General features: G+C 53.8%; 56 protein-coding genes and 1 riboswitch (1 of these 57 running past the window's edge). Of the genes, 17 read left to right on the forward strand and 39 right to left on the reverse strand.

Going from position 1 to position 56,855, the window contains the following annotated elements; translation table 11 throughout:
* The coding region (locus C7J97_RS15490; protein ID WP_341458545.1) for an RNA polymerase sigma factor at positions 1–182 on the reverse strand (182 nt) is incomplete at its 3' end.
* Positions 183–562: 380 nt separating this feature from the next.
* On the opposite strand from C7J97_RS15490, the gene C7J97_RS15005 reads away from it, so the two are divergent.
* Positions 563–727, forward strand: coding sequence for a hypothetical protein (locus C7J97_RS15005; protein ID WP_170126654.1), 165 nt, complete (start codon positions 563–565; stop codon positions 725–727).
* 265 nt (positions 728–992) lie between these two features.
* A complete protein-coding gene (locus C7J97_RS15230; protein WP_242889553.1) occupies positions 993–1,175 on the forward strand; it encodes a DUF6061 family protein in 183 nt (60 codons plus the stop codon).
* A gap of 86 nt (positions 1,176–1,261) precedes the next feature.
* On the opposite strand, the gene C7J97_RS08635 is transcribed toward C7J97_RS15230, so the two are convergent.
* Complete coding sequence (locus C7J97_RS08635; protein ID WP_113992743.1) at positions 1,262–1,708, reverse strand: hypothetical protein; 447 nt, start codon at positions 1,706–1,708, stop codon at positions 1,262–1,264.
* A gap of 182 nt (positions 1,709–1,890) precedes the next feature.
* Here C7J97_RS08635 and C7J97_RS08640 point away from each other — a divergent pair, with 182 nt between their 5' ends.
* The 3 genes from C7J97_RS08640 to C7J97_RS08650 are packed head-to-tail and all read left to right on the forward strand — an operon-like array spanning position 1,891 to position 3,575.
* Positions 1,891–2,424, forward strand: coding sequence for a YodL domain-containing protein (locus C7J97_RS08640; RefSeq protein WP_455709118.1), 534 nt, complete (start codon positions 1,891–1,893; stop codon positions 2,422–2,424).
* 3 nt (positions 2,425–2,427) lie between these two features.
* Positions 2,428–3,372 (forward strand): hypothetical protein, encoded by a 945-nt coding sequence (locus C7J97_RS08645; protein WP_455709117.1) that lies wholly within the window; start codon positions 2,428–2,430, stop codon positions 3,370–3,372.
* A gap of 2 nt (positions 3,373–3,374) precedes the next feature.
* Complete coding sequence (locus C7J97_RS08650) at positions 3,375–3,575, forward strand: transposon-transfer assisting family protein (protein WP_113992744.1); 201 nt, start codon at positions 3,375–3,377, stop codon at positions 3,573–3,575.
* A gap of 116 nt (positions 3,576–3,691) precedes the next feature.
* Here C7J97_RS08650 and C7J97_RS08655 read toward each other — a convergent pair whose 3' ends face one another.
* Entirely contained in the window at positions 3,692–4,594 is a 903-nt protein-coding gene (locus C7J97_RS08655; protein ID WP_113992745.1) for a BRO-N domain-containing protein, read from the reverse strand.
* Positions 4,595–4,697: 103 nt separating this feature from the next.
* On the opposite strand from C7J97_RS08655, the gene C7J97_RS08660 reads away from it, so the two are divergent.
* Positions 4,698–5,702, forward strand: a complete 1,005-nt coding sequence (locus tag C7J97_RS08660) for an MATE family efflux transporter (RefSeq protein WP_479723709.1) — start codon at positions 4,698–4,700, stop codon at positions 5,700–5,702.
* 99 nt (positions 5,703–5,801) lie between these two features.
* Here C7J97_RS08660 and C7J97_RS08665 read toward each other — a convergent pair whose 3' ends face one another.
* From C7J97_RS08665 to C7J97_RS08720, 12 genes are all read right to left on the reverse strand, one after another.
* Positions 5,802–9,629: a GLUG motif-containing protein gene (locus C7J97_RS08665; protein WP_242983477.1), complete on the reverse strand. Its 3,828-nt coding sequence runs from the start codon at positions 9,627–9,629 to the stop codon at positions 5,802–5,804.
* Positions 9,601–12,066, reverse strand: a complete 2,466-nt coding sequence (locus tag C7J97_RS08670) for an efflux RND transporter permease subunit (protein ID WP_113992747.1) — start codon at positions 12,064–12,066, stop codon at positions 9,601–9,603. Before C7J97_RS08670 ends, C7J97_RS08665 begins: the two co-directional genes overlap by 29 nt.
* Before the next feature lie 25 nt (positions 12,067–12,091).
* Positions 12,092–12,427 (reverse strand): hypothetical protein, encoded by a 336-nt coding sequence (locus C7J97_RS08675; protein WP_055189757.1) that lies wholly within the window; start codon positions 12,425–12,427, stop codon positions 12,092–12,094.
* Positions 12,428–12,612: 185 nt separating this feature from the next.
* Complete coding sequence (locus tag C7J97_RS08680; protein ID WP_005921183.1) at positions 12,613–13,044, reverse strand: hypothetical protein; 432 nt, start codon at positions 13,042–13,044, stop codon at positions 12,613–12,615.
* Entirely contained in the window at positions 13,034–14,098 is a 1,065-nt protein-coding gene (locus C7J97_RS08685; protein WP_005946426.1) for an FUSC family protein, read from the reverse strand. The genes C7J97_RS08680 and C7J97_RS08685 overlap by 11 nt, the downstream gene beginning before the upstream one ends.
* A gap of 33 nt (positions 14,099–14,131) precedes the next feature.
* On the reverse strand, positions 14,132–15,175 hold the full coding sequence (locus tag C7J97_RS08690) for a HAMP domain-containing sensor histidine kinase (protein ID WP_005929825.1): 1,044 nt from the start codon (positions 15,173–15,175) through the stop codon (positions 14,132–14,134).
* Entirely contained in the window at positions 15,175–15,885 is a 711-nt protein-coding gene (locus tag C7J97_RS08695) for a response regulator transcription factor (protein WP_005946428.1), read from the reverse strand. The genes C7J97_RS08690 and C7J97_RS08695 overlap by 1 nt, the downstream gene beginning before the upstream one ends.
* Complete coding sequence (locus C7J97_RS08700; protein ID WP_113992748.1) at positions 15,864–17,297, reverse strand: phospholipase D family protein; 1,434 nt, start codon at positions 17,295–17,297, stop codon at positions 15,864–15,866. The genes C7J97_RS08695 and C7J97_RS08700 overlap by 22 nt, the downstream gene beginning before the upstream one ends.
* Positions 17,298–17,507: 210 nt before the next feature.
* The gene (gene cls / locus C7J97_RS08705; RefSeq protein WP_113992749.1) at positions 17,508–19,067 is read right to left on the reverse strand and encodes a cardiolipin synthase; all 1,560 of its coding nucleotides are present in this window, start codon (positions 19,065–19,067) and stop codon (positions 17,508–17,510) included.
* A gap of 315 nt (positions 19,068–19,382) precedes the next feature.
* Complete coding sequence (locus tag C7J97_RS08710) at positions 19,383–19,631, reverse strand: DUF6061 family protein (protein ID WP_113992750.1); 249 nt, start codon at positions 19,629–19,631, stop codon at positions 19,383–19,385.
* A gap of 350 nt (positions 19,632–19,981) precedes the next feature.
* Positions 19,982–20,185: a helix-turn-helix domain-containing protein gene (locus C7J97_RS08715; RefSeq protein WP_242821978.1), complete on the reverse strand. Its 204-nt coding sequence runs from the start codon at positions 20,183–20,185 to the stop codon at positions 19,982–19,984.
* A gap of 19 nt (positions 20,186–20,204) precedes the next feature.
* The gene (locus C7J97_RS08720; protein WP_113992751.1) at positions 20,205–21,032 is read right to left on the reverse strand and encodes an XRE family transcriptional regulator; all 828 of its coding nucleotides are present in this window, start codon (positions 21,030–21,032) and stop codon (positions 20,205–20,207) included.
* Positions 21,033–21,279: 247 nt separating this feature from the next.
* Here C7J97_RS08720 and C7J97_RS08725 point away from each other — a divergent pair, with 247 nt between their 5' ends.
* The 4 genes from C7J97_RS08725 (at position 21,280) to C7J97_RS08740 (ending at position 23,285) form a co-directional block, all read left to right on the forward strand.
* Complete coding sequence (locus tag C7J97_RS08725; protein ID WP_242983478.1) at positions 21,280–21,438, forward strand: hypothetical protein; 159 nt, start codon at positions 21,280–21,282, stop codon at positions 21,436–21,438.
* Between the two features lie 44 nt (positions 21,439–21,482).
* Complete coding sequence (locus tag C7J97_RS08730) at positions 21,483–21,764, forward strand: hypothetical protein (RefSeq protein ID WP_097782383.1); 282 nt, start codon at positions 21,483–21,485, stop codon at positions 21,762–21,764.
* Positions 21,764–22,471, forward strand: coding sequence for an ImmA/IrrE family metallo-endopeptidase (locus C7J97_RS08735; protein ID WP_181573319.1), 708 nt, complete (start codon positions 21,764–21,766; stop codon positions 22,469–22,471). The genes C7J97_RS08730 and C7J97_RS08735 overlap by 1 nt, the downstream gene beginning before the upstream one ends.
* Positions 22,472–22,997: 526 nt before the next feature.
* Positions 22,998–23,285 (forward strand): helix-turn-helix domain-containing protein, encoded by a 288-nt coding sequence (locus C7J97_RS08740; RefSeq protein WP_005928332.1) that lies wholly within the window; start codon positions 22,998–23,000, stop codon positions 23,283–23,285.
* Between the two features lie 56 nt (positions 23,286–23,341).
* Here C7J97_RS08740 and C7J97_RS08745 read toward each other — a convergent pair whose 3' ends face one another.
* Positions 23,342–24,739, reverse strand: coding sequence for an ATP-binding protein (locus C7J97_RS08745; RefSeq protein ID WP_113992752.1), 1,398 nt, complete (start codon positions 24,737–24,739; stop codon positions 23,342–23,344).
* Between the two features lie 650 nt (positions 24,740–25,389).
* Here C7J97_RS08745 and C7J97_RS08750 point away from each other — a divergent pair.
* The 5 genes from C7J97_RS08750 (at position 25,390) to C7J97_RS08770 (ending at position 29,587) form a co-directional block, all read left to right on the forward strand.
* Positions 25,390–26,157: a type II toxin-antitoxin system PemK/MazF family toxin gene (locus tag C7J97_RS08750; protein ID WP_242983479.1), complete on the forward strand. Its 768-nt coding sequence runs from the start codon at positions 25,390–25,392 to the stop codon at positions 26,155–26,157.
* Positions 26,154–26,939 (forward strand): DUF6551 family protein, encoded by a 786-nt coding sequence (locus C7J97_RS08755; protein WP_097773969.1) that lies wholly within the window; start codon positions 26,154–26,156, stop codon positions 26,937–26,939. The genes C7J97_RS08750 and C7J97_RS08755 overlap by 4 nt, the downstream gene beginning before the upstream one ends.
* Positions 26,940–26,969: 30 nt before the next feature.
* Positions 26,970–27,215: a helix-turn-helix domain-containing protein gene (locus C7J97_RS15495; RefSeq protein WP_005933015.1), complete on the forward strand. Its 246-nt coding sequence runs from the start codon at positions 26,970–26,972 to the stop codon at positions 27,213–27,215.
* Between the two features lie 90 nt (positions 27,216–27,305).
* Positions 27,306–28,196: a helix-turn-helix domain-containing protein gene (locus C7J97_RS08765; protein ID WP_097773971.1), complete on the forward strand. Its 891-nt coding sequence runs from the start codon at positions 27,306–27,308 to the stop codon at positions 28,194–28,196.
* Positions 28,196–29,587 (forward strand): tyrosine-type recombinase/integrase, encoded by a 1,392-nt coding sequence (locus tag C7J97_RS08770; RefSeq protein ID WP_113992753.1) that lies wholly within the window; start codon positions 28,196–28,198, stop codon positions 29,585–29,587. The genes C7J97_RS08765 and C7J97_RS08770 overlap by 1 nt, the downstream gene beginning before the upstream one ends.
* 57 nt (positions 29,588–29,644) lie before the next feature.
* Here C7J97_RS08770 and C7J97_RS08775 read toward each other — a convergent pair whose 3' ends face one another.
* The 5 genes from C7J97_RS08775 to C7J97_RS08795 form a co-directional block, all read right to left on the reverse strand.
* On the reverse strand, positions 29,645–30,049 hold the full coding sequence (locus C7J97_RS08775) for an AbrB/MazE/SpoVT family DNA-binding domain-containing protein (protein WP_015536742.1): 405 nt from the start codon (positions 30,047–30,049) through the stop codon (positions 29,645–29,647).
* A gap of 576 nt (positions 30,050–30,625) precedes the next feature.
* Positions 30,626–31,540, reverse strand: coding sequence for a competence/damage-inducible protein A (locus C7J97_RS08780; protein ID WP_005928309.1), 915 nt, complete (start codon positions 31,538–31,540; stop codon positions 30,626–30,628).
* A 33-nt stretch (positions 31,541–31,573) separates the two neighbouring features.
* Complete coding sequence (locus C7J97_RS08785) at positions 31,574–32,893, reverse strand: competence/damage-inducible protein A (RefSeq protein ID WP_113992789.1); 1,320 nt, start codon at positions 32,891–32,893, stop codon at positions 31,574–31,576.
* 7 nt (positions 32,894–32,900) lie between these two features.
* Positions 32,901–34,100: a tRNA uracil 4-sulfurtransferase ThiI gene (gene thiI, locus C7J97_RS08790; RefSeq protein WP_015536741.1), complete on the reverse strand. Its 1,200-nt coding sequence runs from the start codon at positions 34,098–34,100 to the stop codon at positions 32,901–32,903.
* 298 nt (positions 34,101–34,398) lie between these two features.
* Complete coding sequence (locus C7J97_RS08795; RefSeq protein WP_113992754.1) at positions 34,399–35,550, reverse strand: cysteine desulfurase family protein; 1,152 nt, start codon at positions 35,548–35,550, stop codon at positions 34,399–34,401.
* A 158-nt stretch (positions 35,551–35,708) separates the two neighbouring features.
* A riboswitch (ZMP/ZTP riboswitch) is annotated at positions 35,709–35,795 on the forward strand.
* Between the two features lie 51 nt (positions 35,796–35,846).
* Here C7J97_RS08795 and C7J97_RS08800 point away from each other — a divergent pair.
* Complete coding sequence (locus C7J97_RS08800; RefSeq protein WP_181823395.1) at positions 35,847–37,508, forward strand: formate--tetrahydrofolate ligase; 1,662 nt, start codon at positions 35,847–35,849, stop codon at positions 37,506–37,508.
* A 59-nt stretch (positions 37,509–37,567) separates the two neighbouring features.
* Here the strand turns inward: C7J97_RS08800 and C7J97_RS08805 are convergent, their stop codons facing one another.
* Positions 37,568–38,467 (reverse strand): GDSL-type esterase/lipase family protein, encoded by a 900-nt coding sequence (locus tag C7J97_RS08805; protein ID WP_113992756.1) that lies wholly within the window; start codon positions 38,465–38,467, stop codon positions 37,568–37,570.
* Between the two features lie 221 nt (positions 38,468–38,688).
* Between C7J97_RS08805 and C7J97_RS08810 the strand changes: the two genes are divergently transcribed.
* Positions 38,689–38,976 (forward strand): hypothetical protein, encoded by a 288-nt coding sequence (locus C7J97_RS08810; RefSeq protein ID WP_113992757.1) that lies wholly within the window; start codon positions 38,689–38,691, stop codon positions 38,974–38,976.
* Positions 38,977–39,162: 186 nt separating this feature from the next.
* Here the strand turns inward: C7J97_RS08810 and C7J97_RS08815 are convergent, their stop codons facing one another.
* From C7J97_RS08815 to trmFO, 17 genes are all read right to left on the reverse strand, one after another.
* Positions 39,163–39,738 carry a CD1247 N-terminal domain-containing protein gene (locus C7J97_RS08815; protein WP_112121655.1) on the reverse strand — a complete coding sequence of 192 codons (576 nt, stop codon included), beginning with the start codon at positions 39,736–39,738 and terminating at the stop codon, positions 39,163–39,165.
* Between the two features lie 73 nt (positions 39,739–39,811).
* Positions 39,812–40,369, reverse strand: coding sequence for an elongation factor P (gene efp / locus C7J97_RS08820; RefSeq protein WP_005928281.1), 558 nt, complete (start codon positions 40,367–40,369; stop codon positions 39,812–39,814).
* A gap of 119 nt (positions 40,370–40,488) precedes the next feature.
* Entirely contained in the window at positions 40,489–41,358 is an 870-nt protein-coding gene (locus C7J97_RS08825; protein ID WP_113992758.1) for a TIM barrel protein, read from the reverse strand.
* Positions 41,355–41,858: a YqeG family HAD IIIA-type phosphatase gene (locus C7J97_RS08830; RefSeq protein ID WP_113992759.1), complete on the reverse strand. Its 504-nt coding sequence runs from the start codon at positions 41,856–41,858 to the stop codon at positions 41,355–41,357. Before C7J97_RS08830 ends, C7J97_RS08825 begins: the two co-directional genes overlap by 4 nt.
* Positions 41,859–41,993: 135 nt before the next feature.
* On the reverse strand, positions 41,994–42,170 hold the full coding sequence (gene rpsU / locus C7J97_RS08835; RefSeq protein WP_005928271.1) for a 30S ribosomal protein S21: 177 nt from the start codon (positions 42,168–42,170) through the stop codon (positions 41,994–41,996).
* Positions 42,171–42,391: 221 nt separating this feature from the next.
* Positions 42,392–44,941 carry a leucine--tRNA ligase gene (gene leuS, locus C7J97_RS08840; RefSeq protein ID WP_015536739.1) on the reverse strand — a complete coding sequence of 850 codons (2,550 nt, stop codon included), beginning with the start codon at positions 44,939–44,941 and terminating at the stop codon, positions 42,392–42,394.
* A gap of 198 nt (positions 44,942–45,139) precedes the next feature.
* Positions 45,140–45,523 (reverse strand): ribosome silencing factor, encoded by a 384-nt coding sequence (gene rsfS / locus C7J97_RS08845; protein WP_005928262.1) that lies wholly within the window; start codon positions 45,521–45,523, stop codon positions 45,140–45,142.
* A gap of 60 nt (positions 45,524–45,583) precedes the next feature.
* Positions 45,584–46,957 carry an LCP family protein gene (locus C7J97_RS08850; RefSeq protein ID WP_242983480.1) on the reverse strand — a complete coding sequence of 458 codons (1,374 nt, stop codon included), beginning with the start codon at positions 46,955–46,957 and terminating at the stop codon, positions 45,584–45,586.
* 147 nt (positions 46,958–47,104) lie between these two features.
* Positions 47,105–47,683 carry a bis(5'-nucleosyl)-tetraphosphatase (symmetrical) YqeK gene (gene yqeK, locus C7J97_RS08855; protein ID WP_113992760.1) on the reverse strand — a complete coding sequence of 193 codons (579 nt, stop codon included), beginning with the start codon at positions 47,681–47,683 and terminating at the stop codon, positions 47,105–47,107.
* Positions 47,684–48,322: a nicotinate (nicotinamide) nucleotide adenylyltransferase gene (nadD, locus tag C7J97_RS08860; RefSeq protein WP_113992761.1), complete on the reverse strand. Its 639-nt coding sequence runs from the start codon at positions 48,320–48,322 to the stop codon at positions 47,684–47,686.
* Between the two features lies 1 nt (position 48,323).
* Positions 48,324–48,620 (reverse strand): YhbY family RNA-binding protein, encoded by a 297-nt coding sequence (locus C7J97_RS08865; RefSeq protein WP_097778714.1) that lies wholly within the window; start codon positions 48,618–48,620, stop codon positions 48,324–48,326.
* 72 nt (positions 48,621–48,692) lie between these two features.
* A complete protein-coding gene (rdgB, locus tag C7J97_RS08870) occupies positions 48,693–49,328 on the reverse strand; it encodes an RdgB/HAM1 family non-canonical purine NTP pyrophosphatase (RefSeq protein ID WP_097782367.1) in 636 nt (211 codons plus the stop codon).
* A 143-nt stretch (positions 49,329–49,471) separates the two neighbouring features.
* The gene (ftsY, locus tag C7J97_RS08875) at positions 49,472–50,410 is read right to left on the reverse strand and encodes a signal recognition particle-docking protein FtsY (RefSeq protein WP_113992762.1); all 939 of its coding nucleotides are present in this window, start codon (positions 50,408–50,410) and stop codon (positions 49,472–49,474) included.
* 35 nt (positions 50,411–50,445) lie between these two features.
* A complete protein-coding gene (smc, locus tag C7J97_RS08880) occupies positions 50,446–54,003 on the reverse strand; it encodes a chromosome segregation protein SMC (protein ID WP_113992763.1) in 3,558 nt (1,185 codons plus the stop codon).
* The gene (gene rnc / locus C7J97_RS08885) at positions 54,004–54,678 is read right to left on the reverse strand and encodes a ribonuclease III (RefSeq protein ID WP_005928239.1); all 675 of its coding nucleotides are present in this window, start codon (positions 54,676–54,678) and stop codon (positions 54,004–54,006) included. It abuts the gene before it with no gap.
* 18 nt (positions 54,679–54,696) lie between these two features.
* Complete coding sequence (plsX, locus tag C7J97_RS08890) at positions 54,697–55,713, reverse strand: phosphate acyltransferase PlsX (RefSeq protein WP_005928235.1); 1,017 nt, start codon at positions 55,711–55,713, stop codon at positions 54,697–54,699.
* A 29-nt stretch (positions 55,714–55,742) separates the two neighbouring features.
* A protein-coding gene (gene trmFO, locus C7J97_RS08895; RefSeq protein ID WP_113992764.1) for a methylenetetrahydrofolate--tRNA-(uracil(54)-C(5))-methyltransferase (FADH(2)-oxidizing) TrmFO crosses the window boundary here: on the reverse strand, positions 55,743–56,855 show its 3' portion. 264 nt of this gene lie beyond the right edge of the window; only the last 1,113 of its 1,377 coding nucleotides appear in the window; the start codon falls outside the window, past its right edge; its stop codon occupies positions 55,743–55,745.

Raw genomic sequence — 56,855 nt, forward strand, 5'->3', positions numbered from 1 at the left:
AAATTTTTGGCAACGTACAAAAACACCTCTTGCAGTACATCTTCTGCCAGATACGAATCGCCCATAATTTTGTAAGCGGTATGGTAGACCAGCCGTTTGTAGGTATTATATACATCTATAAATTGTTCTTCTTTGCTTTGATCGTCAAGAACAGCTAAGTACAGGGAAAGCAACACAATCACCTCCAACGGATTCGCATGGATTGGATGTAGTGTACCATGAACCAGCGGAAATGTCGAATGTTTTCCGTTCTGAACGAAGAACAGCCAGCATCATGACCTCACTTACCGTTGAGGCCGTTGCTGGCTGTTCGTTTGGCTTGAGATGTCTCCATCAAAATTGCAGAGCGCAACTGTCTTGAAACTCTACCTTATATAAATAGAAGCGTTTTGAAAAAACGCGCAGCCTGCATCGGAACGGTGCAGAATGAAGGGGATTGGGCACAGCCCAACAAGCATTTTGCAACGCAAAAATGGCGTTTGTATAGACAAAAGCCCTGCTTGCCACAACAATGCGTCCTTTTTGTCCGCAATTTGTAATTTTCAGATTGGAGAAAAAAGCCATGGCAAAGACGAAGGCTGAAGAAAAAGCTCTCAACCTTGATCAGATTTTGTTTAACTGCCGGGATTATCTGCGCGCTGCGCGCAACTCCGGCTCGTTCTTTGAAAAGCGTGATATCCCCCGCAGTACAGCCCCGAAGTTCTCAAAAAGGTCATGGAACAGGTAGAGAACTTTGAGGAGAACAATTAAGCATTTTCTCGTTTTAATGTGGGATTAGATTGCTGTAGACCTTAATACAAAAAGATAGATAATGAAAATCTGGTGTCTGCTGGTACCAAAAAGCAGTTTGGCATCCTGAAAGACCTGATGAACCGCTCCGACGTGGATATCATCGTCAATGCCTGTGATGCAAGGTAGTGCGGTTAGGTGACTTAAGAGAGAAAAAAGAGACCTCATCTCGTAAAAAAGTCAATGCGGTCGTCTGCTTCTGTATTGAAATACAGTGGACGACCGCGTTGATCTTTGATGAGCAAGTACTGCCATGCCCCACACAGCGGGCAAAACTGGACGCGCTGCTGTATAATAATCCTTTGGAGTACGCCCAGCTTGTGCTGATTGGTGAGATTGAGCACTATCTCTCACTTGGTTGTGACCACGGTAGAATGGAAGACTAACCTTTAATTAAAATATCCAAAGCAGACAAAACAGCCATCTACTTGCGACTTGCAAATAGATGGCTGTCTATTATTAACTACGCATTTTAACAATGATTTTTCTTTTCAACAAGCATTCCGATAATAAACGAAAGTAGAAAAACGAGTAGCCAAATCAAAACTCCGTAGTGTGCCTTGAGCTGCCATACTTTTCCTATATACATATCCGGCGTGATTTTTGTGGCGTTTATTTTGATAATAAAATCGCCCAACACTTGTCCGATCAAAATTCCTGTCCAGTTTCCAGCTGTTGTGATAAGAGCTGCTCTATACATTTCCAGAAAACAGAAAGCAACAGATGCAACCCATAAACACAAATAATAATGGGCTGCTGTCCATTCAAACAAGTAGACTTCATGAAACACTGTTTGAGAAAGAAGATAGCACACCACATATGCTAAAAATACGATCAGCAAAAATCCGAGACAAGTTTTCTTTTTTGATGCTGTGTTCTTCATACGGCTTTTGAATCCTATTCCAATGTGTACCAACATCTTTGTGTTTCATTATAAAACAGCTTGGCTGCTTACTTCGATACTATTTCGACAGTTGGCATCTTGCCTTCCAATCCGAGTTCGTCATCTTCTGCAACTCTATAATTGGTAACATTTATTGAATCTACCAGCTGCGCAATGAAGATTCCACCCGCGATTACCGTTTTGAGCCCTACGACCGCCTGCAGGCCGCTGGCCGGACCGTGGACAAGGCCAACTATACGGAAGTATACGCCGCGCCGCTGGCTGCGGGTACCACATTGGAGGACATCTACCGTACATTCAATGTAGACCATCCGGCAGACTTTAAGGGGCATTCGCTGTCTGTTTCGGATGTGGTGGTGCTGCACCAGAACGGACAAAATACCGCTCACTACTGCGATAGTGTGGGCTTCCAGCAGGTGCCAGAGTTCTTGCGGGAAAACCCGCTGCGCACCGCAGAACTTTCCACCGAACAGAACGAAAACATGATTGACGGTGTGCTGAACAATGCGCCCTCTCTGGGCGAATTGGAGGCCAAAGCAAAGGCCGGAGAACAAATTTCTCTGACGGACCTTGCCGCCGCAGTCAAGGCCGAGGAAAAGGCACCGAAAGCCAAGAAGTCCCGCGCCGCAAAACCGAAAAAGCCGTCCATCCGGGCACAGCTGGATGCCGCAAAAAAGGAGCAGAGCAAACAAACGCAGCCACGGGAAAAGACAAAAGAATTGGAGGTGTAAGCCGTGCAAAAATTTGAAAGCATGGATGTGATCGCTGCACTGGAAGCCATTATGCACCAGAACACTGCGTACTATCAGAGCGATTTTGCCTATGACATCAAGATGCTGCGGGAGACCGCCCGCAGCGACCAGCCGGAAGATAAGCTGCTATTGTGGCTGTCCCGGCCCTCTGGAACATTCTGCTTCCGGGAACGGGATGTGCTGCTCAAAAACACCCAAGCCTACAACACATGGAAATTCTGCGGTGAACAGACCCACGACAGGATTCTTGCCTATGCGGTGGAGTTGACCGGCGCGGCCAACGGAACTGTGCAAGGCAATCTGTATGAACTGGACTACCAGCAGCATTTCCAGCACATCCGGGATGCCGCCCTGCCCGTGGGCTCCAATCGCCTGATCTACGAAAGTGGAATGCGGGAGATTGGCCTCAAAGAGCATTTCGACAGCCGATCGGACAAATATTTTGGAGAGTTCGTGCGGTATGAAATGCAGCCCCGTGACCCGGAACTTCTGCAAGCGGCCATCCGGCAGGAGCAGCGCAGTCGGGAATCTGCACAGCCCGGTGATTTCAAAGAACACCTTGCGGCATTGCACACCGGGCTGATCGAGGCCGAGGCACAGCATATCGTAGCCGATATGAAGCGTCTGGCTGCTCCCAACAGCCCGGACAAGAATCGTTTTATGGTGGAGGTATCGCCCTACTTCACCAAACTGGCATCCAGTCGGGACACGGACCAGCTGCTTGCCATGTTGCCGTACAAGTCCCTGCACCTGTCCAGCGTGAAAGACCGTTTCGGCATCTACGCGCTGGTTGACAAAAGCGAGAATCGAGATAAGGACATCCGTAAGCCCCGTGCTTCTGTCCACAAGCAGCTTTCCGAAACGAAACAGGCCGCCAGCCCGAAAAGGTCAGCGGCCCGCAGTAAACAACATGAAATGGAGGTCTGACCATGAATTTCAGCGTAGAAGAAGAAAATTTGATTTGTATGTACCACACTTCTGACCGCCGCCGCACGATAGCGCGAATGCTGACCGCTCTGCCGGATATGGACACCGAAATGCGGCAACTGGCAAACAGCACCATTGCAAAATTGGAGCAAATGACCGATGCTGACTTTGACGGGCAGAGGTTTGATTTCACGGGTGAATAATACCGCCAGCTTGACATCCACACATTATTTTCAATCAAAGTAATGTGCCATTGTCAACACAGAAATAGCCGGACACGGTGGCCTTGTGGCTGCTGTGTCCGGCTATTTTTCATGTATCAGTCTTTATCTTTTTTCTCGGTGGGATTTTCCGGCAGTTCGGCGGCATCTTCTACAACGTCGGTCACAAGCTGCTGGAAGTCAAACGCATTTTTTTCTGTAATAACGGGCTTGCCGGTTTCCGCTTCAAGAGCCTGCCGTGCAATGCCGGCCACCTTGCCGCCGCGTTTGGCAACCTGCTTGTTTTCTTCAAAGGTCTGTGGCTTTGCAGTTTTGGAAATATCCGTGGTGGAGGCTTCGGCCAGCATGGTCAGCACAAGTTCCAAATCGGTCATGTTGTCCCGGAGATTTTCTTTTGTCAGACCTTTCAGCCGCTTGTACTGCCCCGTGGTCATGCCGGACCATGCGCGGGAGATTTCATCGGTCAGGATGGCGTACTCCTTGCCCTTTTGCACTCCGCGCTTCTTCCATTCGTCTGTCAGTTCGTTTCGGATACGGATTGCCAAAAGCCGCTGGTGAATCCATTCTTCGGAGTAGCCTTTCTTCAAATAGGTATCAAGCGCACGGTCAATGGCCTGCTCTGGGTCGATTGTTTCCTCGATGCGTTCCTTGCCTACCATTGCCAGCCATGCCTTGAACGGTTCAGCCTTTTTGGAAGGAATCGACTGAATGATACGTAAAAGCTGCTCCGTATTGGCAACATCCGTAAGACGACGTTTGCCATCTGCTGCCTTCATTTTCAACTGACTACAATTTGTAGTCAGTTCACTGCCTTCGTTTTTCAGTCTAACTTTCAGAACGCTCCAATATTTAGCAGCACTTCGACTATCCTTTTGCTCGGTTAAAACCGCAACCACATCCACAATAGAAAAATACCATTCTTCCTTTTCTGCATCCCATGCAGTACGGATTTTCTGATCTTCAAAAAGCTGGATAGAGCTGTTATCGTTCACTTCTGCCATAGAGGGTTCCTCGCTTTCGTTGTCTAAGTCTATTTTACATGATTTCGGGCGGAAACGCCACCCGGTCTAAGCGTTTGGGATTCAAAAATCCGAACAATATTTTGTGCAGATTTACCGTTCCTGCATCTGCTCCTTTCCCGGTGTTGTCCGTAGGATGCCGTCCACATTCTGCTTGATGATGTCATATTCCTACATCGTGTTTGGCTTTGCCACGGTCAACATGGCCTCCCTGGCTTTTGAGAAGATCTTCCAGTCCGTGGGCCGGATGAAAGTGACCATGGTAGCCCTCATCGTGGGCTGTGTGGGCAACATTATCCTGGACCCGCTGCTCATCTTTGGCATCGGGCCGTTCCCTGCCATGGGCATTGCAGGCGCGGCGCTGGCCACCGGTATCGGCCAGGCACTGAGCACTGGTATCTACCTCGTGGTGTATGCTTCCACGGAGCTGCCCGTCCGGCTGCGCCGCGCCTGCCTGAAGCTGGACAAAGAGCTGGACACCCGGCTCTACTCCATCGGCATCCCGGCCATCCTCAACCTGGCGCTTCCCTCTCTGCTGGTCACGTTCCTCAACAGCCTGCTGGCCGCGTTCTCAGGCAGCTATGTGGTGGTGCTGGGCATCTACTACAAACTACAGACATTCCTCTACCTGCCCGCCAACGGCATCGTGCAGGGAATGCGTCCCCTCATCAGCTACAACTACGGTGCCGGGGAGCACAAACGGGTACGCCGGCTCTACCAGATCACCCTCATCCTGAGCGCCGCCATCATGGCAGCGGGCACCCTTGGCTGTCTGGTGGCCTCGGAGCCTCTCATGCGGCTCTTTACCTCTACCCCGGAGACGGTGGAAGCCGGAAAAGTTGCTCTGCGGATCATCTGCCTGGGCTTTGTGGTCTCCGCCATCTCCACCACCTCTTCCGGCGCGCTGGAGGGTCTGGGCAAGGGCACGCAGTCGTTGGTGATCTCCCTGTGCCGCTACATCGTCTTCATCATGCCGCTGGCCTGGGTGCTCTGCCGACAGTTTGGCCCTGTGGGCGTCTGGAACGCGTTCTGGGCCACGGAAGTGCTCTCCGCCATCGTTTCCCTTATCGTCTACAAAAAGAGCGTCTGACACGTTTTCCGTATACGCAAAAAAGGCTCCGGGCCTGCACTCCCCTTTCACAGGGAGGCAAGCCCGGAGCCTTTTCCGTTTCAGCCCAAGGGCTGGTTTTTATTTGGTGTGCTGCTCGGTGCTCTGGTCGTCCGATTCAATCGGCGTATCCAGTTCCTCCACGGGGGCAGCGTTCTTTTTGGCCTTACGGGCCTTACGCTTGTGGATCAGCTTCCGTGCGAGGAATGCTGCCACCAGCAGCGCGGCTACCGTGCCGCCGCAGAGCTCCCAGAGCGGGATGCCCTTGGGCACAAAGGCCATGACGATCTCGGTCCCGGCAGCCGTAAAGGTGATGTAGCTGCCAAAGGTATCGGTAGGCACTTTGATCCATTTGCCATCCTGCTGGACATAGACGCTGCCCTGCTTGCCCTGCGGCAGATAGCGGATGGTGTGGGTCTCCTGCCCGTCGTCCGAGAAGTCCAGCAGCCACTGCTCGGTGGCATTGGCCACGCCGGACGGCGTCTGGGAGGTAACGCTCAGGGCATTGGAGCCGCCAAACAGGCCATCCACATAGAAGATCGGACGGCCGTTGATGCGGACATCAATGCTCTTCAGTGCCGGGGTGTAAGAGGTGTACAGCGCCGTGACCACGGTGTCCAGATGGAGGTCATCCAGCACCGGGGTGTTCCACTCGGCAAGGTAACCGTCTTTCTGGGGCAGTTCGGGGTAATCCGCCTCGGTAAACGATGCACCGTAAGTAAAGGTGCGCTGGTCCACGATGTGGCCGTCGGCCATAAAGGTCAGCGTCAGCTTCTGGAAGCCCTTGGGCGCGCCCTCCAGTGCCCGCATGGTATCGTAATCAATGGGCTCTGCCTGACCGGCACGGCTGATGCGGTCAACGCCGCGCAGGGTATCGGAGACAAACAGGTTCCCCGTGAACGTACCATCCTGGCCGCCGGAAATGGCGCCCCAATACTGACCGTCGGTGTTGCTGCTGCTCGTGGAGAGGGCCACTTCGGAGTCATCCCCGTCATCGTCCGGCTCATGGATCTCCACCATGGCGCGGTTATCCTTGATGATGCAGCTGTTGCCGGTCAGGACACTGTCCGCGCCCTGGCCCACGATGCCGCCAATGTACTTGCTGCCAGTCAGCTCACACTTGGCCCAGTTGGAGATCAGCTTTGCGGAGGAATGGCCTGCAATGCCGCCCACCTTGTTGTTGCCATCCACTTTGCCGTAAGCTTCGCAGCCCGTGATGTAGCCCAGATCCATCTCGCCGCAGATGCCGCCTGCCGCCTCTTTCTTGGAGGTAACGGTGCCCTCGTTGACACAGTTCATCACCACCGCGCTGATGGTGTACTCGGTGCGCAGGAGCGAACGGTTCTCATCCTTATCGTCGTCTTCGGGGTCAAGGGTGTTTTCCACCGCCATGGTACCCGCGATGCCGCCCACATTCATGTCGGCTTCCACGGTGCCGCGGTTGGTGCAGCCCTCGATCTTGCCCTCGTTCTGAGCCGTCAGGTTCTCGGACTCATCTTCAAAGATGTTCTTGCTGCCGGGGTCGCTGATCTCTTCCACAGCATCCAGCAGCAGGTTGGAGACCACATTGATCTGGTCGTTGATGGAGCGGAGGTTGCTGGTGAGGGTGTTGCTGGCCGAGAGCATATCCCGGTTGAGGGTGCTCATCTGGTCGGTCATGTTCGTCACAGCGTCAAACAGTTCATCCTTGGTCGCGGTCATCTCGGAAGAGGGGCGCAGCACATGGATGGGATCCTGCTCCGCCAGCCAGTGGACGATATCCGCCGCCTGGCTGGTCATGCTGGTCAGGCCGCTCATGCCCTCCGCCATGATGCCGAGGCTGGCGGACATGTGGCCCAGCGTTGCGCTGGTGAGGGCGGAATCCGTCTTGAGGATATCCAGAGACTTGTCAAAATCATCCGCAGCCTTGCCCAGATCCTGTGCGGCATCGCTCAGGGAATCCAGACCCGCCTGAATGGAGGCATTGCCGGAACTGATGTTGCCGGTGTTGAAGCTCAGCTTATCCAGAATATCTTCCAGATTGCCCAGCTGGTCGCCCACATTGCCAAGCGCGCCGGACATGCTGGTAAGGGCAGAAGCCATCTGGGGATTGCCCTGCTCCGAAACGAGGTTGGCGGTGTTGCCCAGCAGCGCGCCGATCTGCGTGGCTAGGCCTGCCATATTGCCCACGGCGCGGGTGACCTGCTTGCCGGCGGAAGCCAGCTGGCCGTCATCGGCCAGCAGCGTGGCGCTCCGCAGCAGACCCAGGCCGGTGGTCAGCAGCTTCATCTGGCCGCTCATGCCGGAGCCCAACGAGAGGATGCTCATGGCGGAATTCGCCACCTGCAGCAGGGAGATGGCTGTTTTGATGTGATCGTCCACCGCGTCACCGGACACGCTGGAATAGCCGCCCAGAATGGTGCTGATGGCGCTGCTCAGGCCGCTGTCATCCTTGCCCGGCAGCGAGGCGATCAGGTCGTCCAGGCCCTTGCTGATCTGCTCCAGACCCTGCTTGCTGGAATCCAGCGCGTCGCTGGCCTTGTGCGCGCCGGAAGAAGCCTTGGCCAGTGCCGTGGAGGCGGTCAGCATCTCGGCCGCCATCTCCGCGGTGACCCACTTGAGCTGGCCCACGGCGGTGGTCATCTTATCCAGTGCGTCGACACCCGTGTCCATCACGGGCTCCAGCCGGGTAAATGTATCGGAGATGAGGTCTCCCGTGCGGTCCACCTCGTCCGCCACTTCGTCAAAGTAATCGCCTCCCTGCTCCTGCAGACGGCGGGCTGCCTGCACGGCAGTGTCCATCTGAGAGTTCAGGGTGTTGAGGTCGGTATTGAGGAGGCTGGTGCTGCCGTCCATGTCATCGGCCGCGCCGTTGACCATGGTGTGCAGCGTGTCCAGCTCGGTGCGCAGACGGTTGATGGTGCTCTGGTCCAGGTCCAGCTCCACATAGGGCTCTGCCTGACCGGCAATGCCGCCCACGTCCTTGCGGCCCTGTACCAGGCCCTGGTTGACACAGCCGGAGATCAGGCCATCGGTCCGGCCCACGATGCCGCCCACGTTATAGCCTACATGGGCATAGCCCACGTCGCCCGCGTTGGCACTGCTGAGGATCAGGCCGGAGGAGCGGCCTGCAATGCCGCCGGTATCCAAGGAGACATTGGAGATGTTATTGCTCAGGTCATCGCCCATATCCTTCTTGACCAGCTCCAGCAGGGTGGCCGGGAGGCCCTCCATATCGAGGGCGGACTCCTGATACTCGGAGTTGACGGCGCCCACATTGGTGCAGCCGGTGATGACACCGAGGTTGTAGCCCACGATGCCGCCGGTGGCATACGCACCGCTGACCATGGCACGGGAAGTGCTGTGGTCGATGGTTCCGCTCGTCTCATTGCGGCCCACCAGACCGCCCGCCTCCTCCTCGCCGTGGACAGCACCGGAGAACGTGCAGTTGATGATGGTGCCGTAGTTGGTGCCCACCAGACCGCCTGCGGTCTTCTGGGTACCAGCGGGATTGACCACACCCTTGATGGTAAGGTCCTGAATGGAACCGCCCTCTTCCAGGATGCCGAAGAAGCCGGCTGGAGAATAAGCCCCCACGAGGCTGACATCCGAGATGGTGTGGCCGTTGCCCTTGAACGCGCCGCTGAACGACGCAACGGGGGCCCACTCCGTATCCTCCAGCGAGAGGTCTTTCTGCAGGATCACGGTCTTGCCTTTGGACCACTGATCAAAGCCGCATTTGTCGGCAAAGGCCAGCAGGTCCGAAACACTGTTGATGTAAATGGTATCCGTCGGCGCGGTGTCGGCCGCAAATACCGGCAGCGCCGCCGAAGCCGCCAGCACCAGTGCCAGCAGCGCAGCGGTCAGGCGGTGCAGCAGCCGGGTGCTGCCCGCCGCAGACTCATTCGTCCGCATGGGAGTCGTTTTCATCCTGCACCTCCTGTGAGATTTTACCAGAAAGAACGGTAAGATGTACGTTTCCATCCACAACGGCGTTCATGGTACCGGCCACGGAGCCGTTCACCTCGCCCTGCACCATGCCATTGACACGCACCCGGCCGCTGGCCGTGTTGGTGTGCAGCACCACATGATGCATGGAGAACGAAGTTTTATCCACCAGCTTGCCACCCACCAGCAGGATCTGCGGCAGGACGAACAGCACCAGGAAGATGGAGATGATGGTACCGCGGCCCAGGCACTGGCCGATGCCCACGATGCAGGCATCGGACGTCATCTGACCGATAAGGGTACCGGCCACCGTCATGATGGTGCCGGAAGTGAGGATGGTGGGGAACGCAAAGTTCAGCGTCTCGATCATGGCTGTCTTATGGTCCATCTTATCCCGCAGCTCGTTGTAGCGGGTTGCAATAACGATGGCGTAATCGATGTTTGCACCCATCTGGATGGAGCTGACGATCAGGTAGCCCATGAAGTACAGCGGCGTGTGGATAAAAGCGGGGACGGAGAAGTTGACCCAGATCGCGCCCTCGATGACGAGGATCAGTAGGATGGGCATTGCCACCGACTGGAACGTGAACAGCAGGACGATCAGCACGATCAGCACGGAGACCACGCTGACCACGATGTTGTCGATGGCAAACGACTTCTGGAAGTCGTACTCGTTGGTGGCGTCGCCCGCCAGATAGATGTCGCCGTCCGGGTAATACTTCCGGGCGATGGTGCGCATCTGGTCCGTGAACTCATACATTTCATCCCCGCTCTGGAGGCTGGGGTTCAGGTAGACCAGAATACGGTTGTAATCCACACCCTGCAGCTGGGCCTTTGCGCTCAGCATCTGGGTCTGGGCATCATGCAGGTCGTTGATCTGATCCTGGTCCAGGCTGACAATGCCGGAATCGACCTCGTCACAGACGTAGAGGAACATATCAATGAGCGGCACACTGTAGTTGGAGAAGTTGCCAATGACCTGGCCGTACTCATCATTTTCCAACGCGTAGCCTGTGTAGACCACTTGGGCCAGCTCGTAATCCAGGCCCGCCATCTCAGAGAACTGGCGGGAAGTGAGCCGGTCTTCCAGCATGTAGCCGTCCATGGCCTCAATGTTGGAAAGGCCGCGGGTGTGGTCCACCTCATCGTGGCTTTCCAGTTCTTTGATCATGGCTGCTTCCACCCGGTAATCGTCGTTCTTTGGTACGACGAGAGCCACCAGGTTGGACTTGGTAAAGTTTTCGTCGATCATGTTATCGGCGATCTGCGTCTCATTCAACACTGGCGTCTTGATCGGGCCGTAGCCATAGGCGTAGGGGCACTGTGTCTGGAAATGGTAGGCAAACACCAGCACCACTGCAAAGACGATGGGAACGATCTTGCGGGTTTTGTAAGCATAGCGGCCCACGAACGAGATCTTGGGCACAAAGTTGCGGTGCTTGGTCTTGCTCATGTAAGGGCCAAACAGCATCAGCAGGCCGGGCATGACCACGAAGACCGACAGCATGGAGAACAGGATGGCCTTGATGAGGCAGATGGCCATATCCGGGCCGATCTTGAACTGCATGAACAGCATGGCCACCAGACCGCCGATGGTGGTCAGGGAGCTGGAACTGATCTCCGGGATACTCTTAGCCAGCGACTCGATGACCGCCTCTTTCAAGGGCAGGGTCTCGTGTTCTTCTTTAAAATGGTTGCAGAAGATGATGGCGTAGTCCAGCGAAAGGGCCAGCTGCAGAATGTTCGTGACCGAGTTGGAAACGAACGAGATGGTGCCCAGCAGGAAGTTGGTGCCCATGTTGAGGATCATGCCCACCACGAAAGTGAGCAGCAGCACGGGAACTTCCGCATAGGTCTGGGAGGTGAAGATCAGCACCACCACAATGATGATGGCAACATACACCATGATGACATTGACTTCACGCTCAATCGTCTCCTCCTGCGTATTGCCCAGCGAGGTGGAAACGTAGATATCGTAGTCTTTCAGGTACTCCTTGACGCTTTCCAGCGTTTCCAGGCACTGGTCGTCGTCCTCGGGGTAATCGAATGTGATGGAGTACAGCGCCGATACATTATTATAATGGGCGGTGGTATCATCGTACTCGATCATCTGGATGCCCCTGAGGCCCGCCAGCTCGTCGTTCAGCTGGTCTGCCTCGTCCGGCGTGATGTTTGCCACCATGACATCGGCAGAACCGTAGGTGGTAAACTCTTTTTCCATAATGTCCAGGCCCATGCGGGTCTCGCTGGTCTTGGGCAGATAGGTGGTCAGGTCGCTTTCCACCTTGACCCAGCTGCGGGAGAAGATGGTGAAGATGGTTCCCAGAATGACGATGAGGAACACAAGGTTGCGCCGCTCAACAATTTGCAGCGCGAGCTTGTGCATAAAATCGTTTTTGGGCTGTTCCTGCTCGGTCATCGTGTTCCCTCCTCTCGGCATTGCATTACTGGAGTTTTGCAAGGATTTCCTCAGCCGTCATACCGCTGGCCAGCAGCTTCTTCAGCACATCTTCTGCTTCGCCTTTCTTTGCTTCTTCCATTGCCTTTGCTTCGGCGGCAGCTTTTTTGTTTTCGGCTTTAGTAAGTTCCTTGGTGGCGGCTTTCAATTCTGCTTTCTTGGCTTTCAGCTGCGTCTTCAGATCATCGAGATTTGCAGTCAGCGCAGCAACCTCAGATTCGATTTTTTCCTTTTCGGCGGTCTTTTCTGCAACGACGGCTGCATAATCAACGTTGGCATTTACAATACGGGTCTTATTCTTGCTTCCCTTGGGTCTTGCCATAATAATTTCCTCCCATACAGTGAAATAATTTGATACTTACAAGTATATTCCAAATAGTCAGAATTGCAATAGGTAACCTGAGCTGTTTTCAACTGCTACTGTGCCACATCAGAAGGTAGGGCTTCATAATGGCAAGATACTTATCGCGTGCAGAACTTTCGTGCATATGCTTCTTGAGAATCCATCTAGTGAATACCGACACCCTCCATGATCTTTTCTATCCAATTTGTGGAAGAATCATTTTTCTCACTAAATGACCCCAAATAATGTGACGAACTCTCAACCTCTATTATTACACCATCCGGCATTCTGTATTTTTCTAAACTGAGATTCAAACCTTTAAGTGGGATTGTTCTAGCCAGTTGAGGGATAGAAACTGTATGGAGAATATCAATTTTTGATAAACCTCTATACGTTTCTGTCTTTTCGGCTTCACTTAGCAACCGTTCTGCATACTGATTTGAAATAACCTGTATGCGAAATTGTTCTTTTTCATCCTCGGTCATCTCAAGTGGAACGCCGTGCAATGTGTCTACAATATAGGACGAAATTTTAGCGAAGTGCTCGTCAAAATCAGTGGTATTCAAATTTTCTTCCTGATTCACTTCACTCTGCATGTACGGTCACCTCACTTTCCTTTTTTTTAGGCATAAACCAATAAAATATAACACAAAATGCTAAAGCAAACACAACACCAAAAACATTTTGACTCACTCTAAGACTAACCGCTCCTTGTAGTCCATATGTCTCTGCAGCAATGGCTAAAGCACCAAATGTGTTAAATACTGCCTGCCAGCCATATTGTGCTGAAAATCCTACACCGATTCCACCAAGAATTCCTATATATGCATAGATTGACGAAGGAAGCAGAAAATATAATACTGTAAAACATATAACACCTGCAATATTTCCGACAATCCTTTTACGGACTCTGTAGTGCATATCTTCCATAGACGGCAAAATCACGGACATGGCCGCAATACCAGCCCACATTGCACGTGGCATATTACAAAGTTCTGCAATGCAAAGGACAATCGGTACGCATAAAATCTGACATATCTGCCATTTTGTTCTGGAAGAAGTGATATCAAATTCTTGTATCAGATCTTTCAGATTTCTTTTATAAGTTCTGTTTTTATGATTTCGATAAAATACGAAGCAGGTAAGTGCTGCACCTAAAGCCATTCCGACTAATCGCATCTGATAGCTTTTTCCCGTAACATCATAACCATATAGCAGCAGATACCCAAGAACCAATGTAGATTGATTAAACATGGATGGATTATGGCATCCGAACAGAATCAACACAGCCAGTGCCGCAATATTTAACAGCATTCCCAATACCGGTGAAAACTGATTTGCTAAATGCGGACATACAGTCATAATTACAAAGAACAAAGCCAAAAGCATCGTAGATTGTCCGGTGTGGATCCCCAGATCCGCATTCCTAAACACCATGAGACATAATAAGACTACTACACCTACAATGCTGTTCTCATTTCCAAATAGGATGCTGAAAATACTAACAAAGAAAAAACAAAATGCCATTGTAGCAGCTATCTTCACCAGATATACCCACATATGATATAGTTTTTCTTTTAGTGTTTCACTCTTTTTCAACAGGTTTTTAGAACCTGCCTGATTTAACTGCAACTCCTGATAAAATGTCATATAAATCCTCCCATATTCTAATTTATCTTAAAACTAGATAATCTCATCTTTCTGCTTTGGCAGCTCTATAACAAATCTGCATCCACCATATTCACGGTTTTCTGCTTTGATTGTTCCTCCGGCACTATCTACAATCCGTTTTACAAGTGCAAGACCTAGGCCATTTCCTTCTGCTTTATGAGATCCATCTACCTGATAGAACTTGTCAAATATTCTGGATTTTACATCATCCTCTATTCCTGGTCCTTCATCTTCCAGAATGAACTTAACAGAATCCTGTTCTTGTTTCAGAAACATCGTAATTGTCCCCTTTGAAGGGCTGAACTTAATCGCATTATCTAAAAGATTTATCCAGATATGCATAAAAAGTCCTTCATTCGCAGTATATTTAACTTCCTCCAATTCTACCTGAAAACCAATTTCTTTTTCTGTCCATTTTGTTTCCAATGAAAGAACTGCCTGGCGGATCTGTTCATCCAGACGATATTCTGTTTTTTTCATTGGTATATTCTGATTCTCTAACTTGGATAACAGCAAAATATTACCAACCAATCCGGAAAGTCTTTGGGTGTTAAATAAGATTTTTTCTACATATTCCTCTTGATCCGGAGACAGTTCTTCTCCCTGAAGCAGCATTGTATATCCTTCAATGGCATTAATCGGGGTCTTAAACTCATGAGAAACATCAGATACAAAATCCATCTGCAGCACCTCTGTTGCACGAAGTTCTTTTGTCATAACGTTAAAACTTTGATAAGATTCTCCAACTTCTGCTATACGGCTGTTCGTTTCCAAATGCTGTTCAAAATCTCCCCGAGAAACTTCCTTCATTGCTTTACTAAGTCTTGTAATTGGTTCCAGTAACTTTGCATTAATAAAGGAAGTGATCAGCCCTGCAATCAATGTATTGAAAATCAAAAGCCAGCCAAGCACAGGTATGCTGCCCGGCAGATTAAAAAAATGATTCAAAAAAGCAAATAATAACGCAGATATGACTGTTGAAAATACAAGTGCCAGCCAGATTGCACCAGTCAGACAGGATCGGATCCGCAATCCTTTTTCTTTCTTTTGTTCCATTATTTTTTCACCACCTTGTATCCAATTCCACGCATTGTTACGATTTCAAAATCAGGGTTATCTTTCAAACGCTCCCTGATTCTTCCTATATGTACCTCTATCGTATGTGGGTCTGCCTCCGTCTCGTATCCCCATACTTCATCCATCAACTGTTGTTTTGTAAATATTCTGCCTGGCGAAGCTGCAAGCTTATATAAAAGCAGGAATTCTTTTTTAGGCAAAACAAGACTTTCCTTATCAGTTGTAACCGTCATTGCATCATAATCAAACTCTGTTGAACCGATCACAATTTTGTGTTCATTCAGTATCTGTGCACGGCGAAGCAGTGCTCCGACTCTTAAAACCATTTCATTCACATTTACCGGTTTTACCATATAATCGTCACTTCCCGAAAGAAATCCCTGGCGCATATCATCAAAGGAACCTTTCGCAGTGATCATAAGTACAGGTATCTGATATCCTGCTGAACGGAGTTCCGACACCAGTTCATAACCATCCATAACCGGCATCATAATATCAGAAATGATCAGATCAATATATTCCTTAACCAATACTTCTAATGCCTGTGCTCCATCCGATGCACTTTTGACTTGATATCCATTCTTCTCAAGCACTTTTTGGAATAGCTGGCTTAATTCTTTATCATCTTCTACAATCAATATTTGAAACACGTTTTCCTTCCTCCTTATTAAAACAGATACCTTGCCCATCCAAGCAGATGCTGTACCAAAAATATTTTTCTCTGACGTTTCTTTGTTAATTCGATTGGCTCTACATGATATGGATCACGATAGGTTCCATCTTCCAATACCTGGCGGGACACTCTTTCATAGTCCATCATGCCCTCTTCCAACTGTTTATTAATATCTTTACTGCGAATTACAAGCATCAGTTCCGTATCCAGATATGCACTTCTCATGTCCATATTAAAGGAACCGATTACAGACAGATCATCGTCAATCAGAATACTTTTTCCGTGGTATGAATAACCGCCTTCATATTCCCAGATATTAATTCCTGTACTTAAGATTCTATTTCTGTTTTTCGCATAATCGGCAGCCCCAAATGGATTCCCATTATTCGCAACTGAATTTGTCATGATAGAAAAATCTGAAACGTTCTCTGCAATCTCCTCCCATGTATTATACATCATATCATTACAGATAATATATGGCGTGTGGATCTTCACACGATTTTTTGCATTTTTCATCAATTCTCCCAACTGATACCACACTACTGGTTCTTTGGAACCTGTGTGAATAGGATTTGACACTAATGCAATCTTTTCTGTCTCAAAAGTTTCGTCCGTGTAATCGGTATCGCAGATTCTTTCCTTATTCTCTTCAAAATATTTCTGATAGCCGTTCTGCAGCTCTAAAACTGCGTTCTTTACAGATTTTCTATTTGCCAGTTTTTTATTGTCATGAAAATAATCACTGTCTTCTTGTTCCCATATCGTTTCAAAATACTCTAACAACTGGTTAACTGAATTTTCTTTCTCAGGTTCATCGCAAACCACTAACACGTCTCTGTCATAGTTCTTATGTCCCGGAAAATCACCCAGGAAATAATTGTATGTATTTCTTCCCCCAAGAATATATCTCTTTCCATCTGCAATCAAATATTTATCATGCATTCTACCCATCATTTTCCACGGTTTCAACGGATTGGCCTTATTATACAGTTTAATTTCAACATTCTCATGGGAAGATAATCCATAGAAATACGGATTTCCTTCCATATCAATCCAGCTCTCCATTCCATCTACTAACAGACGAATATGTACACCTCTGTCTGCCGCATCATGCAGTGCTCCTAAGATCAATTTTCCACTTTCATCGGATTGAAATGCAAAAGTAGAAAGAATAATTTCCTTTTTTGCATTCTTGATCAAACGCACTCTTTGTAAAAGCGCTTCTGGATTCTTTTCTATGATTACTGCCCGTTCTGTATTTTCACTGCATTCGTTCCATGACCCATTTTTTGTTTCTTTTTTGGTTGTATTGGACACTTCCGGCTGCTTTTTATATGCAACGCAGATTCCGAGCAATTCATAAAAAGCCACACATAAAAAAATTGCCAGTATAACAAGAAGGATTTTACATATTTTATGCTTTTTCATTGTACATCATCTGATTTCTTTTTATTTCTTATTCTTATTCATTAGCAATACAATACAATGGAAAGCTCAATTTAACCTCAACAAGGTTTGTTTTTTCATCCATGCAAAATCTTCTTTGTACAACAGACTGTTAGATATAGCAAAAACGGCCTTTCAAAAACAGTTAACTTCTAAATCAACTGTTTTTTGAAAGGTCGTTTCATCAGATTCTTATAGCAATCCAGCAAATAATCTCATAAATAATTGTCCCAGTCGCAAATATGCACTTCGTCCGGTTTGATATTGGTCTGTCACATCACGACATTCTCCCATCGTTCTTATCAGATCATTTTTTATTTCCACAACTGCCTGACAATCTGCCATAAAACAGCCGTTTTCAAAATGGTGATATAAACTTCGATAATCCAAATTAATTGTTCCACAAGTTGCCATACAGTCATCTGCCACACTCATTTTTGCATGACAGAAACCAGGAGTCCACTCATAAACACGAACACCATGTTTAACTAATCCATGATAAAAAGAACGAGTTACACTATAAATGAATTTTTTATCAGGGATACCAGGTGTGATAATTCTTACGTCTACCCCTCGCTTAGCAGCCAGACATAACGCATGCGTCATTTCATCTGTTATGATTAGATATGGAGTCATAAACCAACAATATTTTTCAGCTTTATTTATCATACTGATATAAACTTCTTCTCCGACCTGCTCATTATCCATAGGACTGTCTGCATAAGGCTGAACAAAACCTGTTTGCTGTGCTTTATAATCGTAATGAATAATGTATTTACTAAAATCAGTATCATTCGTAGCTTTTTCACTAACAGCATTCCACATTTCTAAAAATGTCACTGTAAGCGACTGAACAGCATCTCCTTCTAAACGAATACCTGTATCTTTCCACTGTCCATACGGGTGTGTGTAATTAAAATATTCGTTTGCTAGATTATATCCACCTGTAAATCCGACTTTTCCATCAATAACTGTTATTTTTCTATGATCACGATTGTTCAAAAACAGATTTAAACCTGGCATAAACGGATTGAATACACGGCAATGAATTCCTATTGTCTCCATTTTTTTCACAAAATCTGTGTTAATAAAGCCTATAGAACCCATATCATCGTAGAATACTCTAACTTCCACACCTGCTTTTACTCGCTCTTCCAGAACATCTTGAATCTTATGCCATGCTTCAGCGTCTTCTATCGCATGATATTCCATAAAGATAAACTTTTGTGCTTTCTCCAAATCCTTAAGCTGTGCCTCTAATCCTTTCACTGCTTCATCAAAATACACAATATCCGTATTCTGATAGATTGGATACTGCGAATTTCTTTGTATGTAACTTGCTATATTTCCTGCTTTCGGAATTGTTTCTTTTATTCTGCTCAAACACTCCTGACTGTCCGGAAGCATTGGTAACAATTTGCTATCAATTTCTGCATACCGCTCACGCATTTTATGTGTGCCACCATTCAAACCAATCAACAAATACAGGCCTACACCCATAATTGGGAAAATTAGAATTAAGATGACCCAAGGCATTTTCATAGAGGATGTCTTATTTGATGCGTACAATCCCAAAACCAAGATCCCACTCAAAATCCTTGTAAATAAATTTATGACTTCTGCATATTCATTCAAGCGTGTTACGATAGTAATAATAAAAATCACTTCCAGAAGAATGCAGATTATGGAAAAACACAGCCGTTTTACCCCATTTTTTGTTTTTGCTTTGCCCTCTAAAGTATCTTGTTTCATATATATTCCGCCTTCCTACTTGCTCAGTTTTCTCCCTAAATTTCGTGGAACATACCAATTTTGTCTTTTATTCTCTGCATTTCATTACACCGGACTGGATAAGTTTGGTGCGGATGTCCTCATACAGTGAAATAATTTGATACTTACAAGTATATTCCAAATAGTCAGAATTGCAATAGGTATGACAAACAAAAATACCCGGCAGATTCTTTATGAAAAATCTGCCGGATATAGACCGGATGCCCTTGGGGCGTTCCATTCTGAAAAATTGCAGGGCAAATGCAAGCTGTGTTAACTGTTATGTAACCTTGTCAATCAATCTTCCAATCTTCCATGGTCGCAACCAAGCGAGAGATAATGCTCAATCTCCCCTCTCAGCACCATTTGTGCGTACTCCAGCGGTTTATTGTACAGCAGCCAGTCTAGTTCTGCCCGCTGTGCCGGGGTGTTGCCGTATTCGTCCTCCACGGCGATGCAGTCGATGGCAAGGGTAGTGCCATCCTCGAACCGGGCTTCCACCCGGTTAGTGTCCATGTTATAGTGGCAGGAAATCAATTTGTTCATACTAGAACCTCCTGTATGTATTCATCCTCTGAATCCAGTTGGTCGTGTCACTGCTCGTATGAATTTAAGGCAACTGAATTCATCACGAGTTATTATGGCACACCCCAAAAGGTTTGTGAAGATTATCGTCAAATGCTTGAAAATGCACTGAGAACTCAAGAATTGTGATCCCTAAAGAGTGGGAGCATTCCAACATAGGAATACTTCCACTTCTTTTTGTTGTCAGAACCACATATAAAATGACTGCTACATCTTGATGCGTGAATGCTATTGGGAATAAATAGAAGCAATATTAAAGCCGTTCACCGCGCAGGTTTTCTAGCTCGGTGAACGGCTTTTTTCTGCCATATTTACAAATATGAAGAATCGAAGAAGTCTTTTAATGTAATTCCCAAACCCTGACAAATTCTTTCAATCGTCTCTACGCTTAACTGCCCTCCTCGACGGGCAGTACTTTGGATTGTGGAGTACGATATCCCGCATTTTTTTGTCAACACACACAGATTCATATCACGCTCTTGCATCAAATCCTGAACACGTTTGATCGTATCCACGAAAATCCCTCCCATCTTTTTAGTTCAAAACTTTTCCAACGATCTCAAATCTTTGCTCTGGAGATATAAGGATTGGCGAATATTTGGTGTTAAGAGAAACCAAAACCGGTTGGTTATGCACCACGCCATAGCTGTCGGTAAGGAGCTCTGCTTGGGACTTGTCTGGGGTATGTTCATCGTATTTTTTCAGATATCCGCAGTCATCATATACGAATATCCCGATATCTCCGCATTCAAGTTCTTCGCAGCGCTTTACCCATACGATTTGTCCGCTATGATAACGTGGTTCCATACTATCACCGCTAACGTATATCCCGAACTCGGCACCAGCCGGAACACTACTGGCAGGCACTTGTATCTGCTGGAACATTTCACCCTCAAGAAAAGCTCCTAGACCTACCGATACTGGCAGCTCTGACACAGGCATCATTATGCAGTCGATTTCCGCAGGCTCTTCTGTGTCTGGCTGGTAGCGCCGGGATGCAATCAAGTCCATTTCGTACTCAGCGACTTTTTTTTGCCCGATGTCATTTAGAAGGGCGGGTTTCTGAAAGTTCTTTGTAAAGTAGGAGGGACCCTCCTTGATGTTCAATGCGTAGCAGATTGCAACTAGTTGATAGATGCTGGGAGTGGTATAGCCTTTTTCCCATTTGCTGATTCCTTTATCACTGACATCGACGCCATAGTGACGGAGAAGTTCAGAGAAAGCTACAAGTGAATAACCATTCCTTTTTCGTGTGCCTGCGAGAATCTGACCAACCTCATTGCTATCCCTCGCAGCGACTGCATCATAGCGCACTGTGGATGGGGCTATGTGCATTTTTGTGAGCGTGGTTTTCTTTTTCATAACAAGAACACTCCTTTGTGATCCGATAGCCCTATTATAGTATAGAAAATACAGGAAATCAATAAGAAATCTCTAAAATAGCGACAAATGCGTAATTGATATCTCCAAAAAGTGGGTGTATAATCGAATCAAATCCACGAATAACAGCCTTTTGGTGTTAATTTGGGACAGGAAATGTGTTTATTCGGTGTTTTTGAGAGGCGATACTATGAGAAAAGAAAATGTAAGATGCCCGATGTGTGGAACTATGAACTACGATGTGGATCTTGATGAAACCGGTGGCTGGACAAAATGCCGTCTGTGCAAAGCAGTGACCTGCTCTATGGAAGAGTGGAAAAAACATACAGTGTCCGTTCCGGTGTTGAGCGAAAAGCAGCTCGTGGCACGCAGTATGATTCGCAAGTAATGCACGCGGTGTTCTGATAGATCTGCAAAAAAGGAGGATTTCTGATGTGTGGTGATTACAACCTTCGCCGTGAGAAAAGATACGTCGGAGTGGATGTTCGTTTTACTCCTGACGGCAAGATCCGTCCTCTTGCCATAAACTATGACAAGACTCGCACTTATGGAATTGATCGTGTCTTGGCAGTCAAGCACGGTACATCACGTTTTGGCGTGAAAGGGCATTGCTTCACCTGCCTGATTTGCGGGCAGAAGCGGAATCTTTGGCTTGAAAAGGGCAAGTGGTTCGTGGAAGCCTACTGTGCCACATCAGAAGGTAGGGCTTCATAATGGCAAGATACTTATCGCGTGCAGAACTCTCGTGCATAGCAGGCAAATATATTGAAATGTACTATGCACTCTTCGGAATAAGCAAAAATGACCCCGCTCCTATTAACCCAGAGCAGTTTGCAAATTCTGTTCTTGGACTGAACCTAAAGATGTTGCCGCTGTGTAGCGATGGTCACATCCTTGGATTAACGGTTTTCCAGAGATGTAGCTTCACAGCAACCCTTGAGGATGGAACAAAGCTTGTTGAAGTATTTATGCCGAGGGATATCGTAATCGATTCTGCTCTTGCGGCAGACAGATGCACTGGATGCCGGAATTTCACCATAGCGCATGAAGCAGCACATCAGATTTTGGCTGATCTGTTTCCGAACGACTACGGAAAAGCAGTCAAGTGCCGTGGGCACATTGCCTATCGGGAGAGAAACGGAAAGCCCTCGTGGGAAGAATGGCAGGCGGATACCCTTGCAGCAGAGCTGCTGATGCCAACATTTCTGATCAATGCCGAAATAGAACGTGTAGCGTTGACTCTGCCAAATGGGATTCTGTACAAATCAGTGTCTGACCCTAACTATGAAAAAATTCTGGAGATGGCTCGACGGATTGGGGTTTCTTGGTCTGCAATCAGGATCAGACTGCAGCAGATGCAGGTTATAAAAGGCAAACCCATCCACTGCCATCCATTGGACATCATGCGATTTGGAGAATGAATATGATTCAGTTAAAGAACCGTCCCTTTGCCGGTAAAGCACCGACTACTACACAGCAGGCAGAATTTAGCATAGGCTGGAGATTTTGCCCTGTTTGTGGAAATAAGTTATACCAAAAAATCGAGGGGTGTTCAGGTATACTACAAGTGAAGTGCAATAGATGCAAAGAAACCCTGAGACTTGATCTGGCATTTAGATGCCGGTGATTTTCCAGTCATTTTAACAAATACGGGTGCATTGCACCCTGAATATGGACTGTTCGCTCCGAGCAACGGGCCATTGCCGCAAGGCAATGTATGAAACGTGCTCCAAATAGCCGGGCAACAGCTGATTGAGAGATTTTCTTTGAAGATCTCTCAGTTGGTTGTTGTCCGGCTATTTTTTTAGCCTTCAGGAAGCCTGCTCCCGTAAAAAGGAGCAGGCTTTATGTTTGTCCGTTTTTCGTGGATGCCCCAAGCGGCTAGATATCCGTAGCAACTCCGAGTTTTCGACTTCTCACGCTTTATCGAAAATTTGGAGGTCACACATGAGTTTTGATCCGAATGCTATTGGTAACCGTATTTTTACTTTGCGTACAAATGCGAAGTTATCGCAGGAAAAACTTGCTGAAAAACTTGGTGTTTCCCATCGCCACCTCGGCGATCTTGAAAGGGGAAGCTCCAATGGCTCTGTAAAAATCCTGATCGATATTGCAGAATACTTCCATGTCAGTATGGATTATCTTCTTTTGGGCCGAGATCCTTCTAGGGATCAGTTTCAAAATGAACTGCAAGCCGCTATAGATCATCTTGAAAAAATCAAAGGTCTTTTATAATCACTTCAACAAGAAACGCTCCTGCCGGTTTTACACCGACAAGAGCGTTTCTTGTGTTATTCAAAAATATCGGCAAGGGTAAGCAGCTGTACTTCTCCGCGTTCCTGTGCCTGAAGCAGGCCGTCCGTAAATCCGCCTTTCGAGAAAATGTAGTAGTGGTAGTTTGTTCCTTTCCCAAAGACTGCTGCATATTCCCGAATCAGTTCCAGTTCGTCCAAACCGATTTTTTCATTGCGATATTTGCAGGAGCCGATGATATAGTCATTGCCCTCAACCGGCCTACCGACAATATCGATTTGTATCTGCTTCTTTTTTTGAGGGTCGGTTCCCCACCACTGCCCAATCTCACTCAACTCGATAGGAAGATCATTCGCATAATAGAGCAAGTAGTCTTGGCACATCTTCTCAAAAATCAGACCCATATAGTCTGGAAAATACTGCTTCACCGCATGGGGGTAGGTCTTTGCGATCCGCCCCGAATCAATGGCACTTGCATTGACCGGCACAAAACGGTACCAAAAACGAAAAAAATTGTCTGCCAGAAGATAGATCGTTTTTTTGCCCGGTTTCTCAGTGATCGGCGTTTCCTTTTTGACGATTCCAAGGTCTATCAACGTTTTGAGGTACTTCGCCACCACAGAGTTTTCTTCACCAACTTTCGTGGTGATATCATTCAGGCGAGAAGCCCCCTCTGCAATTGCCTTGATGATTGCATTATAAATTGCCGGCTCACGCAGCTCCTGCTTTAACAGGTTGGCCGGTTCCTCATAGAGGTAGCTGGAACGGTCAAACAAGTTTTCCATCAGTGCTTCATCTACGCTGTCCCGAACATCCAATTTGTTGATATAATGCGGAACGCCGCCTGTGATGCCATAAATCAGGGCGTTATCTTCCTCGGACAGATTCGGATGGAACACCGCTGTTTCCTTGTAATCCAGCGGCATGATCTTGAATTGCGCTGTTCTGCGCCCATACAGAGGGCTTTCTTTGCCCAAAACCTGACTTTCCATAAAACTCATGGACGAGCCACACAGGATCAGGTACATTTGGGACTCTGTCCATTTATGGTCGATGATGTGCTGAAGCATTGCGGAAATAGCGGGTTTAGCCTTTGCAAGATAAGGATACTCATCAATTACAAATACGATCCGCTGCTCCTTGGAGAGAGCTGTCAGTTCGTCCAATGCTGCATCGTAGGTTGTAAATTCCGGAGATGATTCTGCATTGGGTCGTTCAAAACTCATGATTGCCTTGGACAAGGCTTCCAGATTTTCTTTTCCGGTCGTATTCAAGGCAGAGAAGAAAATGGTCGGTTTATCCTTGCAGAATTCATTGATCAGCGCAGTTTTTCCAACACGGCGTCTGCCGTAAATGACAACGCATTCAAACTTTCCATTCTCATATCGTTTGTTTAACTTCCGAAGTTCCTCATCGCGGCAGTAAAATCGGCTCATTTTGTTCCCTCCCCAAAGTGTATTTATCGAATTTATATACTCGTAAGTTAGTTTCTTACGAGTATAATACTTCATTTCTTACATAAAGTCAAGAAATATATTTTTGACGGTTCATCGAGAAACAGGAACGATACTTCCTATTTTCCTCAAAAATTGTGAACTCTGAGTTCCTGTTCATTTCGTTCCGCATCGGTTACAATACAGCCATAGCTTCGGAAAGCGTTCAAAGCAGCCCTCAAGCTATCCCGCCCCTTGAAAATTGAACACGCATTCTTCAGTCACGTTCCTGTGATGATGAGCCACGTCCGTAACAAATGCGATGATCTCCCACTGAGGGAATGAGCGGTAGGTTGACGGTAAATGGATGACAGCTTCTCCATAGCTATGATCCATCACAGAATAATGATACTTCTGCCTTCGGGCAGCTCGGTGAGAACCACGGAGAGGTGAGAACCCTATGGATTCGGTACGCTGCCGGACGGCTGAAAGTTTTCCCACACGAAAACTGAGTTTTCGTTTTCCGGGGATGTCGGGGACAAATACGGAAAGGTATAGAACTATAAATCACAGCAATTTGCTGTTTGAGATAGTAGGGTGGGCTGTGCGAGCAGTCCACTGTTACATATACGGATAGAAAGGAGAAATCCAAATTGGCCACACGAGGTAAAAAAGAGAAAGAGTATCCGCCTATGCCCGCAAACTGGATGTACAAGCGCGGGGATGTCTACATGATGGACTTGAACCCTTACAGCGGTTCCGAGCAAGGCGGTGTCCGACCTGCCATCGTTGTCCAGAACGATGACGGTAATTTTTACTCCAATGTTCTTCTGGTCGTTCCGCTGACAACACAGATCAAAAAGCGAAATATGCCAACGCATTTTATTCTACACAATCGTTTTTTGAGTGCGCCATCTATGGCGATTTGCGAAAGCCCGCGCCCCGCAGATAAATCCAGAGTGTTAAGCTACCTTGGGCACCTGTCCAAATATGAAATGCGGCAAGTGTCAGTGTGTCTGCAATACAGCTTTGGGTTCATTGGATACAAGTCATTCCGAAAATACCTTACGGCTCCTCCGCAGGAGGATGTTCTCGCCGCTGCAAAAGAGCTGCTCTCCCAGCAGTTTCAGAATCTTCGTGTGCTGAACAGTCAGCCCCCTGCTCTCGCCAAGCACACAAAAGGCGATCTACATAGCATTGAGCAGATATCGGAAAGGATGCTCTCCACCCCGACAGAATCTTCTGTTGAGTTCATGGTCGCAGAACTGGATGATGCACTTCAATCGCTTATGTTCCGCTGGAATATCTGTTATGAACGGTATTCCAGTTTCCGCTTATCCGATAACGAAAAGAAAAAAATCGGTTTGATTATCCAATCAGGAATTGATTTTCTGCAAAAGAAGAAGGAGGTTCCTTTATGATGAACGCAGTTGTAAAACCTTACCATGAGATGTGCCTGAACAGCAGCGAACTGATCGTGCCGCGCGACACTTATCAGCGTGCTCTTCACCCCGCTCGTGTTGCCCGCATCGCAAAAGAATTTGACGAGCGGGTTGCCAATGAGCCGAAGATCAGCTTCCGGGATGGTCACTACTATGTGATGGACGGACAGAACACCATCGCTGCACGGAAATTTCTGAACGGCGGCGAAGATTTGCAGATTCGCTGCAAGGTTTATTTTGGTATGACAGAACGAGAAGAAGCCCTCCTGTTTGCACAGCAGACAGGCATTTCGGAACGGCTGAGTGCAGGACAGAAGCTCCGTGCCCTGATTTTTGCAGGGGAGCCTGCTGCCGTTGCATTCCAGCAGGCCACCGAATTGGCTGGCGTTCATCTTTCTTTTGAAGAAGGCCGGGGCAAGCAGCGGATCAGCTGCATCGCAACCGCCTATCACGAATTCATCCGGCTTGGTCCTGAACTGTATATCGAATCCCTTGATGTTTTGCTGAATGCGTGGGACGGAGAACCTGATTCCATGAGTTCTGCAAATCTGCTCGGCATCTGCCGCTTTGTAGAACTGTACCACTCCGAATACAGTAAAAGCCGTCTGATTGCCAAACTGCGGCAGGTCGATGCATTCACGATTTTTCGCCTTGCACGAACCGCAGGCGTAAGCCTTCCCGGCAAGACGAAGTACCTTCAGCAGGTCTATACTATTTATAATGGTGGCAGCCGCCGGGCTGCATTGCCGCTCAAGTTTTAACTTTAAGTATATTTAACGAGGTATTATCCAATGATTATCCATGAAGAACCTTCGCCCAACTCGGTTTCCTCCCCTGTTTCCACAGCAAAGGACAGCCGCTGCTATACCGTAGAAGACCTGATGGAAATGCTGCTCCTGAGCCGTCCCACTGTCTACCGTCTACTGAAGCAGAACGAATTCCGCTGGTTCAAGGTAAGCGGCGCTTACCGTATTTCCAAAGCCAGCTTTGAAGCATGGCTCAATGATGGCACTGTTGAACGCAATCCCGCTGTTTGACATCCTCAACATTTCACGCGAAATCTGCTATTCTTTAGCCGGGATGAGAAATCCCGGCTAAACTTTTACATAGATAGAGAGGTGTCTTTCATGGATGATATGCGGAATACTTCGGCTCCCTTATACGGAAAAGCTGAACCTGCCACTACCAAAACCACCATGTCGGTTCGTGAGATGCGGCAGCTTCTCGGCCTTGGCAAAACAGACAGCTATTGGCTGCTTCATAAGAATCTCTTTGAAGTCATTCTGATAAACGACAAAAGGCGTATCGTTATTTCCAGCTTTGAGAAATGGTATGCCAATCAGGTCAAATATCATAAGGTCAATGGTTCGCCACCGGGCGAGGAACTTTGCAGACGGTCCTATTCCGTTCCTGACGCCGCCGAGATATTGAAGGTGAAACCCGAAACGATCTATACACTCATCCGACAGGGCAAGTTGAAAACAGAAACGGCAGACTTCTGTATGAGAATTCCCAAAGAGGACTTTGAGCGGTGGTACCGATCACAAAGTCGCTACCGCACAGCAGCCGACCGTGAGCGTGACCGGGAGATTGAAGCGCAAACCATCTCCATCCCGGAAATGGCAAAACTACTCGGTATCCCACGCAAGAATGTTTATGGGATTCTTGATTGCAAAAAATACCGAGATTGTTTCGTCATTGAGCGCGTGGCCGACAGGCCGCGCATTACCAAAAAAAGTTTTAAGGCATGGCTTAAAAGCCAATCTACATACCAACTTCAAAAACCGAAAAAAGAAACGCATGAGGAGCCGCCGCTAAAACTGCAATGTCCCAAGAATGGGAAATACTACAGTTTTCAGGAAATTCAGGCTTTTTACGGAATCAGCCGCCCAACACTTGACTCGTGGGTTCTCAAAGAAGGAATTCCAACGATGAAGTTGGGAAGGGTAAAACGCATCCAAAAAGATGCTTTCGATGAAGTTCTGAAGTCCAAACGTAAAGTAGAGGAGGATGTATAATGGCTAGCATTGTCAAACGCAATAACCGATACTGCGTTGTCTATACCTACAAACACACTAATGGAACACTAAAGCAGAAATGGGAAACCTTTACCGACCTTGCAGATGCCAAAAACCGTAAGAAAGAGGTCGAATACAAAGAATCCGTCGGTACCTTTGTGGCACCCCAGTGCCGAACTCTAAAAGACCTGCTTAAAGAATACGTCACCCTGTACGGAAGAACCAAATGGGCACTTTCAACCTATCAATCAAACACTGCACTGATTTCAAACTACATAGAACCGCTTATCGGCTCAATGAAGCTGCAAGATCTCACCACCCGCGTAATTGAGGGATATTATCAGCGGCTGCTTAAATACGAAGCCGTTGACCCTATGTGTGGAAAGCGTCAGCATCAATACGTTTCTCCCGGCACGGTTCGTTCGGTTCACAAAATTTTGAGAAGTGCCTTTGAGCAGGCTGTAAAGTGGGAACTTATGGAAAAGAATCCCTGTATTTATGCCACCTTGCCCAAATACACTGCAAAGAAGCGTGATATCTGGACTGCCGAGACCCTGTTCCATGCCTTAGAAGTCTGTGATGATCCACGGCTCCGGCTTTGCATCAACCTCTCCTTCTCTTGTTCCCTGCGCTTAGGGGAATTGCTCGGTCTGACATGGGATTGTGTGGATATCTCCCCCGAAAGCATTGAAGCCGGGCGAGCCTCCATTTACATAAATAAGGAATTGCAGCGTGTAGATATTGCTTCGCTGAACGCCTTGGAAAATAAAAATGTCATCACTCGTTTTCCCTCGCTGAGTTCCCGCTGCACCACGGTCCAGGTTCTGAAAAGCCCTAAAACAGACAGCAGTATCCGAACCATTTTTCTCCCCAAAACAGTTGCTGAAATGCTTGTCCACTATAAAGCCGAGCAGGACATGACAAAGGACGCACTGGGTGCAGAGTATGCAGACTATAATCTCGTGGTTGCCGGCCCGCTGGGAATGCCGACCGAACAATCCACCATTAACGGTGCATTGAAGCAGCTGATTGAGGAAAACGATCTCCCAAAAGTGGTTTTCCACAGCTTCCGACACTCCAGCATTACATACAAGCTCAAACTGAACGGCGGCGATATCAAAGCCGTGCAGGGCGATTCCGGTCATGCACAGGCTTCGATGGTCACCGAGCAGTACGCACACATTCTGGATGATGATCGGCGTTTGAACGCACAACGATTCGACGATTTCTTCTATCAGCATCATGGTGCAGAGCCTGAAGCCCTCCCTCGCGCAGAGCAATCCACTCCCAAAGCCAGTCCAGTCGATACAGATGCGGCAGCAGCTCTTGCTAAACTGCTGGCTGACCCCTCTATGGCTACACTCATTAAAAATCTTGCAAAGAACCTATAAGCCTCTATACATAAACAGCGGCAGTTTTCCGTATATGGAAAACTGCCGCTATCTGTTTTAGGATGATCCCGTTTCTTTGTGTTTTTTCGCCTTAGCTTCCTCTATGTCCATCTTCAGCTGATGTGTAAGCTGTTTTACATAATCGAGTGAAACTTCATAGCCTTCTGCGATTTTTTCTGCCGGCATCCCATCAAGGATACGGGAGATCACAATGTTCTGAGTGGCTTGTTTTCTCGACTCTGCAATCATTTCCTCAATAGAGGGGCAATGTTTATTATGCATCCAATTCAAGTAATCCAAGCGTTCAGCTTCTATCCGCGATAGAAGCCTGACTGCATAGAAATTGTCATCTACCTCGAAGCGAACTTCCTCTCCGGGTTTGACTTCAAGTTTTTCCAGAACCGCATCTGGGAGTTTTACAGTTCCATCTTCACCGACTACAATATTAAATTTCTTTTCCATCGCACACTCCTAAAATCACGCAAAGTTCCTTGCATCCAGTGCCTTTACTCCCGTAAGAATACCATAAGCCCCTTCCTTTTACAAGACAATGCGCATTTCCATTCGCACTGTTACATAGACCAGAGTTTTCTCGCAGAAAGCTCTGGTCTTTTTCTATTGAAAACATTTGTCCATCACACCAGCTACGGCTGTATGGTCTGGTTTACGAATGCTAAACAAGCAAATATCCGTAGGGAAACGTACACTTCCCAGCTAATGAAAGGTGGGCATTTTACAATGAACCTTCCACTTTTCATTAGCTCTGCTAATTTTCTGCTAATGAAAAGCCTTTTACTCGTTTTATTTCGGGGTTTGTGTTCTTTACTCAGATTGACAGCGCAACAAAAAATCAATTGATAAAACGTTACTTGTTTTACCTACTTTTGCCTAGGATTTATGGCTTCAGCCCCTACTCCTAAGCGGAAGGCCGTGTGTTCGAATCACATCGGGGACGCCAGCGCAAAATCAAGCCCGGAAGGTTTACGAACCCTCCGGGCTTGGTTTTTGCTTTTCTATGGAAGATAGCCGCTACAACGTTCACACCAGCCTTGCCCCGGCGTGGGGCAGGCTTTCTGCGCCAAGGCTTTGCAGCTTTTGGGGCAGGGCGGCAAGGTCGCCGCCGGTATAATACCAGCCCGCAGCCAGTGCTGCCAGTGCCAGCAGCAAAAGCACCACCAGTGCCTTGCCCAGCCTGCGGCGCTTCGGGCGCGGCGATGCAGACTGTTCCGCCGTGAGGGAGGCAGGGGTCAGGGCTGCATCCGGCACGGCTCTGCCATAGGGCTGCCAGTTTGTGCCCCCAGCCTGCGGCAGACCACAGGCGGCACGGCGCAGCATATCCAGCAGCCATAGCCCGGGGTTCTCGTCCGACGCAAGGCACCGCAGCCAGCAGCCCTTTTTACCGCCCACCAGCAGCAGACGGCTTTGGGGCAGTTCCACACAGCCCACCGTCAGCGCGGCACCGGTCAGCTTCTGCATGACCTGCACCCGCGCCAGTGTGCGGGCAGGCTCTGCCTGCGGTGCCTTGCGCAGCTTGCGGCTGAGCCGGGCGGTGAGCGCGGTATTGGCGTAGCTCATAGCGCCAAAATCGAATACCTTTTCCGCGCCGGGAAGGTTTTCCAGCCGGGTCTCCAGCAGCGCCCCGGCGGCGGTATCACTGCACACCAGCAGCTTGCGGTGCTGTTCCAGCGCCTGCACTGCGGCAGCGGCAAGGGTCTGCTCCCCTTCCCCGTACAGTGCCAGGGCAAGGCTTGTCCGCAACTGCTGTACCGCCCGGTGCAGCTGCTGCGGGGTGCTGCTTTGCAGCGCCACCAGTGTTTCCGCACCCCGGCTGCGGCAGTGCACCGTGCCCTGCCAAGTGTCCGGCAGGGCTTCCACAGCCTTTTGCACGGTCTGCTCCGGTGCACCGAACAGCCGCAGCACGCAGCCTGCCGGGCGCTCTTCCTTATTTGTCATGACGCATCCCCCCTGCGGCCGCAGGGGCCGCCCTTACTCTGCCCGCAGGGTCTCGTCCAAGGCGGTCAGGGCGGCGGGGTCATGCTGTGCGCTTTCGGCCAGCACCTGCGTACCGGCAGGGGTCTTGCCCTGTGCCAGCCGCAGCGCCATTTCCAGCGCAGTCTGTGCGGCGCGGGCGCGGATGAGCGCACGGTCCGGGCGGGAGACGAACAACTTCTTCACATACGCCTTATCTCCCCGGGCAGCGCCCAGATACACCGTGCCCACAGGCCGGACGGCATCGCCGCCGCCGGGGCCTGCCAGACCGGTAACGCTGACCGCGATATCTGCACCGGCGGCCTTTGCCGCGCCCAGCGCCATCTGCGCCGCCACGGGAGCCGACACCACATTATATTGCGCAATGACCGCCGGGTCCACCCCGACAAGCTTCGCCTTGGCCTGCTCCCAGTAGGTCACAAAGCCGTAGCCGAACACCTCGCTTGCGCCGGACACACTGGTCAGGCGCTGGGCGATCATGCCGCCGGTGCAGCTTTCGGCGGTGGCAATGGTCAGGCCGTTGGCCTGCAGCGTATGCACCACCGTCTCTTCCAACCCGGCGACATCCTCATCATACACCGCATCGCCCAGCAGATCATAGAACTTTTTGGCGTAGGCGCGGCACATGGTCTGCGCCTCGGCGTCATTCTGCGCCCGGGCGGTGATGCGGATCTCGCATTCGCCGGTCTTGCAGTAGATGGCGGCGGTGGGGTTCGGGTTTTCCAGCAGCGCACGCACCCGGTACTCCAGATTGCTCTCGCCGCCCAGCACCCGCAGCGTCAGGCTGTGCAGGGCGCAGCTCTGCCGCGCCAGCAGCAGTGGGCGTACGCTTTCCTCCCACATGGCCTTCATCTCATGGGGCACGCCGGGCATCAGCACGGCACAGCGGCCGTCCTGCTCGAACCATGCGCCCGGCGCGGTGCCGTGGTGGTTGACCACCTTATGCCCGTGCACCGGCACCATGGCCTGCTTGCGGTTGTTGGGGGTGGTCTCGCGCCCGGTGCGGGTAAAGAAGTCCACGATCTTCTGCCACTCCTCCGGGTCAAAGGTAAGGGTATCGCCAAAGCAGGCGGCCACCGTCTCCTTGGTCAGGTCGTCTGCCGTGGGGCCCAGCCCGCCGGTGAACACCAGCAGGTCGCACCGCTGCTTTGCCTCGTTGACAAAATCCGCCAGACGGTCCTGGTTATCGCCGATGGTGCTCTGCCGCCGGACGGTGATGCCCAGCGCGGCCAGCTCCCGGCTAAGGTACTGGGCATTGGTGTTAAGAATGTTGCCGAGCAGCAGCTCGGTACCCACACTGATGATCTCTGCTGTCATGGACAAATCAACCCTCGAATTCTACCTGATCGGTGATGCGCACCCGGATGCGCTCGGTCTGCTCTGCGGCTTCGGCTTCCAACGCGGCAAGGCCGGGCATGGCAGCTTCGGCGGCAAGGATCTCCTCCAGCTCGGGGCGGATCTTCGGGTGCGGCGGGGTGAAGATGGTGCAGCAGTCCTCATAGGGCAGAATGCTGGTCTCAAAGGTATTGATATGGCGGGAGGTCTCAATGATCTCGGTCTTGTCCATACCGATGAGCGGGCGCAGGATGGGCAGGTCCTGTGCAGCATCGGTGCACTGCAGCGCCTTGACGGTCTGGCTTGCCACCTGTGCCAGACTTTCGCCGGTGACCAGCGCTTCACAGCCCTGCTTTTTGGCAATCACGTTTGCAATGCGCATCATGCTGCGGCGCATCAGCACCGTGAACAGCACATCCGGAGCATTATCCCGAATGTATTCCTGGGGTTTTGTGTAGGGCACTACAAACAGGTTGGCGCTGCCGGTATACACGGTGATGAGCTGTGCCAGAGCCTTTACTTTTAGTTTTGCACGCTCAGAAGTATACGGAGGGGACGCGAAATGGATGTGATCCAGTGCCAGACCGCGCTTTGCCATGCGATAAGCTGCCACCGGGCTGTCGATGCCGCCAGAGAGCATATTCAGGGCACGGCCGCTGGTGCCCACGGGCAGACCGCCCTCACCCGGTATTTTTGGGCCGTGAATATACGCACCGTAATCTCGAATCTCCACAATGACCTTGAACTGCGGGTTATGCACATCCACCTTCAGGTAGTTGTGCTTGCCCAGCAGATAAGCGCCCAGCTCCCGCATCAGCTCCGGGCTGGTCATGGGGTAGGTCTTGTCGGCGCGGCGGGCTTCCACCTTGAAGGTACGGATGCCGTGCAGCGCGCTGCCCAGATAGTCCTCGGCGGTCTGGCAGATGGTATCGAAATCCTTTTCGCACACCACGGCGCGGCTGAGCGCGGCAAGGCCGAACACCTTGCTGACCCGCTCAAAGGCAAGATCCATATCCACGTCCTCTTCCTCAGGTTCCATATAAAAAGTGGACTGGGTGCAGTACACCTTGAACTTGCCCACCGTCTTAAGACGGTAGCGCAGAATCTTCATCATGGCTGCTTCGAACTGGTTGCGATTGAGGCCTTTCAGGGACATTTCGCCCTGATAGCCCATAATAATTTCCTTCATAAATGTTGCATCTCCTGATGTGGGATTTATAATGGCCTCCGCTTTCGCTCTGGCCATATTCAGCGGAAAAATTGTTTTACTCTATGAATGGAAAATGACTGCGGTCATTTTCCATTCACCCTTTCACGCATTAGGGTCGCGCAGGCAAACTGCATCTTCCCATAGAACGGCTGACAGCTTTCTCTTCGGACACGAATCGGGCCATTCCATCGCCCGCCCTATTGCCCTGCGGGCAACAGGGTCCCACCCCAGCGGACGGTCCTCAGAGAAACTGTCAGCCGTTCTGCGGCTTCTGTTTTTACTTTCTGATCTTCTGCAAGTGCTTCATGCCGTCCTCGAAGCGGTTGAGGAAAGCATCCACATCCTCCGGGGTGTTGTCGGCGCAGAAGGACACCCGGATGGCGGTATCGATGGCCAGCGGGTCGCGCCCCATGGCTGCCAGCGTGTGGCTGGGCTGACCGCGTCCACAGGCGCTGGCCGAGGAGACGTAGATCTGCTCTTCGGCCAGAAAAGCCAGCATGGTCTCGCTCTTGATGCACATCTCGCTGAAGTTCAGCACCTCGGGCACGGCGTTCTCCGGGCTGTTGATGACTACCTCCGGGAAGGCCTTCAGCCCCTCCCGCAGCTGCCGGTTCAGCGCACGCATGGCAGTGTCCCGGCTCTTCATGGTCTTTGCAAGGCGGGTGGCCGCTGCGGCCAGCCCCATGGCGTAGGGCAGGTTTTCGGTGCCGGGGCGCATCTGCCGCTCCTGCTCGCCGCCCAGATAGGGCGGCTGGAAAGCCTGCACCAGCCGGTCGGAAAGGTAGAGCGCGCCAATGCCCTTGGGCGCATGGATCTTGTGGCCGCTCACCGAGAGCGTATCAATGTTGTCCAGTTTGATGGGCACACGCATCCATGCCTGCACCGCGTCCACATGGACGATGGTACGGCTGTTGCGGTGCTTTACCTCGGCGGCAAGGCGTTCCACATCGTTGCGGGTGCCGATCTCATTGTTCACCATCATGCAGGCCACAAGGATGGTGTTCTTGTCCACCCGCTCCAGCATGGCGTCAATGTCCAGCGTGCCGTCTGCCCGGGGAGCTACCACGGTAACGTCGTAGCCCTGCTTTGCCAGACGCTCCAGCGGCCGCTGTACACTGGGGTGCTCGAAGCCGGACACTACAATGCCCTTGCCGAAGGTGCGGGTCTGCACCGCGCCCAGCAGCGCCAGATTATTGCTCTCGCTGCCGCAGGAGGTAAAGTACAGTTCCCGGCTTTTGCAGCCCAGCGTGCGCGCTACGGCGGCGCGGGCGGCGTTCAGAGCTTCTTCACTGCGCGCGCCCGGGCCGTACAGGCTGGAAGGGTTTGCCCAGTGCTCCCGCATGGCCTTGTCGATGACGTCCGCCACCTCGGGCGCTACGATGGTGGTGGCCGCGTTGTCCAGATAATGTAACTGAGGATTTTGCAGCATAAACGGATTTCCTGCTTTCTGTCGTTGTTTTCATAATAACCCAGAATAAGTATAGCACAAACCCCTGGATAACGCAAAAAATTTTATGCATTTATGGGTGATTTTTGTAACTGTACCTCCTTGACAAACACCCCGGTGGTGTGCTATCTTTACAGCATAGACCGCATCCCTGCTGACGGAACCTTGTGGAGCACCACAGTGCAGGGGTGCTGGGGATGTCAATGCCGACCGTCTGGGCAGCCTTGCGCAATTGCTGCGCAAAGCTGCCCTTTTTTGCTATCAAGGAGGATGTCTGTATGAAGACCGATATCGAGATCGCGCAGGAAGCCAGAATGAAGCCCATCACCCAGATCGCAGCTCAGCTGGGTCTGGAGGAGGAAAGTGTGATCCCCTATGGCCGCTACAAGGCCAAGATCGACCACCGGCTGATCCACAACGCCAAAAAGCAGGGCAAGCTGATCCTTGTCACCGCCATCAGCCCCACCCCTGCCGGTGAGGGCAAAACTACTACCAGCGTAGGTCTGGCCGATGCCATGAACGCACTGGGCAAAAAGACCATGCTCTGCCTGCGCGAGCCCAGCCTTGGCCCCGTGTTCGGCGTAAAGGGCGGCGCTGCCGGCGGCGGCTACGCACAGGTGGTGCCCATGGAGGATATCAACCTGCACTTTACCGGTGACCTGCACGCCATTGGCACCGCCAACAACCTGCTGGCTGCCATGATCGACAACAGCATCCAGCAGGGCAACCCGCTGAATATCGACCCTCGCCGCATCACTTGGAAGCGCTGCATGGACATGAACGACCGGCAGCTGCGCTTCATCGTGGACGGTCTGGGCGGCAAGGTGAATGGCACCCCCCGCGAGGACGGCTTTGACATTACCGTGGCCAGCGAGGTCATGGCTATTTTCTGCCTTGCCACCAGCATCTCCGATTTGAAGGAGCGGCTGTCCCGCATCGTGTGCGCCTATACCTACGACGGCAAGCCGGTGACCGCCGGTGAGATCGGCGCAGCCGGTGCCATGACCGCCCTGCTGAAGGATGCACTGGACCCGAACCTTGTGCAGACATTGGAAAACAACCCCGCCATCATCCACGGCGGTCCCTTTGCCAACATTGCCCACGGCTGCAACAGCGTGCTGGCCACCAAGCTCAGCCTCTCGCTGGCAGACTACACCATCACCGAGGCCGGCTTCGGCGCCGATTTGGGTGCGGAGAAGTTCTTGGATATCAAGTGCCGCTACGCCGGCATTGCCCCCTCTGCCTGTGTGCTGGTGGCTACCGTGCGTGCCCTCAAGAGCCACGGCGGCGTAGCCAAGGCAGACCTGAACCAGCCCAACCTCGAGGCTGTCAAGGCCGGTGCTTCCAATCTGATCCGCCACATCGACAACCTGAAAAACGGCTTCGGTCTGCCGGTGGTAGTGGCTATCAATGCCTTCCCCACCGACACCGCCGAGGAGCAGGCTTATGTGGAGCAGATTTGCGCCGAGCAGGGCGTACCCTGCGTGCTGAGCGAGGTGTTCGCCAAGGGCGGCGAGGGCGGCAAGGCACTGGCTGAGAAGGTGCTGGAGATCCTGGAGGATCGTCCCATCCAGTACACCTACCCGCTGGAGATGCCCCTGAAGGACAAGATCAACGCCATTGCCACCAAGATCTACCGCGCCGACGGCGTGAATTACAGCGCCGCCGCCAGCAAGACGCTGGCCGAACTGACCGAGATGGGCTACGGCAACCTGCCCGTGTGCATCGCCAAGACCCAGTACAGCTTCAGCGACAACGCCAAGCTGACCGGTGCACCCACCGGCTTTACCATGGAGGTGCGCGAGGTGCGTCTGGCAGCCGGTGCAGGCTTCGTGGTGGTGATCTGCGGCAACATCATGACCATGCCCGGCCTGCCCAAAAAGCCCGCCGCCGTGAACATCGATGTGGACGCCGACGGCAAAATCACCGGCCTGTTCTGATAAAAAAGCCCGATAAAGCACAAAAGGCGCTGTCCTCGCGGACAGCGCCTTTTGTATTTTCACTCCATGGTGTGGCTGCAAAGGTAGTCCACCCATACAGCGTAGCCCTCCGGCTTGATATGGTAGCCGTCCGGCTGGGCGTAGCTTTCGATCAAGTCGCCGTTTTCGTCCGCCAGCACCTCCCACAGGTTGAGGAAATAGCAGTTCTTTTCCAGTGCAATGGCGGCAAGTTCGTTGTTGATATGGCACAGACGGTCGCGGTTCAGCCCTGCGTGGTTTGCCTGCGCGCTCACCTCCGGCCGCACCGGCGTGATGGACTGCACATAGATCTTTGCATCCGGCAGCGCCTGACTGATCATATCCAGCATCAGGCGGTAGTAGGTCAGAAAGCTGGTGTAGTCGGTGTCCTGCCCCAGCACATTGCTGCCCAGCAGCACATAGACGGCCTTGGGCTGCTGCGCGGTCAGCGCGTCCAGCGGGATCTCTGTCACGCCATCCACCCGCTTGCAGCTGGTGCCGTTGACAAAGGCGTTGGGGCCTACCCCCTTATAGGCACAGAACTGCGCCCCGGGCAGACCGGTATCGTAGATCTGCAAGCCCTGCGTCAGGCTGTCGCCCACAAAGCTGGCCTGCGCAAACCAGCTTTTTTCCACCGGGGCACTGGCCGGCAGCGCCGCCATGCGGAAGTCCAGCGCGGTCTCGGTGCTGTCCTCCAGTGTCTGCACCCGCAGCTGCCGGGCCAGCGGATAGCTGACCGTGTTCCATGTGTTGTCCGTGGTCACCTGCCGCAGAATGGTGTTCTGGCTCAGGGCTGTATCCACGCGCTCCCGGTGCAGCACCTTCCACAGGATGCCGATGGCGCTCAGCAGAGCCAGAAGCGCCAGCAGAGCAACGATGATAAACACCCTGCGCCAGCGCCGGTGCAGAATGCGCCGCCGGTATTCCTGATAATCTGCCATTGTCGTTCCCCCACTTCTGGCCCGGGATACGGGCTGTTCTATTTATAGTATAGCATAACCGCACTCAACAGCAAACCCCATTTGCCAAAAATGTGCTGTCGGTTTTGCACGGTACGGGGCTGTTTTGGTGCAAAACAGACAGTGCTCTGCCGCAAACGCTTGCATCCAATAGGCAGGATGTGCTATACTAAGATGAATCAAACGATAGGGAGGCTTTCACGATGGCATATACACCGAAATTGACTTATAAAGGCAAGCCCCTCGTCCGCAAGGACAACGAGCTGTATTACGGCAGCATGACCGACCCCTATGTGTTGTATCTGCAGATTTTGACCACCACCCCGGTGGGCGAGCAGCAGGTAGCCGACAAGGTACACCTGATGCTGCTTTCTACGGATATCACCAAGGCACCGCAGGAGCGCGTAGCGCGTCAGACCACCAAGCACGGCCTGTACAACGCGCTGGACATCGGCGGCATCTGGCTGCAGAAGGCCAACGAGACCCGCTGAACCAAATTAAAATGAACAATGCCGGACAGTCTGCGGACTGCCCGGCATTGCGTTTTTACAGGGACGATTTGGAATGGCCTTCGCGTGCGCTTTGGCCATATTCATAGGAATTTCTTTTTTAGATTGCAATTTTGGAAAATCTGCGGATTTTCCAAAATTGCCTTTTCACGGGCGATGAAGAAGCGTTTACTCCTCGGTCACCTCAAAGTCCAGCGGTTCGCCGCAGTTGGGGCACTTGGGTGCGCCGTCCAGCAGCTCATCCTCCTCAAATACGGCGGTCTTTCCGCAGGCGGGGCAGGTCACCTCGTACTGCACGGGGGCGTCCTTGGCTTCGTCCTCCTCGCCTTCCAGTGCGACCTCAAAGGTCACGCCGCAGTGGGCGCAGTTGGCTTCGCCTGCATCCAGATCATCCTCGCTGACGTAGACGGTCTCGCCGCAGGCGGGGCAGGCTACCTCGTAGAAGGGCTCGCTGGCGATGTCGTCATCTCCCGCATCCTCATCCTCGTCGGCTGCGTCGTCGTCCTCGTCCTCGGCATCCTCGTCCTCGTACAGGTCGGCCTCCAGATCCTCCAGCTCCTCGCTCAGATCGTTGATCTGGTCGTAGGCTTGGGTCAGATCCTCGTCCATGGCGGCAATGGCATCGGCCATCTCGCCCAGCAGTGCGGCCATGGCCTTGATGATCTTGCCCTCTTTGGTGCTCTCATCCACGCCCAGACCGTCCACCAGGCCCTGCAGGTAGGCTGCTTTCTTGTTCAGTTCCATCTGAAATGCCCTCCTAACTTATCATACAAAAACCGGGCAAACGGTTGCCCGCTGCCCGGTATGCGACAAATGATCAGACGCGCTCCATATACTCGCCGGTGCGGGTATCGATGCGGATGTGATCGCCCTCGTTGATGAACAGAGGCACACGGATCTCGGCACCGGTCTCAACGGTAGCGGGCTTCAGGGTGTTGGTAGCAGTGTTGCCCTTGACACCCGGCTCGGTCTGGGTGACTTCCAGCTCGATGAAGTTGGGGATCTCGACGCTGAACACCTTGCCCTTGTAGCTCAGCAGCTTGCACAGCTCGTTCTCCTTGCAGAACTTGAAGTTATCGGGCACGTCGGCTGCGTTGACGGGGATGTCATCGTAGGTCTCGTTGTCCATGAAGTGGTACAGATCGCCGTCCTCGTAGCTGTAGGTCACGTCCTTACGCTCGATGAAAGCCTGCGGGAACTTTGCGGTGGGGTTGTAGCTGGTCTCGACCACAGAACCGGTGATGACGTTCTTGGTCTTGGTACGGACAAAGGCAGCGCCCTTGCCGGGCTTGACGTGCTGGAACTCAACGACCTGAAGAACCTGGCCGTCCTGCTCAAAGGTCACGCCATTGCGAAACTCGCCTGCAGAAATCATAGGAATTCCTCCATAAATTTAATCTCAGATGCTTAACGCATATCTCTATTTATTTTACCCAATCTGCCCCTGTTTGGCAAGGGGTTTGGGCAAAAAAGACGATAAAAACACAAAATCTTTTACACATTCCGCGCTGCGCGGTACATTTGCTGCATTGTCTGCGCGTCCTCGGCCTGTGTGCCCGCGCTCTCGCAGATGACCACCGGGGTCAGCTGCCGCTCTGCCAGCAGCTCCATCAGGGGCTGGGGCTCCGGGCCGAACTGAGTATCGGCAAAGGTCCAGTGACGCTTTTCGCCGCCCGCCGAGTACTCGATGCGGGAAAAGTGCACATGGAACTGCCGGGCACGGTCATCGCCCAGCACCTCGGCCATGCGGTCCAGAATGGCGGCATAGTCCGCCTTGGTCCGGATGCCGCCCAGCGTGCGGGCGTTCAGGTGGCCGAAGTCAATGCAGGGAGTAATGCGGCTGTCCACGCCGCACAGCGTCAGCACCTCGTCCAGCGTGCCCAGCTGTCCTATCTTGCCCATGGTCTCCGGGCACAGGGTCATATCCCCAAAGCCCGCCTCGTCCAGCGCAGCCACAGCGCGGCGCATGGTATCCAGTGCCTTCTCCAGCGCAGCTTCCCGGCTCTGTTTGCCACAGCTGCCGGAGTGGAAGATGATGCGTCTGCCGCCCAGTGCCCGGCACACCGCCGCGCTTTGCAGCAGGTACTGGATGCTGTTCAGCCGCTTGTCCTCTTCCAGACTGGACATGCTGATATAATAAGGTGCATGGACGCTGAACAGGATGTCCCGCTCCGCAGCAAGGGCAGCCATGCGGGCGGCCTTATCCAGCCCCAGACGCACCCCGCGCCCGCACTGGTACTCAAAGGCGTTCAGTCCCATTTTGGCGGTGTACTCCGGCACGTCCAAGCTGCTTTTGTAGCCTTGGGCGGCAAAGCTGTCGCTGGTGCCTGCGGTGCCGAACCGGATGTTCCAAGCTTCACTCACAAGGTCTTACCTCCCCGGTCGTAGTACTTTTTCCAGTGCTTCTTTTCCCACTTGCGTTTCAGGATGACCTGGGCACCCAAGTCCGGCCCGCGGGGGATGACCATCAGCCCGGGGATGCCGTACAGCGCCGCCACCATGCGGTCGGCGTAAAGCTGGTCGCCCACCATGGCCATCTGGCGGTGTTTCACGCCCATGCGGTGCTGTGCTACCATCAGCGCAAAAGGCAGGGGCTTGGCGGCGCGGTACAGGTAGGCAAGACCCAGCTTTTCCGCAAAGGGGCGCACCCGCTTTTCCGCACCGTTGGAGACGATGGTCAGCTTTACCCCGGCCTTGCGCATGGCGGCAAGCCACGCGGCCACCTCCTCCGGCAGCTCCTGACTGCGGTCTGCGGTCAGGGTGTTGTCAATATCCAGCACAAGGGCCGTAATGCCCTTGGAAGCCAGCCATTCCGGTGTGATATGGGTAACGTCCTTAAAAACATATTCGGGGGTAATGAGCATAAATAGACCCTCTCAGTCTGCCCTGCGCAAAGCAGCTTTAAAATGAAAATAGGGGAACCTGTATAACAGGCTCCCCTACATCGGCGTTAGCAACGCGTTTAAAATCTAAAGCAACGTGCGATTCCAAGCAATCAATTACTTGAACTTGCGCTTGCGGGCTGCTTCGGACTTCTTCTTGCGCTTAACAGACGGCTTCTCGTAAGCCTCGCGCTTACGAACCTCTGCGAGCACACCGCTGCGAGCAGTGCTGCGCTTGAAGCGACGCAGTGCGCTTTCCAGCGACTCGCCCTCTTTAACACGAATTTCCGACATCTTATTCCCTCCCTTGGACCGTGAGGCAGGAATTTCGTTGTTACATGGTAACTAACAGTAGACAGTATAGCGCATTTTATCCGGTTCGTCAACCTTTTTTTGAAAGTTTTTGCTCAAAACTTTTGAAAGATTTTTGAACAGACGCTGCCGGGTGTTTCCTGCGCTAAATCCGCCTCTGCGGGTGATGATATGTTCACGCTTATTCAGCGGAGCAGCAGTTCTCAGCCCTTGGCAGCCAGATTGACCAGACGGCCCTTGACGTAGATCTCCTTGACCAGCTGCTTGCCTTCCAGCGCGGCAGCCACAGCGGGGTCTGCCTTGGCGGTGGCGATGGCGTCCTCGGCGGTGATGTCTGCGGGCACCTTCAGGCGTGCCTTCACCTTGCCGTTCACCTGCACGGCGATCTCCACAGCAGCCTCCACACACTTGGCTTCCTCGTAGGCAGGCCACGGATAGTAGGCCAGCTGCTCGTCGTGGCTGTGACCCAGCTTCTCCCACAGTTCCTCGGTCATGTGGGGAGCGAAGGGGTTCAGCAGCTGCACCAGCGTCTCAAACTCGGCCTTGGTTGCGCCGCCGTTGTCGTACATGGCGTTGACCAGCGTCATCAGCTGGGCAATGGCGGTGTTCATCTTCAGGCTCTCGATATCTGCGCTGACCTTCTTGATGGTCTGGTGCATCAGGGTCTCCATGGCGGGGCGGTAGCCCTCGCCCTCCACCAGCTTGTCGCTCAGTGCCCACACGCGGTCGAGGAAGCGGTTGCAGCCCGCAATGGCAGAGGTCTGCCACGGTGCAGCCTGCTCAAAGTCGCCCATGAACATCTCGTACAGACGCATGGTGTCGGCACCGTACTGGTCCACCACCTCGTCGGGGTTGATGACGTTGCCAAGGCTCTTGGACATCTTCACGATGGGATGGCGTGCCATCTCGCCGTACTTCTCTTCCAGTGCCTTCTCGGCGGCCTTCTGGCTGCCGTACTCCTTCAGCAGCTTCTCCTGCTCCTCAGCGGGCAGGTTGACAAAGCTGTGGGGGTTCAGGCCAAGGATCATGCCGTGGGCAGTACGCTTCTGGTAGGGCTCTGCCGTGGGCACCACGCCGATATCGTACAGGAACTTATGCCAGAAGCGGCTGTACAGCAGATGCAGGGTGGTGTGCTCCATGCCACCGTTGTACCAGTCCACCGGAGACCAGTATTCCAGTGCTTCCTTGGAGGCCAGAGCGTCCTTGCAGTGGGGGTCCATATAGCGCAGGAAGTACCAGGAAGAACCTGCCCACTGGGGCATGGTGTCGGTCTCGCGGGTAGCGGGGCCACCGCAGCAGGGACAGGTGGTCTTGACCCAGTCCTTATGGCGTGCCAGCGGGGACTCGCCGTCCGGGCCCGGCTCAAAGTCGGTGATGTCCGGCAGGGTCAGCGGCAGGCTGCTCTCGGGCAGGGGCTGCCAGCCGCACTTGTCGCAGTGCACCATGGGGATGGGCTCGCCCCAGTAACGCTGACGGCTGAACACCCAGTCGCGCAGCTTGTAGTTGACCTTATCACGGCCCTTGCCGGTTTCTTCCAGCCAAGTGATCATCTTCTTTTTGGCATCGACCACGGACAGGCCGTTCAGGAAGCCGGAGTTGACCAGCGTACCGGTAGCCACATCGGTAAAGGCAGCTTCGTCCAGATTGGACGGGGTGTTGCCCTTGACCACTTCGATGATGGGCAGGCCGAACTTCTTGGCGAACTCCCAGTCGCGGGTATCGTGAGCAGGCACGGCCATGATGGCGCCGGTGCCGTAGGTGGACAGAACGTAGTCGGAGATGAAGATGGGGATCTCGGTCTCGTTGACCGGGTTGATGCCCATCACGCCGTCCAGCTGTACGCCGGTCTTTTCCTTGTTCAGCTCGCTGCGCTCAAAGTCGCTCTTGCGGGCAGCTTCGGCCTGATAAGCCTTGACAGCCTCGGCATTCTTGATGATGCCCTTTTCCAGCCATGCCTTGAGCAGGGCATGCTCCGGGGAGATGACCATGTAGGTAGCGCCGAACAAGGTATCGCAGCGGGTGGTGTACACGGTCAGGGTGTCTCCTGCGGTGGTGCCGAAGTTCACTTCTGCGCCGTGGCTGCGGCCGATCCAGTTCTTCTGCTGGGTGGACACGCGCTCGATGTAATCCAAGCCATCCAGACCGTCGATCAGCTTATCGGCATAAGCGGTGATCTTGAGCATCCACTGGCTCTTGACGCGGTGCACCACCTCGCTGCCGCAGCGCTCGCACACACCGTTGACAACTTCCTCGTTGGCCAACACGCACTTGCAGCCGGTGCACCAGTTGACGTTCATTTCCTTCTTGTAGGCCAGACCGTGCTTGTACAGCTGCAGGAAGATCCACTGGGTCCACTTGTAGTACTCGGGGTCGGTGGTGTTGATCTCACGATCCCAGTCAAAGGAGAAGCCCAGCGCCTTGAGCTGGCTGCGGAAATGATCCACGTTGCTCTTGGTGACGATGGCCGGGTGGATGTGGTTCTTCATGGCGAAGTTCTCGGTGGGCAGACCGAAGGCATCCCAGCCCATGGGGTACAGCACGTTGTAGCCGTTTTTACGGCGCTTGCGGCTTACCACGTCCAGCGCGGTGTAGCTGCGGGGATGGCCGACGTGCAGGCCTGCACCCGAGGGATACGGGAACTCCACAAGGGCATAGAACTTGGGCTTTTTGTGGTCGATCTCGACGTGGAAGGTCTTTTCGTCCTCCCACACCTTCTGCCACTTGGCTTCAACAGCCTTGTAATCATACTTCATGTTTGTAATCAGCTCCAGACTTTAACCAAAATACCGTTGCTTGGGGGCGTGTATGCTTTTAAGGTACTTCCGGTACAAACCCTCTCAGTCAGGGCATTCGCCCTGCCAACTCCCCCAAGGGGGCGTTTTTGCCAACTTTCCCTATTGCGCCGCAATAACAAAGAGGACTTTTACCGGAAGTAGACCTGTTTGCCTTAATTATTCAATGCTGCTATCCGGGGTCAGGTACTCCGAGATGTCCACCGGCTCGCCGTCTGCCCACAGGTGCTCCAGATCATAGTAAGCGCGGCTGTTGGGCACAAAGACGTGCACGATGACGTTGGAGTAATCCAGCAGCACCCAGTTCTTGGTGTCGTGACCCTCAACGCTGTAGGGTTCCAGACCCTTCTGCGAAAGCTCGTACTCCACCTCGTCGGCCAGAGAGGCCACCTGCGTGGTGGAGGTACCGGAGGCGATGACGAAGTAATCGGTCAGGACGGTCAGGCTTTCCACCTTGAGCACCCGCACATCCTGCGCCTTCTTCTTGTCCAAAATCTTGGCGATCTCAATGGCAAGCGCCTTGCTGTCGTTGAAATTATCCATGTGTTTCTCCCTTCTGTCGGAACACGCCCGCACCCGGTGTGCAGAGCATTGTTTTTGTTGTTACTGTCCGGTGCCCGCTGCCTGACCATCGGTGGTCACAGCGCCGGAAAGGTCGGTATCGCCGCTGAGGATGGCGTCGTCGGATTCCTTATCGATGCGTCCCATATACTGCACGTTGGCATCGGTGGATGCGCTGCCGTGGGGCCACTGGTCGGTGACCATGTGCAGCTCGCTTACCTCCACCGGGCCGGTGTAGGTGCAGAAATACTGATTGAGCAGGTTTGCGATGGAGCCGGCATCCGGCACCACGCAGGAGTAGCCGGCAAAGGAGTCGGTCTTGCCCACGTTGGGCACGCCCATGAACACCGGCGTCTGCGCCAGAATGATGTTGGAGCTGTCGATCTTGAGGAAGGACGCCAGCAGCTTTGCGATGGTGGTGATATCCATATCCGTGTGGATATAGTCCTTGAAGATCAGCGGCAGCTGGTTCAGGATATCGGTAATGCCCATGGCGCGGGCGCGCTTGAACAGGCCTGCGTAGAAGTAACGCTGCATATTCAAGCGGTCGATATCGGAGTTTGCGTAGCCGTCGCCGTGGCGGCAGCGCACAAAGAACTCCGCCGAGGCACCGTCCAGATTGCGGTAGCCCTTCAGCAGCTTACTGCCGCCGTAGGACATATCCCGGGGGATATACACCTCAATGCCGCCGAAGTTATCCACCATTTCCACCAGCGCCTGCATATCAATGGTGACATAGTAGTCGATGGGCAGGTGGTACTGGTCGTAGATGACATCTGCCAGCGCGGCAATGCTGCCACCGTTGGAAAGCGCCACCGAGTTGATCTGGTAGTTGGAAACGGCATAGGTCTTGCCGTTGGAGAGGGTAAGCTTGCGGTTCTGGGTAGTCACCAGCGTGTTGCGGGGGATCTGCAGCATCCGCAGCGCACCGCCCTTGATATCGAACTGGCAGTACAGGATCATATCCGTCATGCCGTCGTTGGAGCTGGCGTCGCTGTAAGAGCGTCCCTCTTCAAAGTCGATGCCGCAGACCAGAATGTTGACCACATCGCCCTTGTACTCCTCGGCGGTCTGGATCTCCTGTACGATGGAGGGGGCACTTTCCGCCGGGCGGATACTGTCCTCCACCTTGTTCACAAGGCTCACACCGTACACCACCACACCGGAGATCACGGCGATCACCCCCATCACAATGGCAAAGGGCAGCCACAGCGGGGTCTTTTTCTTCTTTTTGCGGCGGCGCGGTGCGTCATTCCCGCCCATGTCGGGCTGTGCCGGGCGGCGGGGCGGCGGGGCGTGCTGTGCCCCGGCGGTGCTGCGGGTGTTCTGCTCCGGGGCAGCCTGCGGGGCGCGCGCCGCCTGACCCGGGCGGCTGAGTGAGCGGTCTGTATTGATATGGCGTGGCGTTTGGCTCATGCTTTTTGTATCCTCCAGCTTTTCACTGCTCTGCAGAGTTTTTCACCTGCAGACCTGTCATATCCTTCAGTATAGCATGGTACGGCAAAATCTGCAATTGTTTTATCCGGGGATGTCCGGAACCATTTTTAATCGGCGTCCGGCTCTTCACCCTTCATTCTGCCCGCTGTGCGCTAAGATATCCTCGTAGGCGGCCTTGCTTTCGGGGTCTAAGGGCTTGCCCTCGGACAGCACAAAACCGTTCGTCTGCCGGAGCGCTGCCAACATGGCTACGTCCAAGTCCTTCATTTCCAGCTTGCGCAGCTTTTCTACCCCGGGCCAGTCCCGCTCGGCACTGGTCATATCGGCCAAATACAGGATCTTGTCCAGCTGGGTCATGCCCGCCTTGCCTGCGGTATGGCAGGCGATAGCGCTGAGCACGGCTTCGTCCGTAACACCCCACTCGGTACGCGCCAGAATGGCGGCGCAGATGCCGTGCCACACCGGCGTGGGGCGTGCTTCGCCGCCCTGCGCGTATTCCGGGTGCGCCTGCATGATGGCGCGCATCTCGTCTTTGGGCAGTTCCTTGGCGGCATCGTGCAAAAGCGCAGCCAGTGCGGCCTGCTCCGGGTCGGTGCCATAGTGCTTGGCCAGCTTGACGGCCATTTTTTTCACGTTGATGGTATGCTCGTAGCGCTTATCGCTCAAGCGGCTGCGCACAAGCTCCTTTGCCTGTTTCAGCTCCATTTATCTGCTACTTCCTTCTGTGTTCCGATATAGTCCCTCTCGCCGGATGACGCTGCGCACTTCCTCCGGCAGTTCGGTTTTGCACTCTTCTCCGGCGGCAAGCCGGGCCCGCAGCTGGCTGCTTGCCATAGGCAGCGCCTGCACGGGGGCAAACAGGATGCGTCCGCCCGACGGGTCCAGCAGCTTTGCCTTTGCGTGCAGCGCCGGGGCATCGCCGATATCCCGGCTGGTGACCACTACCCGCGCAAGGCGCAGGATATCCTGCCAGCGGTGCCAGCCCTCAAAGCTGAGCAGCATATCGCTGCCAATGGCCAAGTACAGTATAGCGCCGGGGTTTTCCCGCGCCAGCATTTCCAGCGTGAGCACGGTATAATTGCGGCTGCCCGCTGCGGCCTGCGCCACCTCCCAGCCGCTTACTTCCAGCGGCGGCATCCCGGGCTCCTGCGCCAGCGCCGCAAAGCACCGGCACATTTCCAGCCGCAGCGCACCGGAGGCGTTCGTCCCCTCCTTAAAAGGGGAGGTTCCTGCCGGCATCACCACGATCTTATCCGGGTGCACACGCTCTGCCGCTGCACGCAGATTATTCAGGTGGCCGTTATGGGGCGGGTCGAAGCTGCCGCCATAGAGAAGGATCTTCATCTTACTTCAGCAGGGCAGCGTAGGCGCTGTCCTTTTTCTTCTGCAGATACAGCACGAACTTGGAGCCGATGACCTGCACGCAGTCTGCGCCGGTGGCCTCGGCCAGCTTGGTAGCGGCCTCGCGGGCGTTGTACATGCTGTTTTCCAGCACTTTGAGCTTAATGAGCTCCCGGGCATCCAGACAGTCCTTGACGCCTTGGATCAGGGTCTCGTCGATCTCGCCCTTACCCACGATGTAAACGGGGTCCATGGTATTTGCCTTGCCGCGCAGAATGGCGCGCTGTTTGCTAGTCAGCATAGTTTTTCTCCTTTATTTTCAATAGAACTTATTTTTTGTCTGTGAAATGAAACTGACGCAGTCAGTTTCATTTCACTCCCCCAGAAAGCTGGGCAGCTGGTTTTCCAGCGCTGCCAGCGCGTTGCCGCGGTGGCTGATGGCGTCCTTTTCGTCCGGGGTCAGCTGGGCGTAGCTGCGTTTCTCGGTGTTGGGGCGCTTGTCCGTTTTGCCCACGCCGCAGTCGGCGGGGATGAACAGCGGGTCGTAGCCAAAACCGTAGTCGCCGCACAGCCGCGTAAAGGCGATGCTGCCCGGGCACTCGCCCATGCAGGTCAGGTGCCGACCGTCCGGCAGGATGAAGCACACCGCCGAGACGAACTTTGCCCCCCGCTGCCCGGCAGGCACCGCCTGCATGGCAGCCAGAAGCTTATCGTTGTTGGCTTCATCGTCGCCGTGGTGGCCGCAGTAGCGGGCGCTGTACACGCCGGGTGCGCCGTCCAGCGCGTCCACACACAGGCCGGAGTCATCGGCGATGGTAGGCAGGCCGCTGGCCTTGCAGATGGTCTCGGCCTTGATGAGGGCGTTTTCCGCAAAGGTGGTGCCGGTCTCCTCCGGCTCGATGGTGATGCCCAGCTCCTTCTGGCTGACCACCTCATGTCCCTGCGCTTCCAGAATGCGGCGCAGCTCGCGAAGCTTTCCGGCGTTGCCGGTGGCTGCACAAATTTTCATCTTGATACTCCTTCCGCTTTCAAAGCTCCCCCTGAGAGGAAAGACTCTCCCCGGCCGGGGAGAGATGGCGCGTCCAGCGCCAGAGAGGGGAATCTCCGTTTCCGCGCCGCTGTAAGCAGACGGAACGGTGAGAGGGTTTTGTTTTAATGCTTCCATTCACGGGGGAGCAGCTCTTCCACAAAGCCCTCCGGGGTGAAGGGCAGCAGGTCGTCGATGCCCTCGCCCACGCCGATAAAGCGTACCGGCAGGCCCAGACGCTGCTTGACCGCCACAACGCAGCCGCCCTTGGCGGTGCCGTCCAGCTTGGTCAGGATGATGCCGGTGGCATCGGCAGCCTTGCAGAACTCCTTGGCCTGACTGATGGCGTTCTGCCCGGTGATGGCATCCAGCACCAGCAGGGTCTCAAGGCTGGCTTCCGGGCTTGCCTTTTTGACGCTGCGGCTGATCTTGGAAAGTTCTGCCATCAGGTTTGATTTGTTGTGCAGACGGCCTGCGGTGTCCGCAATGACCATATCATAGCCGCGTGCGGTGGCAGACTTGACCGTATCAAAGATGACGGCAGCGGGGTCTGCACCTTCGCCTGCGCTGACGATGGGCACACCGGCGCGGCTTGCCCAGATCTCCAGCTGCTCGCTGGCAGCAGCGCGGAAGGTGTCACCGGCGGCCAGCATGACCCGCTTGCCCTGCCGGGTGTAATAATCGGCCAGCTTGGCAATGCTGGTGGTCTTGCCCACGCCGTTGACGCCGATGACCAGAATGACGGCGGGCTTGCCGTCCAGCGCCATCTCGGCCTCCGGGGTCATCTCCTCGGCAATGATGTCGCGCAGGGCATCTGCGGCCTGCTCACCGGTTTTCAGCCCCTTGTCGCGCACACGATTGCGGAGTTTGTCCACCAGATGCACCGCCACCTCACCGCCTACGTCGGCAAGGATCAGCTGCTCCTCCAGATCATCGTACATTTCATCGTCGATGACGCTGCCGGTCAGGGTGTTCATAATGCTGCCCCAGAAGCCGGTGCGGGTCTTTTCCAGACCCGTTTTCATCTTGTCTTTTTCTTTTTTTCCAAATCCGAAGAACGCCATAGTGGTCCTCCTATCTATTTTCTGTTTATTTTATATCAGGAAACCAGCGTTGCGTCAACCTGTTCCAGATCCAGCTTGAGCAGCTTGGACACGCCGTCCTCCTGCATGGTAACGCCATACAGCACGTTGGCGGCCTCCATGGTGCCGCGGCGGTGGGTGATGACGATGAACTGGGTCTTATCGCTGATACGGCGCAGATACTGGGCAAACCGCACCACGTTGGCATCGTCCAAGGCGGCTTCGATCTCGTCCAGAATGCAGAAGGGCGCAGGGTTCACCGCCAGAATGGCAAAGTAGATGCTGATAGCCACCAGCGCCTGCTCGCCGCCGGAAAGGGCTTCCAGATTCTTGATGACCTTGCCCGGCGGTGCCACCCGGATGCCGATGCCGCAGGCCAGCACATCGCTTTCGTCCTCCAGCACAAGGCTGGCTTCGCCGCCGCCGAACAGCTCGGTGAATACGCGGCTGAAGTTTTCGTTGATGGCACGGAAGCTGTCGGTGAAGATCTCCCGCATCTGGGCGGAAAGCTTTGCGATCATGCGGCTCAGCTCGTTGCGGCTCTCCTCCACGTCGGTCACCTGACGGGACAGATCATCGTAGCGGGCTTTGACTTCCTTGTACTCCTCGATGGCGCTTACGTTCACGCTGCCAAGGGCGCGGATCTTGCCGCGCAGGTCGGCCACCTGTGCCCGCAGCGCGGTCAGGCTGTCGAACTCCACGCACAGCTCCTCGGCCTGACTGACTGAGAGCTGGTACTCGTCCCACAGCTTTGCTACGGTCTGATCGTACTCGGTCTCTGCAGCGGCCTTGCGCTCGGCGAGACGCGCCATCTCCCGGCCCATCTCCTCGCGGCTGTCGGAGGCGGTGCGGGCTTTTGCCAGCGCTTCCGTTTCCTTCTGCTGGCAGGCAAGCCGCTTTTCGGTGGCTTCGCGGATGGCCTGCTCCTTTTGGGTGATAGTGGTCTGGCTGTCGGTCTTGGCCTTGCGGATAGCTGCGATCTCGGTGCGGCAGGCTTCGCTGCGGGCGGCAAGGGCGGCAAGGCTTTCTTCCAGCGCGGTGCGGCGGGCAGCGGCGTCCTTGGCACGCTGTTCCAACGCGGCGATCTGGCTGTAAGCCAGCTCTGCATCCTTGCGGCGGGTCACCTGTTCCAGCCGCTTGGCGCTGAGCGCCTGTGCCAGCTGGTTCTGCTGGGTCAGAAAGCTGTCGCTGCCCTCTGCAATGCGGCTCAGCTCGGCGGTCAGCTGCTCGATCTGCGCCGTCAGTTCTGCCTGCTGCAAGGCAGCGGCATCGGCCTTGGCGCGGCTGTCGTTCAAAGCAGCCTGCAAGGCGTCCATCTGCTGCTGTGCGTTCTGCACGGCAGTTTCCAGCTGGGCAGCGGCGGCTTCCAGCCGCTTCTGCTCCGCCTCTGCACGCACCCGGTCGTTGGCGGCAGTGATCTGCTCGCTGGCGGTGGCGGTCAGCTCTGCCTGCAAAGCATCTGCCTGCTCTTTGCACTGGTCGGTCTTTTCCTGTGCGGCAAGGCAGTCCTTTTGCAGCTTGGCCGCCTTCAGGCGCAGTTCTTCCATTTCCTGCTTGCGGGTGAACAGACCGGCGCTGCGCTGCACGCTGCCGCCGGTAAAGCTGCCGCCTGCATTGATCACCTGTCCGTCCATGGTAACCACCTTGTTGTGGTAGCCGTTGTCCCGCGCCACGCGGGAGGCTTCGTTGATATCCTCCACCACGATGATGCGCCCCAGCAGGTTCGAGACGATATTCTCGTACCGGGGGTCGGCCTGCACCAGCGCAGAGGCCAGCCGTGCCGTGCCGGACAGCCGCCCCCGGAACACGCCGGGCTGCACGGTATCCAGCGGCAGAAAGGTGGCACGGCCTGCATGGTCATTGCGCAGCAGGGCGATAGCGGCTTTCGCGGCGGCTTCGTTCTCCACCACGATGTTCTGCAATGCACCGCCCAGTGCGGTCTCGATGGCAACCTCGCACCCGGGCTCCACCTTCAGGATGGTGGATACCGGCCCCAGAACGCCCCGCAGACGGCGGGCTCCGGCGGCGCGCATGACCGCACGCACCGAGTTCTGGTAGCCGTCCATGTTCTTTTCCAGCTCCCGCAGCACCGAAAGGCGCTGCCGGGCGGCATCCAGTTCCCTGCCCAGCCGCTGCTCGGCGGTATCGGCTTCGTCCAGCGCGGCCTTGCGGCTGCGCAGCTTGAGTTCCAGACCGGAGCGGATATTGCCCAGCTGCTTTTCGTTTTCTTTCAGCGTCTGGCGGTACTTTACGGTATCGGCCAGATCCTGCTTGGTTTCTTCCAGCTGTGCGGCGGCATCCCGGGTGCTCTGCTCCAGCGCGGGCAGACGCTGCCGGGCGGTGTCTCCGGCGGCTTCGGCGGCAGCCTGTGCCACCTGTGCCTCGGTACGCTTTGCGGTGCGGTCGGCAAGCTCTGCCCGCAGGCTGTCCTTGCGGGCACCGCTGGCGGTGCTGGCATCTGCCAGCCGGGCAAGTTCGGCGTTCAGCGCCTCGATCTCTGCCGCAAGCTTTTCGCCTGCCGCCTCCATGGTCTTTGCCACAGCGCGGTGGCGCTGCAAGGCGGCATCCGCTTCGGCGGTATCCTGCTGCCCGGCGGCGATCTCCTGTTGTAAGGAAGCTGCGCTCTCGTCATTGCGCAGAATGTCGTTTTCCAGCACAGCGATGCGGCTTTCGGAGCCGCTGATCTGCTGGGTGATGCTGCGGATATCCCCATTCAGGCGCTCGACAGCAACCGTCAGCTGCTGTGCCTGCATACGGATCTCCTCAGCCTCCTGCTCGGCGGCTTTGGTTTCCCGGTCGAAACGCTCGTAGTCGGTCTGGGCGGTCTCGTAGTCCCGCACCTGCTGGCGCACAGCTTCCCGGGCGCGGTGCACCCCATCGGTCCACAGGGTCACTTCCAGCGTTTTGCGCTGGGCGCTCAGTTCCAGAAACTTCTGTGCCTTGGCGCTTTCTTTTTCCAGCGGGCCCACCCGGCTTTCCAGCTCGCCAAGGATATCCCGCAGGCGCTCCAAGTTCTCGCCCGCTGCGGCCAGACGGCGCTCGGCTTCGGTCTTGCGGTAGCGGTACTTGGCAATGCCGCAGGCTTCTTCAAAGATCTCGCGGCGCTCGCTGCTTTTGGCTGCCACGATCTCCGCAATGCGTCCCTGCCCGATGACCGAATAGCCGTCCCGTCCGATGCCGGTATCCAGCAGCAGCTCGTACACGTCCCGCAGACGGCATACCTGCCCGTTGATGGTGTACTCGCTGTCGCCGGAGCGGTAGTATTTGCGGCCGATGGTCACCTCGTCCGCGTCCACATCCAGCGTGTGGGCGGTGTTGTCCAGCGTCAGCCGCACCTGCGCAAAGCCCATAGGGCTGCGCTTGCGGGTGCCGCCGAAGATGACGTCCTCCATTTTGCCGGCGGCACGCAGCTGGCGGGAACTGGTCTCGCCCAGCACCCAGCGCACTGCGTCCGAAAGGTTGGACTTGCCGGAGCCGTTGGGGCCCACCACGCCGGTGACGCCGGTATCAAAGTTGATCTTTACCTTATCGGGAAAACTTTTAAAGCCCTGGATCTCCAGTTCCTTGAATACCATTTACTTTTCCTTTATCACGCCCAGCAGCTTGAGTGCTTCCTTGGCGGCGCACTGCTCGGCGGCCTTTTTGCTGCGTCCCTCGCCCCGCGCCACGCGGTCGGAGTTAAAGCGCACTGCCACCACGAAATGCTTGTCGTGATCCGGGCCGGACTCGCTTTCCACCACATAACTCAGGCGCTCTTCCGGGTTCTGCTGCACGATCTCCTGCAGGCGGGTCTTGTAGTCCGCCTCGGCGTGCTTGCCCTCGGTGATGAAGGGCAGGATGAACTTGCGCGCCACCTCCATGCCGCCGTCCAGATACAACGCGGCAATAACAGCCTCGAAGGCGTCCGACACCACACTGGGACGGGTGCGGCCGCCGCAGCGCTCCTCGCCGCGGCCAAGGCGCAGATACTCGCCAAGGTCGATCTCCTGCGCAAACTGGAACAGTGCACTCTCGCTGACAAGGCTGGCGCGGATGCGGGTCAGGTCGCCCTCCGGGCGGTCGGCGTAGGCGTGGAACAGGTAGTCTGCGGATACGATCTGCAAAACGCTGTCGCCCAGAAACTCCAGCCGCTCGTTGTGCTTGACCGGGGTGCGGCTCTCGTTGGCATAGCTGGTGTGGGTAAGCGCGATTTCCAGCAGTTCCGGGTTTTTGAATTTGTAACCGATGATAGTTTCCAACTGATGGCTCATGGTCGTTTTTACTCCCTTTTATTCCTCAGTTTTCTGTGCTGCGGCCAGCTCGTCCAGTGCGGACTGCATGGTGCCGCACAGGTCGTTCTCCACACAGATCTTTGCCTGCCGGATGGCGTTTTTGATGCCCTTTGCCTTGGAGGAGCCGTGTGCCTTGATGACCGGCTGCTTTGCGCCAAGGAAGGGCGCGCCGCCGTACTCCTCACTGTCCATCTGGTGCTTCAGGTCGGTAACGCCGCCCTTGAGCAGCAGGTAAGCCAGCTTGCCGCCAAGGTTTGCAAGGAACATCTGCTTGAGCATACCCAGCAGCATCTTTGCCACGCCCTCGGTCAGCTTGAGGATGACGTTGCCGGTAAAGCCGTCGCAGACCACCACGTCCACCTCGCCGTTGGGCACGTCACGCGGCTCGATATTGCCCACAAAGCGGATGCCCGGGGTGGTCTTGAGCAGCTGGTGGGCGTCCCGCAGCACGGGGGTGCCCTTGCTCTCCTCGGCACCGTTGTTGGCCAGTGCTACGCTGGGGTTTTTGCGGCCTTCTACTTTGTTCACATAGCAGCTGCCCATGACCGCAAAAGCGGCCAGCATCTCCGGGCGGCACTCCACGTTGGCACCGCAGTCCAGCAGCAGATAAGCCTGCTGCTTTGCGGGCACCATGGTAGCCAGTGCCGGGCGCTTGACGCCCCGCAGGGTGCGCACGATGAGGCTTGCGCCAACGTGCAGCGCACCGGTGCTGCCGGCAGAGACAAAGGCATCGCCTTTGCCCTCCTTGAGCATATTCAGACCCACCACGATGGAGGAATCCTTCTTCTGACGGACGGCGCGGGCGGGCTCGTCGCACATCTCGATGGTCTCGGTGCAGTTCACCAGCTCGATGCCGTCCAGCGGAATATTGTGCTCGGCGGCGGTCTTGCGCACCAGCGCCTCGTTGCCCACGCCAATCAGCTGCACGCCGTACTCCTTGACGGCCTGTGCAGCGCCTTCCAGAACAGCCAGCGGGGCGTTGTCGCCGCCCATCATGTCCACAATGATCTTCATACCTGTTTTCTCCTTTCAGGTGGTTTGCCTTACAGAGCAGTTTCCTCCAGCCAGTGCTGGAAGCTGGCAACAGCGCGCTCGGCCTGTGCCATGTAACGCAGCCGCTTGTCCCGGGGACGGGTCTCGGCGGGCAGCGGCGGCAGAATGCCCATGTTTGCGCCCATGGGCTGGAAGTTTTTGTTCTCGGTGGTCAGGTACTGCACCAGCGCACCGCACATGGTCTCGGCGGGCGGCGGGGGCAGCTGTTTGCCCTCCAAGCGGGCGTAGAGATTGCGAGCCGCCAGCAGACCGCAGGCGGCGCTTTCCATATAGCCCTCAAAGCCGGTGATCTGCCCCGCAAAAAACACGTTGGGATGTGTTTTCAGGCACAGCTGGGTGCTGAGCACCCGGGGCGCATCCAGAAAGGTGTTGCGGTGCATCACGCCGTAGCGCACAAACTCCGCATTTTCCAGCCCGGGGATCATGCTGAACACCCGCTTCTGCTCGCCCCATTTGAGGTTTGTCTGGAAGCCCACGATGTTATACAGGGTGCGCTCCTTATTTTCTGCGCGCAGCTGCACATTTGCCCAAGGGCGGTGGCCGGTGTTCGGGTCTACCAGACCCACTGGGCGCAGCGGGCCGAACCGCATGGTGTCGGCACCCCGGGCAGCCATAATCTCAATGGGCATACAGCCCTCGTACACGGTGACGGTATCGGCCTTTTTGCCGTGAGCGTCCGGGTCGGGCTTTGTGCTCTGCTCGGCACCGGTATCAAAGTCGTGCAGGGGGGCACGCTCGGCACTGGCAAGTGCGGCGTGGAAGGCCTCATATTCTGCCTTGTTGAAGGGGCAGTTCAGGTAGTCGGCCTCGCCACGGTCATAGCGGGAGGCGGCAAACACCTTACCGTAGTCCAGACTTTCGGCGGTGACGATGGGCGCAACGGCATCGTAAAAATGAAGCCGCTCGTCCCCGGTCAGGCGTCCGATCTCATCGGCCAGTGCGCCATCGGTCAGCGGGCCGGTGGCTACCAGAATGGGAGCGCTCTCATCGATGGTTTCCACCTGCTCCCGGTGGACGGTGATATTCTCACACTGCTCCACCATGCGGGTGACAGCGGCACTGAAGGCATCGCGGTCCACCGCCAGCGCACCGCCGGCAGCCAC

This window comes from Faecalibacterium prausnitzii, from assembly GCF_003324185.1.
Classification (GTDB): Bacteria; Bacillota; Clostridia; order Oscillospirales; family Ruminococcaceae; genus Faecalibacterium; species Faecalibacterium prausnitzii.

Excerpts from the sequence above, each read along its gene's own strand:
- C7J97_RS15005 (WP_170126654.1), top strand. The coding sequence starts at position 563 with ATGGCAAAGACGAAGGCTGAAGAAAAAGCTCTCAACCTTGATCAGATT.
- C7J97_RS08635 (WP_113992743.1), bottom strand. The coding sequence starts at position 1,708 with ATGTTGGTACACATTGGAATAGGATTCAAAAGCCGTATGAAGAACACA.
- C7J97_RS08650 (WP_113992744.1), top strand. The coding sequence starts at position 3,375 with ATGAATTTCAGCGTAGAAGAAGAAAATTTGATTTGTATGTACCACACT.
- C7J97_RS08655 (WP_113992745.1), bottom strand. The coding sequence starts at position 4,594 with ATGGCAGAAGTGAACGATAACAGCTCTATCCAGCTTTTTGAAGATCAG.
- C7J97_RS08665 (WP_242983477.1), bottom strand. The coding sequence starts at position 9,629 with ATGAAAACGACTCCCATGCGGACGAATGAGTCTGCGGCGGGCAGCACC.
- C7J97_RS08670 (WP_113992747.1), bottom strand. The coding sequence starts at position 12,066 with ATGACCGAGCAGGAACAGCCCAAAAACGATTTTATGCACAAGCTCGCG.
- C7J97_RS08675 (WP_055189757.1), bottom strand. The coding sequence starts at position 12,427 with ATGGCAAGACCCAAGGGAAGCAAGAATAAGACCCGTATTGTAAATGCC.
- C7J97_RS08680 (WP_005921183.1), bottom strand. The coding sequence starts at position 13,044 with ATGCAGAGTGAAGTGAATCAGGAAGAAAATTTGAATACCACTGATTTT.
- C7J97_RS08685 (WP_005946426.1), bottom strand. The coding sequence starts at position 14,098 with ATGACATTTTATCAGGAGTTGCAGTTAAATCAGGCAGGTTCTAAAAAC.
- C7J97_RS08690 (WP_005929825.1), bottom strand. The coding sequence starts at position 15,175 with ATGGAACAAAAGAAAGAAAAAGGATTGCGGATCCGATCCTGTCTGACT.
- C7J97_RS08695 (WP_005946428.1), bottom strand. The coding sequence starts at position 15,885 with ATGGGCAAGGTATCTGTTTTAATAAGGAGGAAGGAAAACGTGTTTCAA.
- C7J97_RS08700 (WP_113992748.1), bottom strand. The coding sequence starts at position 17,297 with ATGAAAAAGCATAAAATATGTAAAATCCTTCTTGTTATACTGGCAATT.
- cls (WP_113992749.1), bottom strand. The coding sequence starts at position 19,067 with ATGAAACAAGATACTTTAGAGGGCAAAGCAAAAACAAAAAATGGGGTA.
- C7J97_RS08710 (WP_113992750.1), bottom strand. The coding sequence starts at position 19,631 with ATGAACAAATTGATTTCCTGCCACTATAACATGGACACTAACCGGGTG.
- C7J97_RS08720 (WP_113992751.1), bottom strand. The coding sequence starts at position 21,032 with ATGAAAAAGAAAACCACGCTCACAAAAATGCACATAGCCCCATCCACA.
- C7J97_RS08725 (WP_242983478.1), top strand. The coding sequence starts at position 21,280 with ATGAACTACGATGTGGATCTTGATGAAACCGGTGGCTGGACAAAATGC.
- C7J97_RS08730 (WP_097782383.1), top strand. The coding sequence starts at position 21,483 with ATGTGTGGTGATTACAACCTTCGCCGTGAGAAAAGATACGTCGGAGTG.
- C7J97_RS08735 (WP_181573319.1), top strand. The coding sequence starts at position 21,764 with ATGGCAAGATACTTATCGCGTGCAGAACTCTCGTGCATAGCAGGCAAA.
- C7J97_RS08740 (WP_005928332.1), top strand. The coding sequence starts at position 22,998 with ATGAGTTTTGATCCGAATGCTATTGGTAACCGTATTTTTACTTTGCGT.
- C7J97_RS08745 (WP_113992752.1), bottom strand. The coding sequence starts at position 24,739 with ATGAGCCGATTTTACTGCCGCGATGAGGAACTTCGGAAGTTAAACAAA.
- C7J97_RS08755 (WP_097773969.1), top strand. The coding sequence starts at position 26,154 with ATGATGAACGCAGTTGTAAAACCTTACCATGAGATGTGCCTGAACAGC.
- C7J97_RS15495 (WP_005933015.1), top strand. The coding sequence starts at position 26,970 with ATGATTATCCATGAAGAACCTTCGCCCAACTCGGTTTCCTCCCCTGTT.
- C7J97_RS08765 (WP_097773971.1), top strand. The coding sequence starts at position 27,306 with ATGGATGATATGCGGAATACTTCGGCTCCCTTATACGGAAAAGCTGAA.
- C7J97_RS08770 (WP_113992753.1), top strand. The coding sequence starts at position 28,196 with ATGGCTAGCATTGTCAAACGCAATAACCGATACTGCGTTGTCTATACC.
- C7J97_RS08775 (WP_015536742.1), bottom strand. The coding sequence starts at position 30,049 with ATGGAAAAGAAATTTAATATTGTAGTCGGTGAAGATGGAACTGTAAAA.
- C7J97_RS08780 (WP_005928309.1), bottom strand. The coding sequence starts at position 31,540 with ATGACAAATAAGGAAGAGCGCCCGGCAGGCTGCGTGCTGCGGCTGTTC.
- C7J97_RS08785 (WP_113992789.1), bottom strand. The coding sequence starts at position 32,893 with ATGACAGCAGAGATCATCAGTGTGGGTACCGAGCTGCTGCTCGGCAAC.
- thiI (WP_015536741.1), bottom strand. The coding sequence starts at position 34,100 with ATGAAGGAAATTATTATGGGCTATCAGGGCGAAATGTCCCTGAAAGGC.
- C7J97_RS08795 (WP_113992754.1), bottom strand. The coding sequence starts at position 35,550 with ATGCTGCAAAATCCTCAGTTACATTATCTGGACAACGCGGCCACCACC.
- C7J97_RS08800 (WP_181823395.1), top strand. The coding sequence starts at position 35,847 with ATGAAGACCGATATCGAGATCGCGCAGGAAGCCAGAATGAAGCCCATC.
- C7J97_RS08805 (WP_113992756.1), bottom strand. The coding sequence starts at position 38,467 with ATGGCAGATTATCAGGAATACCGGCGGCGCATTCTGCACCGGCGCTGG.
- C7J97_RS08810 (WP_113992757.1), top strand. The coding sequence starts at position 38,689 with ATGGCATATACACCGAAATTGACTTATAAAGGCAAGCCCCTCGTCCGC.
- C7J97_RS08815 (WP_112121655.1), bottom strand. The coding sequence starts at position 39,738 with ATGGAACTGAACAAGAAAGCAGCCTACCTGCAGGGCCTGGTGGACGGT.
- efp (WP_005928281.1), bottom strand. The coding sequence starts at position 40,369 with ATGATTTCTGCAGGCGAGTTTCGCAATGGCGTGACCTTTGAGCAGGAC.
- C7J97_RS08830 (WP_113992759.1), bottom strand. The coding sequence starts at position 41,858 with ATGCTCATTACCCCCGAATATGTTTTTAAGGACGTTACCCATATCACA.
- rpsU (WP_005928271.1), bottom strand. The coding sequence starts at position 42,170 with ATGTCGGAAATTCGTGTTAAAGAGGGCGAGTCGCTGGAAAGCGCACTG.
- leuS (WP_015536739.1), bottom strand. The coding sequence starts at position 44,941 with ATGAAGTATGATTACAAGGCTGTTGAAGCCAAGTGGCAGAAGGTGTGG.
- rsfS (WP_005928262.1), bottom strand. The coding sequence starts at position 45,523 with ATGGATAATTTCAACGACAGCAAGGCGCTTGCCATTGAGATCGCCAAG.
- C7J97_RS08850 (WP_242983480.1), bottom strand. The coding sequence starts at position 46,957 with ATGAGCCAAACGCCACGCCATATCAATACAGACCGCTCACTCAGCCGC.
- yqeK (WP_113992760.1), bottom strand. The coding sequence starts at position 47,683 with ATGGAGCTGAAACAGGCAAAGGAGCTTGTGCGCAGCCGCTTGAGCGAT.
- nadD (WP_113992761.1), bottom strand. The coding sequence starts at position 48,322 with ATGAAGATCCTTCTCTATGGCGGCAGCTTCGACCCGCCCCATAACGGC.
- C7J97_RS08865 (WP_097778714.1), bottom strand. The coding sequence starts at position 48,620 with ATGCTGACTAGCAAACAGCGCGCCATTCTGCGCGGCAAGGCAAATACC.
- rdgB (WP_097782367.1), bottom strand. The coding sequence starts at position 49,328 with ATGAAAATTTGTGCAGCCACCGGCAACGCCGGAAAGCTTCGCGAGCTG.
- ftsY (WP_113992762.1), bottom strand. The coding sequence starts at position 50,410 with ATGGCGTTCTTCGGATTTGGAAAAAAAGAAAAAGACAAGATGAAAACG.
- smc (WP_113992763.1), bottom strand. The coding sequence starts at position 54,003 with ATGGTATTCAAGGAACTGGAGATCCAGGGCTTTAAAAGTTTTCCCGAT.
- rnc (WP_005928239.1), bottom strand. The coding sequence starts at position 54,678 with ATGAGCCATCAGTTGGAAACTATCATCGGTTACAAATTCAAAAACCCG.
- plsX (WP_005928235.1), bottom strand. The coding sequence starts at position 55,713 with ATGAAGATCATTGTGGACATGATGGGCGGCGACAACGCCCCGCTGGCT.